Source organism: Trichlorobacter sp. (assembly GCF_034008105.1).
Lineage (GTDB): Bacteria > Desulfobacterota > Desulfuromonadia > Geobacterales > Pseudopelobacteraceae > Trichlorobacter.
In genome coordinates this window covers 56973-114091 of sequence record NZ_JAVEPN010000003.1, presented here as the reverse complement: position 1 = coordinate 114091, position 57119 = coordinate 56973, and the positions used below count along the sequence as shown (strand labels likewise).

Annotated in this window: 53 protein-coding genes (2 of these 53 cut by a window edge); 28 read left to right on the top strand and 25 right to left on the bottom strand. The window is 59.2% G+C overall.

Annotation, left to right across the window (positions count from 1 at the left end; translation table 11 throughout):
* Positions 1-262 carry the 3' portion of a 4Fe-4S binding protein gene (locus RBQ93_RS03020; protein WP_320370535.1) on the top strand. It extends 704 nt beyond the left edge of the window, so 262 of the gene's 966 nt are visible here — the last part of the coding sequence; the start codon falls outside the window, past its left edge; the stop codon is at positions 260-262.
* A 1-nt stretch (position 263) separates the two neighbouring features.
* Here RBQ93_RS03020 and RBQ93_RS03015 read toward each other — a convergent pair whose 3' ends face one another.
* Positions 264-548 carry a hypothetical protein gene (locus tag RBQ93_RS03015; protein ID WP_320370533.1) on the bottom strand — a complete coding sequence of 95 codons (285 nt, stop codon included), beginning with the start codon at positions 546-548 and terminating at the stop codon, positions 264-266.
* A 190-nt stretch (positions 549-738) separates the two neighbouring features.
* Here RBQ93_RS03015 and rdgC point away from each other — a divergent pair, with 190 nt between their 5' ends.
* From rdgC to proB, 3 genes are read left to right on the top strand one after another with little or no spacing between them, the layout of a single operon-like run.
* Positions 739-1896, top strand: a complete 1158-nt coding sequence (gene rdgC, locus RBQ93_RS03010; protein ID WP_320370532.1) for a recombination-associated protein RdgC — start codon at positions 739-741, stop codon at positions 1894-1896.
* Positions 1897-1901: 5 nt separating this feature from the next.
* Entirely contained in the window at positions 1902-2918 is a 1017-nt protein-coding gene (gene obgE, locus RBQ93_RS03005) for a GTPase ObgE (protein WP_320370531.1), read from the top strand.
* The gene (proB, locus tag RBQ93_RS03000; RefSeq protein WP_320370530.1) at positions 2918-4039 is read left to right on the top strand and encodes a glutamate 5-kinase; all 1122 of its coding nucleotides are present in this window, start codon (positions 2918-2920) and stop codon (positions 4037-4039) included. Before obgE ends, proB begins: the two co-directional genes overlap by 1 nt.
* Before the next feature lie 80 nt (positions 4040-4119).
* Here the strand turns inward: proB and RBQ93_RS02995 are convergent, their stop codons facing one another.
* From RBQ93_RS02995 to RBQ93_RS02935, 13 genes are all read right to left on the bottom strand, one after another.
* On the bottom strand, positions 4120-5400 hold the full coding sequence (locus RBQ93_RS02995; RefSeq protein WP_320370529.1) for a hypothetical protein: 1281 nt from the start codon (positions 5398-5400) through the stop codon (positions 4120-4122).
* Positions 5401-5402: 2 nt separating this feature from the next.
* A complete protein-coding gene (rpoD, locus tag RBQ93_RS02990; RefSeq protein WP_320370528.1) occupies positions 5403-7163 on the bottom strand; it encodes an RNA polymerase sigma factor RpoD in 1761 nt (586 codons plus the stop codon).
* A 45-nt stretch (positions 7164-7208) separates the two neighbouring features.
* Positions 7209-8993, bottom strand: a complete 1785-nt coding sequence (dnaG, locus tag RBQ93_RS02985; RefSeq protein WP_320370527.1) for a DNA primase — start codon at positions 8991-8993, stop codon at positions 7209-7211.
* Positions 8990-9475: a CvpA family protein gene (locus RBQ93_RS02980; protein WP_320370526.1), complete on the bottom strand. Its 486-nt coding sequence runs from the start codon at positions 9473-9475 to the stop codon at positions 8990-8992. Before RBQ93_RS02980 ends, dnaG begins: the two co-directional genes overlap by 4 nt.
* Positions 9476-9594: 119 nt before the next feature.
* Positions 9595-9792 carry a 30S ribosomal protein S21 gene (gene rpsU, locus RBQ93_RS02975; RefSeq protein ID WP_305732633.1) on the bottom strand — a complete coding sequence of 66 codons (198 nt, stop codon included), beginning with the start codon at positions 9790-9792 and terminating at the stop codon, positions 9595-9597.
* A 135-nt stretch (positions 9793-9927) separates the two neighbouring features.
* Positions 9928-10254, bottom strand: coding sequence for a phosphoribosyl-ATP diphosphatase (locus tag RBQ93_RS02970; RefSeq protein ID WP_320370525.1), 327 nt, complete (start codon positions 10252-10254; stop codon positions 9928-9930).
* 1 nt (position 10255) lies between these two features.
* Entirely contained in the window at positions 10256-11020 is a 765-nt protein-coding gene (gene hisF / locus RBQ93_RS02965; protein WP_320370524.1) for an imidazole glycerol phosphate synthase subunit HisF, read from the bottom strand.
* Positions 11014-11751 (bottom strand): 1-(5-phosphoribosyl)-5-[(5-phosphoribosylamino)methylideneamino]imidazole-4-carboxamide isomerase, encoded by a 738-nt coding sequence (gene hisA / locus RBQ93_RS02960; protein WP_320370523.1) that lies wholly within the window; start codon positions 11749-11751, stop codon positions 11014-11016. Before hisA ends, hisF begins: the two co-directional genes overlap by 7 nt.
* A 1-nt stretch (position 11752) precedes the next feature.
* Entirely contained in the window at positions 11753-12379 is a 627-nt protein-coding gene (gene hisH, locus RBQ93_RS02955; protein ID WP_320370522.1) for an imidazole glycerol phosphate synthase subunit HisH, read from the bottom strand.
* Positions 12376-13932, bottom strand: a complete 1557-nt coding sequence (locus RBQ93_RS02950) for a bacteriohemerythrin (RefSeq protein ID WP_320370521.1) — start codon at positions 13930-13932, stop codon at positions 12376-12378. The genes hisH and RBQ93_RS02950 overlap by 4 nt, the downstream gene beginning before the upstream one ends.
* A 34-nt stretch (positions 13933-13966) precedes the next feature.
* The gene (glyS, locus tag RBQ93_RS02945) at positions 13967-16030 is read right to left on the bottom strand and encodes a glycine--tRNA ligase subunit beta (RefSeq protein ID WP_320370520.1); all 2064 of its coding nucleotides are present in this window, start codon (positions 16028-16030) and stop codon (positions 13967-13969) included.
* Positions 16031-16033: 3 nt separating this feature from the next.
* Entirely contained in the window at positions 16034-16909 is an 876-nt protein-coding gene (glyQ, locus tag RBQ93_RS02940; protein WP_320370519.1) for a glycine--tRNA ligase subunit alpha, read from the bottom strand.
* Positions 16910-17013: 104 nt separating this feature from the next.
* The gene (locus RBQ93_RS02935) at positions 17014-17931 is read right to left on the bottom strand and encodes a cysteine synthase family protein (protein ID WP_320370518.1); all 918 of its coding nucleotides are present in this window, start codon (positions 17929-17931) and stop codon (positions 17014-17016) included.
* 400 nt (positions 17932-18331) lie between these two features.
* Here RBQ93_RS02935 and rho point away from each other — a divergent pair, with 400 nt between their 5' ends.
* From rho to RBQ93_RS02895, 8 genes are all read left to right on the top strand, one after another.
* Positions 18332-19579: a transcription termination factor Rho gene (rho, locus tag RBQ93_RS02930; protein ID WP_320370517.1), complete on the top strand. Its 1248-nt coding sequence runs from the start codon at positions 18332-18334 to the stop codon at positions 19577-19579.
* Positions 19580-19674: 95 nt separating this feature from the next.
* A complete protein-coding gene (rpmE, locus tag RBQ93_RS02925) occupies positions 19675-19875 on the top strand; it encodes a 50S ribosomal protein L31 (protein ID WP_320370516.1) in 201 nt (66 codons plus the stop codon).
* Positions 19876-19948: 73 nt separating this feature from the next.
* Complete coding sequence (gene thyX, locus RBQ93_RS02920; RefSeq protein ID WP_320370515.1) at positions 19949-20641, top strand: FAD-dependent thymidylate synthase; 693 nt, start codon at positions 19949-19951, stop codon at positions 20639-20641.
* Positions 20642-21565 carry a DUF1385 domain-containing protein gene (locus tag RBQ93_RS02915; RefSeq protein WP_320370514.1) on the top strand — a complete coding sequence of 308 codons (924 nt, stop codon included), beginning with the start codon at positions 20642-20644 and terminating at the stop codon, positions 21563-21565.
* Between the two features lie 12 nt (positions 21566-21577).
* Positions 21578-22645 carry a peptide chain release factor 1 gene (prfA, locus tag RBQ93_RS02910; protein WP_320370513.1) on the top strand — a complete coding sequence of 356 codons (1068 nt, stop codon included), beginning with the start codon at positions 21578-21580 and terminating at the stop codon, positions 22643-22645.
* A 270-nt stretch (positions 22646-22915) separates the two neighbouring features.
* Positions 22916-23773: a peptide chain release factor N(5)-glutamine methyltransferase gene (prmC, locus tag RBQ93_RS02905; RefSeq protein WP_320370512.1), complete on the top strand. Its 858-nt coding sequence runs from the start codon at positions 22916-22918 to the stop codon at positions 23771-23773.
* The gene (locus tag RBQ93_RS02900) at positions 23763-24314 is read left to right on the top strand and encodes a hypoxanthine-guanine phosphoribosyltransferase (RefSeq protein WP_320370511.1); all 552 of its coding nucleotides are present in this window, start codon (positions 23763-23765) and stop codon (positions 24312-24314) included. The genes prmC and RBQ93_RS02900 overlap by 11 nt, the downstream gene beginning before the upstream one ends.
* A 3-nt stretch (positions 24315-24317) precedes the next feature.
* Entirely contained in the window at positions 24318-25619 is a 1302-nt protein-coding gene (locus RBQ93_RS02895; protein ID WP_320370510.1) for an NCS2 family permease, read from the top strand.
* An 89-nt stretch (positions 25620-25708) separates the two neighbouring features.
* Here RBQ93_RS02895 and RBQ93_RS02890 read toward each other — a convergent pair whose 3' ends face one another.
* The 3 genes from RBQ93_RS02890 to RBQ93_RS02880 form a co-directional block, all read right to left on the bottom strand.
* Positions 25709-28045 carry a nitrate- and nitrite sensing domain-containing protein gene (locus tag RBQ93_RS02890; protein WP_320370509.1) on the bottom strand — a complete coding sequence of 779 codons (2337 nt, stop codon included), beginning with the start codon at positions 28043-28045 and terminating at the stop codon, positions 25709-25711.
* A 248-nt stretch (positions 28046-28293) separates the two neighbouring features.
* On the bottom strand, positions 28294-28746 hold the full coding sequence (locus RBQ93_RS02885; RefSeq protein WP_320370508.1) for a ferritin family protein: 453 nt from the start codon (positions 28744-28746) through the stop codon (positions 28294-28296).
* 14 nt (positions 28747-28760) lie between these two features.
* Positions 28761-29231 carry a peroxiredoxin gene (locus RBQ93_RS02880; protein ID WP_320370507.1) on the bottom strand — a complete coding sequence of 157 codons (471 nt, stop codon included), beginning with the start codon at positions 29229-29231 and terminating at the stop codon, positions 28761-28763.
* Between the two features lie 145 nt (positions 29232-29376).
* On the opposite strand from RBQ93_RS02880, the gene RBQ93_RS02875 reads away from it, so the two are divergent.
* The 10 genes from RBQ93_RS02875 (at position 29377) to RBQ93_RS02830 (ending at position 42985) form a co-directional block, all read left to right on the top strand.
* The gene (locus tag RBQ93_RS02875) at positions 29377-30756 is read left to right on the top strand and encodes a sigma-54 interaction domain-containing protein (protein WP_320370506.1); all 1380 of its coding nucleotides are present in this window, start codon (positions 29377-29379) and stop codon (positions 30754-30756) included.
* A gap of 221 nt (positions 30757-30977) precedes the next feature.
* Positions 30978-31214, top strand: a complete 237-nt coding sequence (locus RBQ93_RS02870) for a chaperone NapD (RefSeq protein ID WP_320370505.1) — start codon at positions 30978-30980, stop codon at positions 31212-31214.
* 13 nt (positions 31215-31227) lie between these two features.
* Positions 31228-33540, top strand: coding sequence for a molybdopterin-dependent oxidoreductase (locus RBQ93_RS02865; protein WP_320370504.1), 2313 nt, complete (start codon positions 31228-31230; stop codon positions 33538-33540).
* Between the two features lie 6 nt (positions 33541-33546).
* The gene (locus RBQ93_RS02860; RefSeq protein ID WP_320370503.1) at positions 33547-34209 is read left to right on the top strand and encodes a MauM/NapG family ferredoxin-type protein; all 663 of its coding nucleotides are present in this window, start codon (positions 33547-33549) and stop codon (positions 34207-34209) included.
* Complete coding sequence (locus RBQ93_RS02855) at positions 34199-34978, top strand: NapH/MauN family ferredoxin-type protein (protein WP_320370502.1); 780 nt, start codon at positions 34199-34201, stop codon at positions 34976-34978. The genes RBQ93_RS02860 and RBQ93_RS02855 overlap by 11 nt, the downstream gene beginning before the upstream one ends.
* Positions 34979-35008: 30 nt before the next feature.
* Entirely contained in the window at positions 35009-35311 is a 303-nt protein-coding gene (locus RBQ93_RS02850; protein ID WP_320370501.1) for a hypothetical protein, read from the top strand.
* Complete coding sequence (locus tag RBQ93_RS02845) at positions 35312-35668, top strand: 4Fe-4S dicluster domain-containing protein (RefSeq protein ID WP_320370500.1); 357 nt, start codon at positions 35312-35314, stop codon at positions 35666-35668.
* A 39-nt stretch (positions 35669-35707) separates the two neighbouring features.
* Positions 35708-37339: an ammonia-forming cytochrome c nitrite reductase subunit c552 gene (locus RBQ93_RS02840; RefSeq protein ID WP_320370499.1), complete on the top strand. Its 1632-nt coding sequence runs from the start codon at positions 35708-35710 to the stop codon at positions 37337-37339.
* 147 nt (positions 37340-37486) lie between these two features.
* A complete protein-coding gene (locus tag RBQ93_RS02835) occupies positions 37487-40297 on the top strand; it encodes a hybrid sensor histidine kinase/response regulator (protein WP_320370498.1) in 2811 nt (936 codons plus the stop codon).
* 24 nt (positions 40298-40321) lie between these two features.
* The gene (locus tag RBQ93_RS02830; RefSeq protein ID WP_320370497.1) at positions 40322-42985 is read left to right on the top strand and encodes an EAL domain-containing protein; all 2664 of its coding nucleotides are present in this window, start codon (positions 40322-40324) and stop codon (positions 42983-42985) included.
* A 12-nt stretch (positions 42986-42997) separates the two neighbouring features.
* On the opposite strand, the gene RBQ93_RS02825 is transcribed toward RBQ93_RS02830, so the two are convergent.
* Both RBQ93_RS02825 and RBQ93_RS02820 read right to left on the bottom strand, forming a co-directional pair.
* Positions 42998-43789 (bottom strand): polysaccharide deacetylase family protein, encoded by a 792-nt coding sequence (locus RBQ93_RS02825; protein WP_320370496.1) that lies wholly within the window; start codon positions 43787-43789, stop codon positions 42998-43000.
* Positions 43790-43798: 9 nt separating this feature from the next.
* On the bottom strand, positions 43799-45892 hold the full coding sequence (locus RBQ93_RS02820) for a transglycosylase SLT domain-containing protein (protein ID WP_320370495.1): 2094 nt from the start codon (positions 45890-45892) through the stop codon (positions 43799-43801).
* A 116-nt stretch (positions 45893-46008) separates the two neighbouring features.
* Here RBQ93_RS02820 and RBQ93_RS02815 point away from each other — a divergent pair, with 116 nt between their 5' ends.
* Positions 46009-49155, top strand: coding sequence for an ATP-dependent DNA helicase (locus RBQ93_RS02815; protein ID WP_320370494.1), 3147 nt, complete (start codon positions 46009-46011; stop codon positions 49153-49155).
* 59 nt (positions 49156-49214) lie between these two features.
* Here the strand turns inward: RBQ93_RS02815 and RBQ93_RS02810 are convergent, their stop codons facing one another.
* Positions 49215-49487: a hypothetical protein gene (locus RBQ93_RS02810; protein ID WP_320370493.1), complete on the bottom strand. Its 273-nt coding sequence runs from the start codon at positions 49485-49487 to the stop codon at positions 49215-49217.
* A gap of 55 nt (positions 49488-49542) precedes the next feature.
* Complete coding sequence (locus RBQ93_RS02805; RefSeq protein ID WP_320370492.1) at positions 49543-50052, bottom strand: hypothetical protein; 510 nt, start codon at positions 50050-50052, stop codon at positions 49543-49545.
* 152 nt (positions 50053-50204) lie between these two features.
* Here RBQ93_RS02805 and RBQ93_RS02800 point away from each other — a divergent pair, with 152 nt between their 5' ends.
* A complete protein-coding gene (locus RBQ93_RS02800; protein ID WP_320370491.1) occupies positions 50205-50942 on the top strand; it encodes a DUF4197 domain-containing protein in 738 nt (245 codons plus the stop codon).
* Between the two features lie 34 nt (positions 50943-50976).
* Here RBQ93_RS02800 and RBQ93_RS02795 read toward each other — a convergent pair whose 3' ends face one another.
* The gene (locus RBQ93_RS02795) at positions 50977-51543 is read right to left on the bottom strand and encodes a lipocalin family protein (protein WP_320370490.1); all 567 of its coding nucleotides are present in this window, start codon (positions 51541-51543) and stop codon (positions 50977-50979) included.
* Positions 51544-51648: 105 nt separating this feature from the next.
* A complete protein-coding gene (locus RBQ93_RS02790) occupies positions 51649-52377 on the bottom strand; it encodes a hypothetical protein (protein WP_320370489.1) in 729 nt (242 codons plus the stop codon).
* Positions 52378-52558: 181 nt separating this feature from the next.
* Here RBQ93_RS02790 and RBQ93_RS02785 point away from each other — a divergent pair, with 181 nt between their 5' ends.
* Together RBQ93_RS02785 and RBQ93_RS02780 are read left to right on the top strand one after the other, a co-directional pair.
* Positions 52559-53443: a hypothetical protein gene (locus RBQ93_RS02785; RefSeq protein WP_320370488.1), complete on the top strand. Its 885-nt coding sequence runs from the start codon at positions 52559-52561 to the stop codon at positions 53441-53443.
* A gap of 46 nt (positions 53444-53489) precedes the next feature.
* Positions 53490-53702, top strand: coding sequence for a hypothetical protein (locus RBQ93_RS02780; RefSeq protein WP_320370487.1), 213 nt, complete (start codon positions 53490-53492; stop codon positions 53700-53702).
* Between the two features lie 217 nt (positions 53703-53919).
* Here RBQ93_RS02780 and RBQ93_RS02775 read toward each other — a convergent pair whose 3' ends face one another.
* Together RBQ93_RS02775 and RBQ93_RS02770 are read right to left on the bottom strand one after the other, a co-directional pair.
* Positions 53920-54279 carry a winged helix DNA-binding protein gene (locus RBQ93_RS02775; RefSeq protein WP_320370486.1) on the bottom strand — a complete coding sequence of 120 codons (360 nt, stop codon included), beginning with the start codon at positions 54277-54279 and terminating at the stop codon, positions 53920-53922.
* Complete coding sequence (locus tag RBQ93_RS02770) at positions 54276-54638, bottom strand: DUF6516 family protein (protein WP_320370485.1); 363 nt, start codon at positions 54636-54638, stop codon at positions 54276-54278. The genes RBQ93_RS02775 and RBQ93_RS02770 overlap by 4 nt, the downstream gene beginning before the upstream one ends.
* Positions 54639-55012: 374 nt before the next feature.
* On the opposite strand from RBQ93_RS02770, the gene RBQ93_RS02765 reads away from it, so the two are divergent.
* The gene (locus tag RBQ93_RS02765) at positions 55013-56371 is read left to right on the top strand and encodes a site-specific integrase (RefSeq protein WP_320370484.1); all 1359 of its coding nucleotides are present in this window, start codon (positions 55013-55015) and stop codon (positions 56369-56371) included.
* Positions 56372-56466: 95 nt separating this feature from the next.
* Positions 56467-57119: the 5' portion of an Hsp70 family protein gene (locus RBQ93_RS02760; RefSeq protein WP_320370483.1), read on the top strand. Its footprint extends 1768 nt past the window's final position; 653 of the gene's 2421 nt are visible here — the first part of the coding sequence; its start codon is at positions 56467-56469; the stop codon falls past the right edge of the window.

The window sequence follows — 57119 nt, the reverse complement described above, 5'->3', positions numbered from 1 at the left end:
GGTCTGTCCCTCGCGGCTGGATATCATGCATGCTAGTCGGGTCAACCAGCAGGAATGCCTGGGCTGCTGGCGTTGTATCAGCCACTGCCGGGTACACAGCGCCTTGAGTATGCGGGCCTTTGGTCGCTACACCCTGCAGGGGATTGTCTTTGCCCTGCTGGTGCTGCTGCTGTTCTGGGGCGGCACCCGACTGGGCAAGGCCAGCGGCCACTGGCAGACCATCGTCAGCCCGGCTGATTACCGTGAGCTGCTGGGGCAGTAGCCTAACGAACCGGTGATGTGACCGGCTTCGGATGCTCAAGCCCCTGCCGGTTGAGTGGGTTCGGCCGTTCCTGGGTCTCTTCGCCTGGGTCTTCGCCGTAGCCGGTCACCGAGAGCTTGTCCTTGCTGCTGGTAGCCTTGGGTTTTTTCGCTGGCTTGGCCTTGACCGGCCGGATGCTGGCAGGCTTCTCCACCTGCTTCACCAGTGGAGCCTCATGGTGTGCTGCCGGGGCGTACAGCGGGAGCAGCAGGATACAACAGGCGGTCAGGATCGTGGTGGTGCGCATGGTTCGACTCCTTTCTGGTGTCTGCCGTTAACAGTCTGGCGTGTGCCATGAACTCTATCGCTGGTGCTGGCCGTCGTCAAGCTGACCGCCGGCGATACGGAAAAGGTATTGATAATTGACCGTAACTACGGTTAGTGATAACTGTTTCAGGCACTGCAGTAAGTGCTATCAGAAGGGATGAGTGAGCCGCATGGGAGTCTATTCAAATACTGTCAGCTTTGCCCAGTACCGGATCAGTGGTGACCTGCCGCGTGAGGAGCGCTTCGAGTGGCTGTCTGCCGCACTGAGCGGGAGAATCTTTACGTCTATCGAACAGTCGGCCGAGGAACAGGCCGAAGGTTGGACCTGTACCGACCGTCCCGATGACCCGGATTTCAACAATGCGGCTGCGTTCTGGCGTGACCGGTACCTGTTCTTTACCTACCGCCGCGACCAACGCCGCATCCCGGCCGCGCTGCTCAAGTCGCATATCGGCCGGGCTGAAGGCGATTATCTGGCCAAACGGCCGGAGTTGAAACGCCCGCCCAAGCGGGAGCGGGAGGAGATTAAAGAACGGGTGCGGCTGGGTCTTTTGACTCGCAGCCTGCCGTCCCCGGCCACGGTGGATCTGGCCTGGCAGCAGGACAGCGGCCTGCTGAACCTGTTCAGTGCCTCCGCCAAGACCATGGAGCGTTTTGAGGAACTGTTTGTCAAGAGTTTTGAGAACCTGCGCCCACAGTTGATCTATCCCTATCGCCGGGCGCTGGGGCTTTTGGATGAGGCCGGCCAGCAGCAGCTGGCCGCCTTAAATCAGGCCGGTTCAGATGCCGCCCTGGACGAGATCCAGAGCAACCGCTGGCTGGGGGAGGAGTTCCTGCTCTGGCTGCTGCAGGCTGGTCTGGAAGGCGGCAGTTTCAGGGTGCAGGTGCCCGGTTCCTATGAGCAGGGCACGCCGTTTGCCGCCTGGATCGACGACCGGATCCAGTTGCAGGGCGGCGGCGAGGGTGGTCCGCAGAAGGTGGCGGTCAGCGGTTCCCAGGACAGCTATCTGGAGGCCCGCTCGGCCCTTAAAAGCGGCAAGGCCATCAGCAGCGCCGCCATTTATCTTGAAAAAGATGAACTGCAGTGGCGCTTTGTGTTGAACGCCGAGCTGTTTACCTTTGGCGCCTTCAAGTGCCCGCCGGTCAGGGTGGAGCGGGAGGGGGTCGAGGAGTTGTCAGAGCGCGAATCGGCCTTTTATGAGCGGATGTACCTGCTGGAGGCCGGACTGCAGATGTTTGATTCGCTCCTGCTGGTCTTTCTCAAGGAACGTATCGGAGCTGGCTGGGCCGAACGACAACAACAGATCAGCGCCTGGCTGGAAGGGTAATCACCATGAAGTTCATCGATGAAGTCACCCTGCACTGCGCCTCGGGGCATGGAGGCGCTGGTTGTGTTTCCTTCCGGCGCGAGAAGTTTATCCCGTTTGGCGGGCCGAACGGCGGCGATGGCGGCCGGGGTGGCGACCTGATTTTTGAGGCCACCAAGTCGCTTTCAACCCTGCTTGAGCTACGTCACAAACAGCATCAGAAGGCCGAACGCGGCCATCATGGCATGGGTAAGGATCGTCACGGCGCCGCCGGTGCTGATCTGATCATCAAGGTGCCGGTGGGCACTCTGATCAAGGATGCTGAGACCGGTGAGGAGCTGGCCGACCTGACTGAGGATGGCCAGCGGATCGTACTGCTCAAGGGCGGTCGTGGCGGGCAGGGTAACGCCCGCTTTGCCACTGCCACCAACAAGGCCCCAAAATTTGCCCAGCCGGGTGAAGAGGGGCAGGAGCGCAAGCTGCGGCTGGAACTGAAACTGATGGCCGACGTGGGACTGCTGGGCCTGCCCAATGCAGGCAAGTCGTCGCTGATTGCCAAGGTCTCGGCGGCCCGTCCCAAGGTGGCCGACTACCCCTTTACCACACTGGCCCCTTCCCTCGGCGTGGTTGGTTACAAGGACTACCGCTCCTTTGTGATGGCCGATATCCCCGGTATCATCGAGGGGGCCCATGCCGGGGCCGGGCTGGGGCATCGTTTCCTGAAGCATCTGGAACGTTCCGGTATCCTGGTGCATCTGGTGGATATCTCCGGTCTGCCTGAGTCGGATCCCTTTGCTGCCTTTGAGGCGGTTAACCGCGAACTGGCCCTGTTCAGCGAAGAGTTGGGCGGCAAGGCCCAGATCGTGGCCCTGACCAAGATCGACCTGCCCACGGCCCGCGAGCAGTTGGAGACGGCCAGTGCCTGGTTCAAGGAACGCGGCATTGCTGTCTACCCGATTTCGTCGGCCACCGGTGAGGGGGTTGAGGCCTTGCTGGATGCCATCGCACAGCGTTTGTGGAGCGCACCGCAGGAGGAGTGGTAATGCGCAGGGAGCTGCTGCCGCAGGTGCGCAGGATTGTGGTTAAGGTGGGCAGCCGGGTGCTGACCGACGACCAGGGCGATCTGGATTACGCCGTAGTTCGCCAGATCAGCGCTGATATAGCTCAGCTGGTCAAGGACGGCATCCAGGTGGTGTTGGTTTCCTCCGGCGCGGTGGCTGCCGGCCGCAGTGCCTTGGGCATGACCGAGCGTCCCCGCACGATCCCCCAGAAACAGGCCGCAGCCGCCGTGGGGCAGACCCGGCTGATGCGGGCCTATGAAGAGGCCTTTGCCCCCTTTGGGCTGGCGGTGGGGCAGATCCTGCTGACCGCCGACGACCTGGCCAGCCGCCAGCGGTTCCTGAATGCCCGTGCCACCCTGGATGCCCTGCTGGCTGCCGGTGCGGTGCCGGTGATCAACGAGAACGATACGGTGGCGGTGGAGGAGATCAAGTTCGGCGATAACGACAACCTGTCGGCCCTGGTGACCAATGTGGCCGAGGCCGGCCTGCTGCTGATCCTGACCGACATCGAAGGGTTTTACAGCGCCGATCCACGTACCAACCCCGATGCCTGTTTGTTGCCGGTGGTGCAGGGCATCACCCGCGAGGTGGAGCGTGCTGCCGGCGGCAGTGGATCCAGTGTCGGCACCGGCGGCATGGCCACCAAGGTGGCGGCCGCCAAGAAGGCCGGCAAGCATGGTGTGCCGACGATCATGGTCTGCGGCAAGCGACCGGGCATCATCGCGGCGGCTGTGGCTGGCGAGCAGGTGGGCACCCTGTTTCTGCCGGCTGCCGATGGCATGAATCTCCGCAAGCACTGGATTGCCTACACCTTGCGTCCCAGCGGCAGGCTGGTGGTGGATGCCGGTGCCCGCAAGGCGTTGCTGGAAAAGGGAACCAGTCTGTTGCCCTCCGGGGTGACGGCGGTGGAAGGGCGCTTTGAGCGGGGCGCCTGTCTGCGGATCTGCGGCCCTGACGGCTCGGAGATCGGTCGCGGTCTGGCTGACTACAGCAGTCGCGAGATAGCCCTGTTGGCCGGACACAAGAGCTGCGAGATCGAGGAGTTGCTGGGCTATCGGTATGGCGATGAGGTGATTCACCGTGATAATCTGGTAGTGCTCTAAACGATCACCCTATACAAACGCTAAGGGCCCTGCCGGTGTGTACCGGCAGGGCCCTTTTGTTGTTTTATCTGCATATCGAATCAGGGCTGCTTGATGCTGAAGCCGGCCCCCTGGAAGCTCTCCTTGGTCTGCAGCACAGTCTGCAGTACCTCTACGCTGCCACGCAGGCCTTGCCCCTTGGCGTTGTCACGTACGAACACCGTCAGGCTGCGTTCGCTGAGCTGGCCGCTGGCAATTGAGCTGATCCGGCAGGCAGCCAACTGTTCGTTTTCGATCCAGCAGCTACTATCACTACCGGCGTTGGTCAGCTTAAGGTGCTTCGGCAGGCTGATCCGCAGATCGATCTCCTTGGCAACTGTAGAGCCGACATTGAGCACGGTTACCCGGTAGCTCAAGGTCTCACCGGGTGTTGCCGCCGGGCGCTGCAGCTTTGCCACTGCCCGTAACAGCGGGGCCTGGGTCGTGATCTGCAGTTCCTTGGTCTGGACCAGGTCGTTGAATTTGACTGATGCGGCCTTGATGGCCAGCGACTGACGGGAACCGTCCACCCGGTTGCCGGGCAGGGTGAAGGTCAGCAGACCTTTAAAGCTCTGTTTGGGAGCCAGCGGTATCTTTGAGAGTCCTCTGTGGCCTTCTTCGGCGGCGGTCAGTGTGCCGTTCAGGCCGGGCGGGAAGATCCCCTCCAGGCTGAACTCTTCTGTGCCGTTACCCTGGTTGACCAACTCAAAGGGGATCGTGGTGGCGGCGCCAGCCTCTGCGCGCAGATCGCCGGCCGGCGGCTCGATGCTGAAACTGATCGCGTCGCGGGCCGCCTTGATGGCTGCCAGCCGTTCACGTTCGCGACGTTCTGCCTCGGCCTTTTCACGTGCCAGTCGCTCGCGTTCGGCCCTTTCCCGTGCCAAGCGTTCACGTTCTGCCTTCTCGGCAGCGGCACGCTCGATGGCCAGCTGTTCGTTACGCACCTTGCTGGCTGCCAGCTGCAGCTGACGGTTGGGTGCTAGTTTCTCCCCGGCTTTTTGCCGTTTCCCCAGTGTCAGCAGCTCTTCCTCAACCGATCCGGCCAGTGTGCTGCTGCCAAATTCACCGCTGAACTGGTTGATGACACGGGCGGCAGTCTCGTTATCACCGGCCCGCTGATTGGAGCGGGCCAGCATCAGCAGTGTCACGTCACGCAACGGCGAGTCGGGAAAATGCTGGTTGAGCTGGTTGAGCTTTTCAGCGCTGAGCAGGTAATCCTTACGTTGAAAGGCGTTGAACGCCTCCATGAACAGCGATGAATCATCTACCTCGGCCTGCGCGGTGAACGCCAGGGCAAGGGGCAACAGGATGGTGCACAGCAGCAGGGTAATCGAACGGTGCATGCTTACTCCACAAAGCTTTTCAGTTTTTTGCTGCGGCTGGGGTGGCGCAGTTTGCGCAGGGCCTTGGCCTCGATCTGACGAATCCGCTCCCGGGTGACCTCAAAATCCTGGCCCACCTCTTCCAGGGTGTGGTCGCTCTTTTCACCGATGCCGAAGCGCATCCGCAGCACTTTTTCTTCACGGGGGGTCAGGGTGGACAAGACCCGCGAGGTCTGTTCCGACAGATTGGCCTTGATTACCGCCTCCAGCGGCGAGACCACACCCTTGTCCTCAATGAAATCGCCGAGATGGGAATCTTCTTCCTCGCCGATCGGCGTCTCCAGTGAGATCGGCTCCTTGGCGATCTTGAGCACCTTGCGCACCTTATCCAGCGGCAACTGCATCCGTTCGGCGATCTCCTCCGGTGCTGGTTCGCGGCCATTTTCCTGCACCAGCTGACGGCTGGTACGGATCAGTTTGTTGATGGTCTCGATCATGTGCACCGGAATCCGGATGGTGCGGGCCTGGTCGGCAATGGCGCGGGTGATGGCCTGCCTAATCCACCAGGTGGCATAGGTGGAGAACTTGTAGCCGCGCTGGTACTCGAACTTGTCCACTGCCTTCATCAGGCCGATGTTGCCCTCCTGGATCAGGTCCAGGAACTGCAGGCCGCGGTTGGTGTATTTTTTGGCAATCGAGACCACCAGTCGCAGGTTGGCCTCGATCAGTTCCGACTTGGCAATGCGGGCCTTATGCTCCCCTTCGCGGATGGCGCGGATCGCCTTGGACAGTTCGCTGGATTTGAAGCCCGACTCCTGCTCCACCTTGATCAGCTTGCGGGCGCCATTGCGCAGGCGTTTTTCAACCTTTTGCAGGTCCTCTTCATTCAGCTTGAGCGCCTTGAGAGCGGTCATCCCCTTGGCCTCGTCAAGCCGGAATTTTTCCAGCAGTTCGTTCAGCTTGTCAGCCGCGACGATGTTCTGTACTTCGGCCAGTTCGTGCTTGACCCGGGTCACCTTGCTGGACAGTTCTTTCAGCCGGTCGGCAACGCGGGTGATATGGCGGTCCTTCATCCGCAGCGACCGCAGCAGTTCGGCCTGATGTTCCTTGGCCTCTTTGAGCTGCTTTTCCAGTTCCTTTTTCTTGGCGGCGGCCTTGGCGCCCTCCAGGGCAGTAGCCAGTTCCGTTACCTGCTGGTCACAGGCGGCGATGGCGTCAATGGTCTCCAGCAGACGGTTCTTCTGGTGATCCTCTTCGTCCTCCTCCGTGTCAACCTCGGCGTCCTCTTCGATATCCTTGCTGATCTCTGAAGGGGTGATCTGGAACTTGCGCAGCTTCTCCCCCAGGGTCAACACCTCTTTGATGGTGATCGGGGTGTTGAGGATGATGCCGGCCACTTCACGGTCGCCGTCCTCGATCCGCTTGGCAATCTCCACCTCACCTTCGCGGGTCAAGAGTGATACCGAGCCCATCTCGCGCAGGTACATCCGCACCGGGTCGCTGGTGCGACCGATGGCGCCCGGTTCGAATTCAACCTCTTCCGCCTCACCCTCGGCCTCTTCTTCACCTTCTTCCAGGTCGATCTTGATCTTGGGGATCTTGACCTTCTGAGCTGTCTCGACGACCTCGATATCCATCTCGCCGAACATCCCCATCACATCGTCGATCTGCTCGGTGGCGATGTCGGGCGGCAGTATGTCGTTCACCTCGTCAAAGGTCAGGAACCCCTTCTCTTTGCCGAGGTCGATCAGCTGTTTGACTTCATCGATGTTCTTTTTTGCCATAGATACCAACCTTTGCAGGATCTGTATGAAACGTCTGATGCCTTGTTACTGTATCTCTGATTTCTGTTTTCGCAACTCATTGGCACGTTCCAACAGCTGCTGGTAATCGGGGTGATCGCTGGTCATGGTGGCCAGTTGCCGGACCACCTGTTTCAGTTCCTTGATGCCGCCGGACTGCTGCAAGCGTTGCCGGCAATCGTCGAAGGCGTGCCGCCAGTCATCCATGCCGGCCAGGTGCTGGTCTGCCATCAGCAGCCGCGCGGCCAGCTCTTTGTGGATCGGGTCGTCCAGGCGGCCAAAGAGCCGTTGCCAGAGCGTTTCCGGGTCGGCTGCGTTGTCTGCCTCAGCCAGCAGTGCTTCGGCCAGGGGCCGGTGCTGCTGATCAAGCAATTCCGTCAGTCCGTTTTTGCGGGCCTCGTCTCGCGCCCCGTCATAGTGGGCCAAGAGCAGCAGCAGGCTTTCCTGTATGCGATCCCGTGGCTGGGGGGGCGACGGCGCTGTCAGCGCAGTTTTTTGCTGCGGCGCTGCGGGACGCGGAACCGTGCGTTCACCTGCCAGACGTTTGCGGAAGGCGGACAGGTCAACACCCAGCAGGCGACAGATCTCCTTCTCGTACAGGTCGCGCTCCACCGGATCGGCAATCCGCTTGAATCGGGGCGCTATCTCGTCCATCAGCCGCACCTTGCGGTCGACGCTGTCCGGCGGTGTCTTGGTCAGCAGCCAGTTCAGATACTGCTCAAAGGCCGGTTTTGCATCGGCAACACGCTGTTGGAATGACTCGGCGCCGTGCTGTTGCAGGAAACTGTCCGGGTCTTCCCCCTGGGGCAGGGTAATCACATAGGCCGGCAGCTTTTGTTCCAGGCAGAGTTCCATGGCCCGCACCGTGGCCTTGCGGCCGGCGCTGTCGCTGTCAAACAGCAGGTACACCCGGTCGCCATGCTTCTTGAGCAGCGCGATGTGCCCATCGGTCAGGGCGGTGCCGCAGGTGGCCACCACATTTTTTACCCCCGCCCGGTACAGGGCCAGGTGATCAAAGTAACCCTCCACCACGATGGCGGCCGAGGCCAGACGTATCTCCCGCAGGGCCAGATCGAGGCCGAACAGGACACTGCTCTTGCGGTAGAGCGGCGATTCCGGCGAATTGATATACTTGGGCAGCGCACTGTCCAATACCCGTCCGGCAAAGGCGATCGGATGACCCTGGCTGTCACGGATCGGGAAGATCAGTCGGTTGTGCAGCAGATCGTACCAGTTGCCCCGCTCGCCGTTACGCACCAGGCCCAGTGTCGCGGCGGCATCCAACGAGTGGCCGGCACCACGCAGGGCGTGTACCAGCGTATCTCTGCGTTCAGGGGCATAGCCCAGCCCGTAGGCGGCCGCCGTTTCCGGGTCCACCTCACGCTGTTGCAGGTAGCTGCGGCCCGCTGCTCCCTCTGGACGTCGGGTCAGGGTCTCGCGGTAGTGGCGGGCAGCCAGTTCCAGGATGGCCCGCTGCTCGTCTCGCTCACCCTTGGCTCGCAGTTCGTCCGCTGTCAGCGGACGCTCCTCAATCACTACCCCGGCCCGCTGCGCCAGTTTGCGCACCGCATCGGGAAAGCTGATCCCTTCCAGCCGCATGATAAAGGCGAAGACATCGCCGCCGGCACCGCAGCCGAAGCAGTGGAAGATCTCCCGCGCCGGGTTGACGTTGAAGGAGGGTGTTTTTTCCCCGTGGAACGGGCAGAGCCCGGTAAAGTTTGAGCCACTGCGTTTGAGGCTGACGTACTCGCAGATCACATCGACAATCGAGACCCGCTCAGCCACCTCGCGAACTTTATCACTGGCAATCATGGCGTGGTCTGTCGCAGTGTCTTGGCCCGATCCAGCATGGTGCCGCCAAAGGTTGCAAGCTTCGAGGCAACCGGATGGGTCTTGACGGTCTCCTTCAGCTGAAACTGAAAAGGGATCGCAATGATGGCGTACAGCACCATTCCCAGGATCAGGCTTCCCTCAACCAGTCCCACCGCAATACCACCCAGGCGATTGACCCAGCCCAGCAGGGCCAGTTTTACCAGCCCGGTCAGCAGGTTGCCCAACAGGTGAGCCGCCAACCCCACCAGGATCAGCAGCAGCACAAAGGCCACCACCTCGGCCGCTGCTGGGGGTAGCAACGGTTTGAGCGGTGTTGCCGCAACCGTATGGTAGCGATAGGCCAGCCAGCCACCCAGCACCAGCGCCGTCAACGCCGCCACCTCTTTGATCAGGCCACGCAGCAGACCGCGCAGGCCCATCAGAGCCAGTACTGCCATGATGGTGATGTCAAGCAGGCTCATCGGTAGGTCCATGGGTGGAGTGAAAGACGGCAAAGGGGCTTTCTTGCGAAAGCCCCGTCAAAACAACAATGCCAGGCCGGTAACGGAAATTCCGTCAACCGGCCTGGCGTTGGACAGGCTTAGTCCATCATCTTGCGCTGTTTTTTCAGGGCGCGCTTGCGGGCGGCGATCGCCTTCTTCTTGCGCTTGATACTGGGCTTCTCGTAGTGCTCGCGCTTCCGCACCTCGGAGAGAATCCCAGCCTTTTCGCACTGCTTCTTGAACTTCTTCAGGGCGAGGTCAAATGGTTCGTTTTCCCGAATCTTTACTCCCGGCATCCATGATCCCTCCCTCCATCGTAAGATACGAAACGCTGACAGCTAGCTGCCGCGAATGCCAAGGCGTATTTTTTTGTGAGTTTCACATACTAGCAGCAGTTGACCAGATGTCAACTAAATAAATGGTTAAGCGGCTCAGGTCGTACGGGAGGCCTTTTCTTCTATGCCGGAGGTGCCAAAGCGGCGCTGGAGCTCTTTCCAGACGTCGTTAGCCGGAACATCGCGGGCTGCCAGCAGCACCAGCAGGTGGTAACAGAGGTCCGCCGCCTCATAGGTCAGTTCTTCGCTGCTGCCGCCCTTGCCGGCAATCACCGTTTCGGTTGCTTCCTCGCCCAGTTTCTTCAGAATCTTGTCGATCCCTTTGTGCAGCAATGAGGCGGTGTAGGAACTTTCAGGCGAGGCATCCTTGCGGGACAGGATTACCTGGTAGAGGACATCGAGAACGTGCGGATCATGTGTCATTTCAGACCATCCTGACCGGGACGCCGCGTCCCTGCAGATATTGTTTGGCCTCGCCCACGGTGTGCTGGCGGAAGTGAAAGATTGAGGCCGCCAGACAGGCCGAGGCGCCGGCTGTGGTAAAGCCGTCGTAAAGGTGCTCCAGGGCACCCACACCGCCGGAGGCGATCACCGGGATCGAGACGGCATCCACCACCGCCCGGGTCAGGGCCAGGTCGTAGCCGTCCTTGGTGCCGTCGCGGTCCATGCTGGTCAGCAGGATCTCACCGGCCCCGAAACGCTCCATCCGGGCGGCCCATTCCACCACGTCGATGCCGGTTGGCTTGCGTCCACCGTGGGTGTAGATCTCCCAGCGCTGTTCGCCCGGCACCTGGCGGGCGTCAATCGCCACCACCGTACACTGGGAGCCGAACCGTTCGGCCGCCTCCTGTACGAACTCGGGGCGTTGCACCGCGGCGGTGTTGATCGAGACCTTGTCGGCACCGGCATTCAGCATGCGGCGGATATCCTCAACCACCCGGATGCCGCCACCAACGGTCAGTGGCATGAAGACCCGCTCGGCGGTACGGCGCACCACGTCCACCATGGTGTCACGTCCGTCACTGGAGGCGGTGATATCGAGAAAGGTCAGCTCGTCGGCCCCCTGCAGGTCGTAGGCCTCGGCTATCTCCACCGGATCGCCGGCATCGCGCAGCTCAAGGAATTGGACCCCCTTGACTACCCGGCCACCAGTCACGTCCAGGCAGGGGATGATACGGCGGGTCAGCATTGCAGACCTCGTTTAGTGAGGGCGATAGCTTCAGCCAGATTGATAGCGCCGGTGTAGATCGCCTTGCCGGTGATGGCGCCGGTCACACCGCTGGCCTCAATGGCCATCAGGTTTTTGATATCCTTGAGCGATGAAACGCCGCCGGAGGCGATCACCGGGATTGAGATCGCCTCGGCTAATGATTTGGTGGCCTCCAGGTTGGGGCCGCCCATCATGCCGTCGCGGCTGATATCGGTGTAGATGATGGCGGACACGCCGCAGTCCTCGAATTTTTTGGCCAGATCAACGGCGGTGATGTCGGTCAGCTCGGCCCAGCCCTGCACCGCCACCATGCCGTTCTTGGCATCGATTCCCACCACGATCTGGCCGGGAAACTTTTGGCAGGCCTCAACCACCAGTGCGGGGTTGCGCTGGGCAGCGGTGCCGATGATCACCCGCGACAGGCCTAGGGAGAGGTAGGCCTCGATGGTGGCGATGTCGCGGATGCCTCCCCCCAGCTGGGCCGGGATGCTGATCGCCTTGAGGATGGCGCTGATGGCCTCTGTGTTTTTGGGCTTACCGGCAAAGGCGCCGTCCAGGTCCACCAGGTGCAGCAGTTCGGCCCCGGCCTGCTGCCACTTCAGGGCCTGCTCGCCAGGGTTGTCGGAAAAGACGGTATCGCGGTGCATCTCACCCTGTTCCAGGCGGACGCAGGCGCCTTCTTTCAGGTCAATGGCGGGAATGACGATCATACTAGCCTTTCATCTCGGCAAAATTCTTCAGCATCTGCAGGCCGATTGTTTGCGATTTTTCGGGGTGAAACTGGGTGGCCACCAGGTTGTCCTTGCGGATGGCAGCGCAGAACTCCAGCCCGTAGGTGCAGGTTGCCGCCACCACCGTCGGTTCATCCGGCTTCACATAATAGGAGTGCACGAAGTAGACGTTGCTGCCATCGGCAATGCCGTTAAAGAGCGGCGAATCGCCCTGCAGGTGGATCTGGTTCCAGCCCATGTGCGGTACCGGCAGCTTCTCGCCGGCCTCGCGCATCGCTTCCGGAAAACGGACTACCCGGCCGGGGATCACTCCCAGCCCCTTATGCAGGCCGAACTCCTCACTTTCGGAAAATAAGAGCTGCAGGCCCAGGCAGATCCCCAGAAAGGGGCGGCCCTCGGCGATTACCTTGAGGATCGGCTCCACAAAACCACCCTGTTCCAGGTTGCGGATGCAGTCGCGGAAGGCGCCTACACCGGGCAGCACGATCCGTTCGGCCTGCAAAATCTGTTGCGGGTCATTGGTAACCAGCGCCTTACAGCCAACCCGCTCGAAGCCTTTCTGGACCGAGCGCAGGTTGCCCATGCCGTAGTCGATGATAGCGATCATTTGATACCGTTCTTTTTGAGGTGCGGCGCATAACGCATGTCAGTGCCTTTAATATGTTTGATCAGCCAATCCTGCAGAAATTCGATCACGCTCTGGGTTAACACCGCTTCACCGGCGTTGAATTTACCCTGCAGGGCCAGCACCTGCTCCACCAGCCGGGCATGTTCCTGCTTGTGGCTGGCCTCTTCGGGATAGCCGGTGCTGCGGAAGGCCTGTTCTTCGTGACCGAAGTGGGAACCGGTGTACTCGATCAGACGGCCCAGTATCTGGCCGATGGCCTCCTTGGTTCGCTTCTGCTGCATGGCATCATGCAGGTCGTTGACCATGTCGAACAGCTTGCGGTGCTGGCCGTCGATGCTGGCGATGCCGGTCTCGAAGCTTGCATTCCATTCCAGGGCCTTGGCCAGCCGGAAGTGCCCCACCAGCTTATGCAGCTCATCCACCTGTTGTTCCAGCTTGCGGGTGGCCTCGGTGGTGCTGCGGGAGCTTTGCACGTTGCGGTCCACCACATCAGTGATCATCTGGATGTTGTTGGTGATCTCGTGGGTGGTGGCGGTCTGCTCCTCGGCCGCAGTGGCGATCTGGCTGACCTGCATGGCAAGTTCGTTGATCTTGTTGAGGATGTCCTCCAGGGCCGAGCCGGAGCGGGCGGTCTCCTCAGTGCCTTTTTTGACCTGCTCCACCCCTTCTCCCATGGAGCCGACCGCCGATTGGGTCTCGGACTGGATGGTCTTGATCATGCCGCCGATCTCGCGGGTGGCCTTGGCGGTCCGTTCGGCCAGGGCCCGTACCTCATCGGCCACCACGGCGAAGCCGCGTCCCATCTCGCCGGCCCGGGCTGCTTCGATGGCGGCGTTCAGGGCCAGCAGATTGGTCTGGTCGGCGATATCCTCGATGGTCCCGGCAATGGTGCCGATCTGGTCGGAACGTTGCCCCAGGCTTTCTACGGTGTGAGACGACTCCACCACCCGTTGAGCGATGTTTTCCATGACCAGCGCACTGGAACGGACAATCTGGGCGCCGACCGTGGTCTGCTCGGTGGCTGCCTGGGCATTTTCCGCTGCATAGAGACAGTTGCGGGCGATGTCGGCCGAGGTGGCGGCCATCTCCTCACTGGCGGTGGCAATGGTGCCGGCCTGCAGGGCCACATCCTCGGCGGCCTCAACCATGGCACTGGTGGTGTTGCTGACCATGGTCACCGAGTCTCGCACCAGATCGGCCACCGAGAAAAACTGGCGCATGGCCTTGTTCATGTCGTTCATCATAGTGTTGAAGGCGGCTGACAGACGGCCGATCTCCCCGAAGCCGCTAGTGGTCACCCGTACCGACAGGTCGCCCTGGGCTGCTTGCTCCATCGCCTCCACGATCCCGCTCAGCGGCTTGAAGGCCTGCTGGCACAGGTACCAGAGCACGGCTGAAGATCCGATCAGCAGTACCAGGCCGATCAGCAGGGAGTTCAGCAGACTGCCGGTTCGGTTCAACAGGGTCAATACCAGCACGGCCACGACAATAATGACAGCGTTTCCTGCAATGATGCGGCTCGTAAAGGACATGGTGTGCTCCTTGGTCGTGCTGGTTAGTGCCTCGTTACCCTGAAAGTTTCGCAAAGTCAGCAATCCGGCCGAACAGGCGGCTGATGGCGGTCAACAGGGCCAAGCGGTTGCTACGGACCTTTTCGTCTTCGGCCATCACCATCACCGCATCAAAGAAACCATCCACCGCCCACTTGATAGCAGCGATCTCGGCTAACGCTTCGAGATAGGCCTGACGGGCGGTTTCCGTCTCGGCCTTAACCTTGGCCTCCTGGAAGGCCTTGTACAGGGTGTGTTCGGCCTCATCCTGAAACAGCGACGGGTCCACCGGCGCATCGACACCCTCTTTTACGATGTTGCAGACCCGTTTGAAGGCAGCGGTCAGGGCCTGGTAATCCTCCCGCTGGCGGAAGGCGGACAGGGCCTTGACCCGCGCGGCGAGATCGGCCAGGTCGTCGAAGCCGGCAGAGACAGCAGCCTCCACCACATCGCTCGGGTTATCGTTGGCCAGCAGGTTCACCAGGCGGCCGCGGAAAAATTCCAGCACATCTTTTTGTACTTCGGCCTGGGGGCGGTTCAACTTGGCCGACAGTTGGTTCAGGGCACTATTGACCAACGCCGCCAGCGAGAGCCGGTAGCCCTTGTCGACGATGATGCTGATGATGCCGATGGTGGCCCGCCGCAGGGCATAGGGGTCGGCGGCGCCGGTGGGGATCAGGCCCACCCCGAAGCAGCCGCAGATGGTGTCCAGCTTGTCGGCCAGCGAGACAAAGGCGCCGGCATCGGAGGCCGGTAGCTCACCGCCGGCCTGGGTGGGCAGGTAGTGCTCGGCAATGGCCTGGGCCACGGCCGGCTCCTCGCCGTCGTGCAGCGCGTATTCGCGTCCCATGATCCCCTGTACCTCGGGAAACTCGCCCACCATGCCGGAGACCAGGTCGGCCTTGCAGAGCAGGGCAGCCCGACTGGCCTGGGCCTTGACGGCAGGGTTCAACTGGTCGGCCAGCAGTTCTGCCAGCGCCTTGAAGCGTTCCATTTTCTCAAAGGAGGTACCCAGCTTTTGTTGGTAGACCACGTTTTTCAGGCCATCAATCCGGCTGGCCAGGGTCACCTTGCGGTCTTCGTCAAAGAAGAAGCGGGCGTCGGACAGGCGGGCCCGTAGCACCCGTTCGTTGCCCTTGACCACCACGCTGGGGTCTTCGGCCAGGGTGTTGGGCACGGTGATGAAGTGTGGCAGCAGCTTGCCGGCCTCGTCCACCACTGAGAAGTAGCGCTGGTGGGAGCGCATCGAGGTGATCAGCACCTCCTTGGGTACCACCAGGAACTCGGCCGGGATGCTGCCGACAATCGCGCTGGGGTACTCCACCAGAAAGGTTACTTCATCCAGCAGTGCCTCATCCGGCAACAGGGTACCGCCGGTGGTCTTGGCCACCCGGTGCACCTCCTTGCGGATGATCTCTTGGCGGCGCTGCGGGTCAACGATCACAAAGTGGCGCTCGCACTCCTCCAGATAGTGGCTGAAGTCCCGCACCGGGAAGGTCTGGTTGGCCATGAAACGGTGGCCGCGGGAGACGTTGCCGCTGCTGACCGGACCGAAGGAGAACGGCACCACGCTGCCATCGAACAGGGCCACAATCCAGTGGATCGGCCGGGCAAAGCGGATATCAAGGTCGGCCCAGCGCATTGATTTCTTGAACGGGATGCCGGCCACCAGCTTGGGTAGCAGCTCGGCCAGCAGCTCGTGGGTGGGGCGTCCCCGCTCCTGCTTGGTCACCGAGAGGTACTCGCCCTTGTCGGTCTCGACAATCTTGAGCTCACTGACGTTCACTCCCTGTCCCTTGGCAAAGCCTTCGGCTGCCTTGGTGGGGCTGCCATCCGGCGCAAAGGCGGCCTTTTTCGATGGGCCCATGGCGGTGATCTCGGCGTCTGGTTGCACCGCCGGCAGGCCCTGTACCACCAGGGTCAGGCGGCGGGGAGTGCCGACGGTCTTGATCAGGCTATACTCCAGGCGGGCAGTCGCCAGTTCCTTGGCGATCATCTCTTCCATGGCGGCCAGCGCCTTGGGTACAAAGCCGGCCGGGATCTCTTCGGCCCCGATTTCAAGCAACAGTTCCTTAGCCATCGGTTAGTTCCCCCCTTTCAGCATCGGATAGCCCAGCCGCTCACGCTGGCGGACGTAGGCCTCGGCGCAGGTGCGGGCCACGTTGCGTACCCGGCCGATGTAGGAGGCCCGCTCGGTGACGGAGATGGCGCCGCGGGCATCCAGCAGGTTGAAGGTGTGGGAACATTTCATCACAAAGTCGTAGGCCGGAAAGACCAGGTCTTTTTCGGCCAAGCGGATGCATTCCTGTTCGTATTTACCGAACAGCTCCAGTAGCAGCGCCACGTCGGCCTCTTCAAAGTTGTAGCGCGAGAACTCAACCTCGGTCTGATGGTGGATATCGCCGTACTTGACCCCCTTGACCCACTCCAGGTCGTAGACGTTGTCCACCCCCTGCAGGTACATGGCGATCCGCTCACAGCCGTAGGTGATCTCGGAGGAGACCGGCTTGAGATCAATGCCGCCGGCCTGTTGGAAGTAGGTGAACTGGGTGATCTCCATGCCGTCCAGCCAGACTTCCCAGCCCAGACCCCAGGCGCCCAGGGTCGGCGACTCCCAGTCGTCCTCCACAAAGCGGATATCGTGCTGGTTGGGGTTGATGCCGAAGGCCCGCAGGCTATCCAGGTACAGGTCAAGGATGTTGGTGGGGGAGGGCTTCATGATCACCTGGAACTGGTAATAATGCTGCAACCGGTTGGGGTTCTCGCCATAACGGCCATCGGTGGGGCGGCGGGACGGCTCCACGTAGGCCACGTTCCAAGGCTCGGGGCCCAAAACGCGCAGAAAGGTGGCCGGGTTGAAGGTGCCGGCACCCTTTTCGGTGTCGTACGGTTGCTGGATTACACAGCCCTGTTTGGCCCAGTAGCCTTGCAGGGAGAGAATCAGGTCTTGGAACGTCACGGTGTACCTCCGTGCTGGTAAAATCGAAAAGTTAGTAAGAATAACAGGGGCTGCGGCGGATGGTCAAGCGTACAACGTTTAGCGACTGGCTTCTGCAACCGTTTTTAGGGCGGGCAGTTGGCGCACATCGACTTGAACAGGTTGGTGCTCAAGTAGCGGTCGCCCCGGTCCGGGATGATCACCACGATGGTCCCCCCGCTCAGCTCCTGGGCCAACTGAAAGGCGCCAGCCATAGCGGCACCGCCGGACATGCCGCAGAAGATCCCTTCGTGGGCCGCCAGCTGGCGCGAGGTCTCAAAGGCGGTTTCGTCGTCGATCACGATCTTGCGGTGCAGGTTTTCTTCGTGGTAGATGGCCGGCACGATCGCCTCTTTCATGTTTTTTAATCCCTGGATGGCATGGCCCAGGTTTGGCTCGATACCGACCACCTGGGCAGCGGGGGCCAGTTTTTTCAGGCAGGAGGCGGTACCCATCAGGGTGCCGCCGGTACCCATGCCGGCCACCAGATGGGTCAGCTTTCCTGCGGTCTGGGCGATGATTTCAGGCCCGGTGGTCAGCTCATGGGCCAGTGGGTTGTTGGGGTTGTCGTACTGGTTGGGCATGTAGTAGCGCCCCGGCTCTTCCTTCAGAATCTTGTGGGCCAGCCGGATGGCGCCATCGGTCTTCTCACAGCCGGGGGAGAGAAGTATCTCGGCGCCGTAGGCCTCCAGGATGCTACGTCGTTCTTGGCTGACGCAGGCCGGCATGGCCAGCTTGATCCGGTAGCCCCGTGCCGAGGCGATCATGGCCAGGGCGATGCCGGTGTTGCCGGAGGTCGGTTCCAGAATCACCTTGTCCCGGGTCAGTTCACCGGAGGCCTCGGCTGCTAGGATCATCTGGCGGGCCGGCCGGTCTTTGATCGAACCACCGGGATTGTTGCCTTCCAGTTTTGCCAGGATGGTGACCTTTGGGTTGGGGTTGCTGCTGCCGATGGTGACCAGCGGGGTGTTGCCGATGGCATTCAGGAGAGACTGTCCAAGCACGGATGGTACCTGCCTTGTAAATGGGCTGTTGGCCGCTGTTTGCGGCAGTTTTTCTTTATAACTGTTCGTGTTGGGGGGGTCAAGGAGTTATCGGGGTAACGGCTTATTGTCGCATCACTTTCCTGTTGACAGCCTTCCCCGGTTTGTGTTTTAGGTGAAACTACAGGTAGATGATGGTTTCCATCCACCCCGTTTTTTTCATTCCAGCGGTTACATCCCCAGCGTAACATCCGTGATAAAACGTTAGATGCCTGATCTTTCATTGTGTGCAGCACCTGTGCCATCCATCTAAAGAAAGGCTTCGGCTCGTGTCCGGCAGCTTCGATCCTCTGTGCCCCGATCTTCGGTAACCCTATTTAATGTCTCTCACCCTTAATCCCACCAGCAGGAGAAACGCGTTGTGAACCTCCAGGAACTCAAGAACAAGAAAATCAGTGAATTGAATGCCATTGCCCGTGATCTGAACATTGAGGGGGCCTCGGGCCTGCGCAAGCAGGACCTGATCTTTGCCATCCTGAATGCCCAGACTGAACAGAACGGTTCCATTTACGGCGAAGGGGTTCTGGAGACCCTGCAGGATGGCTTTGGCTTCCTGCGGGCGCCGGACTACAACTACCTGCCGGGTCCCGACGATATCTATGTCTCCCCCAGTCAGATCCGACGCTTCAACCTGCGTACCGGCGATACAGTTTCCGGCCAGATCCGCCCGCCCAAGGAGGGCGAGCGCTATTTTGCGCTGCTCAAGGTGGAGACCATCAACTTCGAGTCACCTGAGGCGGCCCGCGACAAGACCCTCTTCGACAACCTGACCCCGCTTTATCCTGAAGAAAAACTGAAACTGGAGACCGCGCCAGACAACTACGGCATGCGGGTGATGGAGCTGGTTTCACCGATTGGTAAGGGACAACGCGGCCTGATCGTGGCCCCGCCCCGCACCGGCAAGACCATGCTGATCCAGAATATCGCCAACTCCATCGCCGAGAACCACCCTGAGGTCTACCTGATCGTGCTCTTGATCGATGAGCGGCCCGAAGAGGTGACCGACATGCAGCGTTCGGTCAAGGGCGAAGTGGTCTCCTCCACCTTTGACGAGCCGGCTACCCGTCACGTGCAGGTGGCCGAGATGGTGATCGAGAAGGCTAAGCGGCTGGTGGAACATAAGAAGGACGTGGTGATCCTGCTGGATTCCATCACCCGTCTGGCCCGGGCCTACAACACCGTGCTGCCCCCCTCCGGCAAGATCCTGACCGGCGGCGTGGACGCCAACGCCCTGCAGAAGCCCAAGCGCTTCTTTGGCGCGGCCCGTAACATCGAAGAGGGCGGCTCTTTGACCATCATCGCCACCGCCCTGGTGGATACCGGCAGCAAGATGGACGAGGTGATCTTCGAGGAGTTTAAGGGCACCGGCAACATGGAGGTCCATCTGGACCGCCGCCTGGTTGAAAAACGCACCTTCCCGGCCATTGACATCAACAAGTCCGGCACCCGCAAGGAGGAGTTGTTGATCGAAAAGGTGTCGCTCAACCGGATCTGGATCCTGCGCAAGGTGCTGCACCCGATGAACGTGGTGGATGCCATGGAGTTTCTGCTGGACAAGCTGTCAGAAACCAAGACCAATCAGGATTTTCTGGATTCAATGAATAAATAACAAGAAAAAGCTTGAATTTTTTTGCGAAAATCCGATACAGTACACTTTCGCCAAGATACAGCTTTATGACGAGCTGAAAAAGAGGAGGAGTTGCAATGAAAGAAGGAATTCACCCCGCTTACGCCGAGATCACCGTGAAGTGCGCCTGTGGTCACAGCTTCCAGACCCGTTCCACCCGTAAGGAGATCTTTACTGAAATCTGCTCCGCCTGCCACCCCTTCTTCACCGGCAAGCAGAAGCTGGTGGACACCGCCGGCCGCGTCGAGCGGTTCAAGAAGCGTTACGGCCAGGCCTAGCGTCCACGTGTAGGGTATCGAGGGGGGTGTGCCGGAGAGGTGCAGCCCCCTTTTTGCATCTTGTGGGGATCGTATGAACATCGAACTGTTGCAATACACCGCTGAACCGGAACGGACCGTGGCCCTTGCGGCCCGGCTCTGCTATTCGCCGGCCGACCTGGAAGAACTGCGGGCCAGGATCGATAGTGGCGACTGCGCTGCCTTTATCGACAAGATCATGTCACTGGGGCACCACTCGGTACTGGAGCATGCCTCCTTCACCTTCGGTATCGAGGGGATCTCACGGGTCACCTCGCACCAGCTGGTGCGGCACCGGGTGGCCTCCTACTCCCAGCAGTCGCAACGTTATGTCTCCCACGCCGAGCGCTTTGCCGCTGTGCTGCCGCCAGCCGTGGCCGCCAATGACGAGGCCAAGCGGATCTTCGAGTTCACCACCGGCGTGGTGCACCAGGCCTACAAGCAACTGGTGGAGATGGGGATTGCGGCCGAAGATGCCCGTTACCTGCTGCCCAATGCCACCGAGACCAAGATCATCATGACCATGAACGCCCGGGAGCTGCTGCACTTCTTCCGCTTGCGCTGCTGTGAGCGGGCCCAGTGGGAGATCCGTTCCATGGCGGTGGGCATGCTCAAGCTGGTCAAGCAGATCGCCCCCACCATCTTCCGCGACGCCGGCCCCGGTTGTGTGGCCGGCCCTTGCCCGGAAGGTGAGTTCTGTTGCGGCCGCACGGCCGAGATACGTAAGCAGTTCAGGAGTCTGACCTAAATGGAAAAAATCAATATCGGCGGCCAGGCGGTGCTGGAAGGGGTGATGATGCGCGCCCCCCGGGCCATGGCCATTGCCGTGCGTCGCCCCAGTGGTGAGATCGTCATCAAACGCGAGCAGACGCCGCCCCTTTCGGAGCGCTTCCCGATCGTCAAGTTGCCGCTGGTGCGCGGTGCGGTGGCCCTGGTCACCTCGCTGATCATCGGCATCAAGGCCCTCAATTTCTCGGCCAACGAGGCGCTGGTGGAGGAGGAGCAGGAAGGCGGGGAGGCGAAACAGGAAGAGCTTTCTTCCTGGGCCCTGGCCGGCACCATGGTGGTGGCCTTCGGTTTCGGTATCGCCCTGTTCTTCGTGTTGCCGCTCTACCTGACCAAGCTGCTGGTGCCGGTGATCGGTGATAACAACATCATCTTCAACCTGGTGGATGGCGTGATCCGGGTGGTGGTGTTCCTGCTCTATATCTGGTCCATCGCCAAGATGAAGGATATCGAGCGGGTCTTCCAGTACCACGGCGCCGAGCACAAGACGATCTATGCCTTTGAAGAGGGGGTCGAGCTGACCTTGGAGAACGTCAAGCGTTTCAGCCGACTGCACCCCCGCTGCGGCACCAGCTTCCTGCTGATCGTGATGCTGGTCAGCATCGCCGTCTTTTCGCTGATCCCCAAGGCCTGGCCGTTTATCTGGAAGGCCCTCTCGCGGGTGGTGCTGCTGCCGCTGATCGCCGGCATCTCCTACGAGTTCCTGAAATGGAGCGCCAAGCACGATCAACACCCGTTGGTCAAGCTGGTGATCGCTCCTGGTTTGGCCCTGCAACGCCTGACCACCCGCGAGCCGGATGACGACCAGCTGGAGGTGGCGATTTGTTCAGTCAAGGAAGCATTGGATGAAAATGGCGGCTATAGTGATGACCGCATAGTGGTGTAAGGAATAGAGAGCATGTTTGATAAGATACAAGATTTAGAGATCCGTTTTCAGGAGCTGGAATCGCTGTTGTCCGATCCGACCGTGATCGCCAACCAGCCCGAGTTTCGCAAGCTGTCCCGCGAGCATGCCGATCTGGCGCCCTTGATCGAGGCCTTTCGCCGCTACAAAAAGGTGCTGGAAGAGCTGGACGAAAACAAGGAGCTGCTGGCTGACCCTGAGATGAAGGAGATGGCCGAGGAGGAGATCAGTCGCCTGAGCGAGGAGAAGGAGCGCCTCGATGCGGAGATCAAGATCCTGCTCTTGCCCAAGGACCCCAACGATTCCCGCGATGTGATCCTGGAGATCCGGGCCGGCACCGGCGGTGACGAGTCGGCCCTGTTCTGCGGCGACCTGTTCCGGATGTACTCCCGCTTTGCCGAGAAGAACCGTTGGAAGGTTGAGATGCTGTCCTGTTCCGAATCGGAGCGGGGCGGCTACAAGGAAGTCATCGCCTCCATCGAGGGCCAGGACGTCTACGCCAAGCTCAAATACGAGTCCGGCACCCACCGGGTGCAGCGGGTTCCCGAAACCGAGGCCCAGGGCCGGATTCACACCAGCGCCTGCACCGTGGCGATCATGGCCGAGGCCGAGGATGTGGATATCGACATCAACCCGGCCGACCTGAAGATCGACGTCTACCGCTCCTCCGGCGCCGGTGGCCAGCACGTCAACACCACCGACTCGGCGGTGCGGATCACCCACCTGCCCACCGGCACCGTGGTGGCCTGCCAGGAAGAGCGCAGCCAGATCAAGAACCGGGCCAAGGCGATGAAGGTCCTCAAAACCCGCATCCTGGACACCATCCTGCAGGAACAGAACGCCAAGATGGCCGCCGACCGCAAGCAGCAGGTCGGTAGTGGCGACCGTTCCGAGCGTATCCGCACCTATAACTTCCCCCAGGGGAGGATGACCGATCACCGCATCGGCCTGACCCTCTACCGCTTGGATTCGATCATGGCCGGCGATATCGAGGAGATCACCGACGCCCTGCGCACCTATTATCAGATGGAGGCGCTGCAGGCCCAATCCGAAGGGGCGTGACGCTTCCAGCTCACGGCGCTCTCGTCGTTGGCTCGTGTTAGCACTTGTAGGTGCCGAGTTGTTGTGGCCGTCTGCCTGCCCCATGCTCAGACGGCCAGTTTCTGCTGCTACATCGGCTTGTTCGCTGCAATCGCTCGAACTCGCCCTGCAGGCTCAGACAGTCGCGATTGCGGGCGCTCACTGCGCCGTGATCAGCAACGAAACCGGCCGATTCGCTTGGCGGCAGGCAGACGGCCATTCCCCAATCCCTTTGGCAGGTAACTACTCCCTATGCCCACCGACGCCGACATCTGGACCACCCTCAAGGTCCTGACCTGGACCACCGGCTACCTGGCCGAAAAAGGGGTCGCAAACGCCCGTCGCGAGGCGGAGTGGTTGCTGTGTGAGGCCACCGGCCTGGATCGGGTCGGGCTGTACCTCAACTTCGACAAGCCGATGAGCGACGAGGAGCTGGCCGCCTACCGCGCCCTGGTGGTCCGCCGCGGCAAGCGGGAACCGTTGCAGCATATCCTCGGCTCCCAGGAGTTCGACGGCCTGACCTTTGAGGTTTCCCCGGCCGTGCTGATCCCCCGCCACGACACCGAGACCCTGCTTGAACAGGCACTCCAGCACGCTCCGTCCTCCCGTACAATCCTTGATATCGGCACCGGCTCCGGCTGCATCGCCATCGCCCTGGCCAAACGGCTGCCCGAGGCGACAATCACCGCCGTTGACCTCTCGCCCGATGCGCTGGTCGTGGCGCAGCGCAATGCCGAACAGCATAGTGTGGCGATCGAATTTCTGCAGGGTTCCTTTTTTGAGCCACTGGCTGGGCGTCGCTTTGATCTGATCGTCTCCAACCCCCCCTACATCACCACCGCCGATCTGGCCGGTCTGCAGCCCGAGGTGCGCGACTTTGAACCGAACCTGGCCTTGCATGGCGGAGCTGACGGATTAGATGCCTACCGGGCCATCATCGCCCAGGCCGCTGACCATCTGCAGCCCGGCGGCTGGTTGTGGTTTGAGGTGGGGGCAGGGCAGGCAACCGATGTAGCGGCGCTGCTGGCGCAGGCCGGATTTAATGGTATCATCACTGCCAGCGACCCTGGCGGTATCGAGCGGGTAGTAGGGGGGTATCATGGAGCGTGACGAGGCGTTGCGGGTACTGGAAGAGGCCGATTGTCTGCTTGACCAGGCGGCCGTCGATCAGGCCATCAGCAGGATGGCTGCCGACATTACGGAGCGGATCGGCAAGCTCAAGCCGCTGGTGTTCTGCGTGATGAACGGCGGGCTGATCTTCTGCGGCCAGTTGCTGACCAGGCTCGCCTTCCCGCTGGAGGTAGGCTACCTGCACGCCACCCGCTACGGCCGTGAAACCATCGGCGGCGATCTGGAGTGGCAGGCCGTGCCGCAGGTGGAGATGGCGGGCCGCACCGTGCTGCTGGTGGATGATATCCTGGATGAGGGCGTAACCCTCAAAGCGCTGGTGGACGAGTGTCTGGCCCGCGGCGCCCGGCAGGTGCTGACCGCCGTGCTGGTGGACAAGCAGCATGATCGCAAGGTGCTGCCCGGCTACCGGGCTGATTTCACCGGCCTGGAGATCCCGGATCGCTTTGTGTTCGGCTACGGGTTGGATTATGACGGCATGTGGCGTAATGCGGCCGGCATTTACGCGGTAAAAGGCTTGTAGCTGATGAAGAGCTTTTTCCAGTTTGAGCGCTACCACACCTCCTACCGGCAGGAGACCCTGGCCGGAGTCACCACCTTCCTGACCATGGCCTATATCATCGTGGTCAATCCCGCCATCCTGGCGGTGGCCGGCATCCCTAAAGAGGCCCAAGTGACCGCCACCATCCTGGCGGCGGTGATCGGCTGCCTGGTGATGGCCTTCTGGGCCAAGCGCCCCTTTGCCATCGCCCCCTACATGAGTGAGAACGCCTTTGTGGCCTTTGTGGTGGTGAAGGGGATGGGCTACTCCTGGCAGATTGCCCTGGGGGCGGTCTTCTGGGCCGGCCTGGCCTTTCTGTTGTTGACGCTATTCAAGGTGCGCTCCTGGCTGGCCGCCTCGATCCCGCTGTCGCTCAAGGCCAGCTTTGCGGTAGGGATTGGACTGTTCCTGACCTTTATCGGCCTGAATGAGGTGGGGCTGGTGGTGCTGGGGGTGCCGGGCGCGCCGGTTCGGCTGGGCAACATCGCCCAACCCACGGTGCTGCTGGCGATCGGCGGCTTTCTGCTGACGGCGGTGCTGTTTGCCCGCCGGGTCAATGGGGCACTTCTGTACGGCATCGGCATCACCACCCTGGCCTCGGTGCTGCTGGGGATCACCCCGCTGCCTGACCGTCTGGTCAGCCTGCCGCCGTCGCTGGCGCCGATCCTCTTCAAGCTGGATATCGCCGGCACCTTGCAGCCGGGTATCTTCCCGGTGGTGCTGGTGATCTTTATGATGGCCTTTCTGGACACCATCGGCACCCTGCTGGGGCTTTCGATGCGGGCCGATCTGCTGGACAAGGACGGCAACCTGCCGGAGATCGAACGGCCGATGCTGGCCGATGCGGTGGCCACCACCATTGCGCCGCTCTTGGGCACCACCACCACCGGGGCCTATATCGAGTCGGCCACCGGCATCGCCGCTGGCGGCCGCACCGGCTTCACCGCCCTGGTGGTGGGCGGTCTGTTCGGGCTGTCGCTCTTTTTTGCGCCGCTGTTTACCATGGTGCCGGCCCACGCCTACGGCATCGCCCTGATCGTGATCGGCGCCCTGATGATCCAGCCGGTCACCCGCCTGGATTTCGACGACTTCAGCGAACTGATCCCCGCCTTTCTGACCATCGCCTTGATGATCTTTACCTACAACATCGGAGTGGGCATGACCGCCGGTCTGCTGTCCTATCCGCTGATTAAACTCTGCACCGGCCGGGTGCGGGAGGTCTCCGCCGGGATGTGGGTGCTGGCGCTGCTGTCGCTAACCTTCTTTATCTTCATGCCCAAGGGGTGAAGCGGCCGGCAGATGAAATTTTATGCCAAAGAAACGGGGTGATGGCTCCATAGCCACCACCCCGTTTCTGCCTTCAGAACATACCGCCGTTACTTAGAGGTAACGCTGTCCAGAATCTCGATCAGTCGCTGCGATTCTGCATGCATCTGATTGTACAGTTCCCAGGCCTTCTTCCGTTCCCCTGCATCAGCAGCCCGCACAACCTCTTTGCCGAGGGTGTGCACCCGTTCGTGGGGCGCTTCAATTTGGCGCAACTGCGGATAGCGTTGCGCCACTTCCATCCCGTCGTTGTTGTACCAGGTGCCAAAACGGCAGGTCAGGTGGGTTGGCAGGGCATCAGCCTTCAAGGTGGCATCTTTGTCCAGGTGGGCCCTGATCTTGCCCACAAACGAGATATGGGCCGCCTTGGCCTGTGATAGAATCAGTGAAAGCTCTTCGTTGATCTTGAAGGTGGCCAGGGTGACCGCCATCTCATCGGACATCAGCAGCAGCCGGTTAGAGGCGCTGATGGTCTGCCGGGTGCCGGTGGCGGTTTTGTTAACCACTTCGTTGACCTGGTGGATGTTGCTACTGATCTCGCTGGTAGTGGCGGTCTGCTCCTCGGCGGCGGTGGCGATCTGATGCACCTCCATGGTCAGCTGGTTGATCTCCTCCAGGATGCGCTCCAGCGCTTCGCCGGAACGATTGGCCTCCTGGCTGCCCCGTTCCACCTCTTCTACCCCCACCGACATGGATTGAACTGCAGCGCCGGTTTCCTGCTGGATCGCCTTGATCATCTCACCGATTTCCCGGGTGGCGCGGGTGGTGCGCTCCGCAAGGGCCCGCACCTCGTCAGCCACTACAGCAAAGCCACGTCCCTGTTCGCCGGCCCGTGCAGCTTCAATGGCAGCGTTTAAGGCCAACAGGTTGGTCTGGTCGGCGATATCTTCGATCGTCCCCACGATGGCGCCGATCTGGTCAGAACGAGCCCCCAGGCTTTCAACAGTGCCTGCGGTCTGCTTGACCAGTCCGGCGATCTGCTCCATTACCCGCAAGGTGCCTTGCACCACCTGCGAGCCGGCTTCTGCTCGTTTGGTGGCTTCCTGGGCGCTGTCTGAGGCCATCGTGCAGTTACGGGCGATATCCGATGAGGTGGCAGCCATCTCTTCGCTGGCGGTGGCCACCGAAATGGTTTGGGCTGCCATGGCGCGGGCATCCTGGGCCAGGACATCGGCTGTGACCTGAAACTGGCTGGATGAGATGGTTACCTGGGTGCTGGCGGTGGTCACCTTAACCACCACATCGTGGATTTTTTCCACAAAGGCGTTGAAGGCTCTGCTGACGGCCCCCAGTTCGTCCTTGCTGCTGGACTGCAGGCGTAGCGTCAGATCACCCTCGCCTTGGGCCAGATCCTGCAGAGTATCTACCAGGGCGTGTAGCGGTCTGGTGATACTCCTAATAATGATGATGCCTAGACCGATGGCAAGCAGGGTAAAGATTACGACCAGCAGTATGCTGACCGTCAGGTTGCGTTTGGCCTGGGAGGCCTTCTGCCCGGCAAAGGAGGTCAGGCTGGTGGCCAGCTTGTCCTCCAGTCCCTTCATCAAGTTTATTCTTGCGGTGATGGTGCTGAACCAGACCTCGGCATCCATGCCAAAGCCGCTGCCGATCCCTTTGTCGATAACAGCCTGAAGCATCTCGTTTGTTTTCAGGTAGACCGGGTCCTTTTGCACGGATTCTTTGAATTCCTTGACCACTGTCTTGTCTGCATAGCGGTTAAAGTTGCTCAGGCGCAGCTGTCCAGCCGTGGCAATCCTGATGACCCGTTGGTACGCGGCAGCATCAGCGGTATCAGAGGCGAGGATGCCGTTGACCGTGGCGCGCAGCTGTCCAGCTGACTCTTTGGCGCCCTGGAAGGTCACGTAGCCGAAGGAGGCCAGGGCGATCTCTGGATCACCAGCCTTGTCAGTCACGGTAAAGCCGATTTCAAGGTAAGAACTGATCAGGGTTGTGTAGTAGCTGATGACATCCTTGGTTTCCAGGGTCTGGCTGTCAATGGCGGTGCGGGTTGCTTGCAGTTTGTCACGCTGTTCGGCTGCCTTGTCCAGGGTAGCTTTCATGCCTGCCACCCGGTTGCCCTGGCTGTTTATCGTTTCCAGCATGGTCTTCAGGGCTGTGTCGACAGCTTGACGCTGCTTCAGCAGCTCATCTCCGGATTTCTCTCCCTTTGAGGCCAGGAAACTTACCGAAAACCCACGTTCCTTCTGCAGTTCGTGAATCAGGTTGCCGGCAGAGGTGGAAACCGCCACCAGGGCCTGGGTTGACCGCATATTATCGAGGGTACGCAGGTTGCCGCGCAGGTTCATGGTGGCAAAAATCAGCATGCCGATGATAGGGATCGTCAATACTAGCAGCAGCTTTGGGCCAATTTTGAGGTTGTTGAACATAAATCGCTACTCCTTCGGGTGTCTGTGCGTTTTTTTAATACTATGTGTCAGATTTTTTTAATGTCAAGCTGAGCGTAGAAAGTGGTTTTTAGCTGAGGACAAAATATATCCTATTTATCATGAATGCGACATCAAAACAGCACCGGCTAAAGGAAAAAACAGATTTTTTGATTTCAATCAAATGGAAACAAAAAAGCGGCATCACCGGGGTGACGTCGCTTTCTTGAACAGAGCACACCTTGGTTTGGCTAGCCTTCGCTGAGCACCTTCTCGTCGTACATGGCCTCAATTTTGCGGCGGTGACCCAGTTCGACCTCGGCAAAGGCCAGCAGGGTCTTCTGCAGCTTGGGGTCCTCGGTCATGCCGGCCGCTGCCTTGTACAGTTGGTAGGCGCTCTCCTCGGTCTTGAGTGCGTAGGCCAGAATCTCCTGATAGGTCATCTGGGGGTGAAACGGTACATCCTTCAGGTATTGGCCAATGGTTGCTTCAGGCAGTTTGCAGACCTTCAGCTCGTCAATCTTGTCCGGGTCAACCTTGGAAAAGACATCCTTGTGGGCAGCCTCTTCCTGAGCCAGCTCTTCAAACATCTTGCGGGCGGCCGGACTGACCGTCAACTCCGCAGCCCGCTTGTAAAGCTGGTAGGCGGTCTCTTCCCGCTCAATAGCAAAATCGATGACTTCCTGCAGTGATATGAAGCTCACGTAACTCCTCCTGTTTAGGTGCAGTATTCTTCTATGTAGGCCAGCACTTCGGCTGGATGCTGCTCAGCCTTGGCCACCTTGGTCCAATGTTTTTTCAGGGTGCCGTCGGGGGCGATCAAAACCGTGGAACGGTTAACCCCGGAAACGGTCTTGCCGTACATTACTTTTTCGCCGTAGGCCTTATAGACCTTCATCATCACGGCGTCAGGATCGGACAGCAGCACCATGTTCAGATTATGATTTTCGATAAACTTCTGGTGCGAACTGAGCGAGTCTTTGCTGATACCCAGCATGATAACCTGATGTTTGTCAAATAAGGGCTTCAGATCACGGAAGCCACTGGCCTCCTTGATTCAGCCGGAGGTGTTGTCTTTAGGGTAAAAAAACAGCAGCAGCCGTTTGCCGGCATAGTCTTCAAGGCGGTGACGTTTGCCGTCACTTCCCTCAAGATCGAAGCCTGGAGCAGGTTTATCGATCAACGACATGTTTAGCTCCTGTACGTTAAATATTGTGTAACGTGTATACGTGTAGTCAGCAAAAGTCAAGATGAGCCGCCTGTTCCTGGCGGTAAACAAATGTGCGTGCAATTGCCAGCAAAAAATGTTACCGGAAGGTAACGGGGGTGATGCAATGCAACAAAGCAGTGACCTGTACCGCAACATTCTTGAGAGTGTGGTTGATGGCATCATTTTTTCTGATGCAGACGACCGGCTCACCTTTATCAACCGCCGTGCTGAGGAGATTAGGGGCATCAAGGCTCAGAACTTCATCGGACGCACCATTATCTCTGTTCACTCACCAAACTCGGCAGGTCGTATCCGCGAGTTGCTGCAGCACCTGCGGGACGGCACTATTACCCAGGCCAAGCGAGTCATCGAAGTGAAGGGGCGCTACTTTGAAAACATCTATTACCCCGTGAAGGACGAAATCGGCAACTATCAGGGTACGCTGCTGATCAGTCGCGATATCACCGAGCGCCAGCAACTGCAGAACGAGAACCGCTCACTCAGGCAACGGGTTAGCTGCTGCAGCTTCAGTGGTTTTGTCAGTATTAGCGCCTCAATGTTGCCGGTTTTCCAGACTATCGGCGCCGTTGCCGGACTCGAATCGACAGTGCTGATCACCGGCGAAAGCGGCACCGGCAAAGAATTGGTGGCGGCAGCCATTCACTGTAACAGTGCTCGCAAGGATCGGTCGATGATTACCGTCAACTGTGCTGCTCTGCCCGAACATCTGGTGGAATCGGAACTGTTCGGCTACCAGCGCGGCGCTTTTACCGGCGCTGTCAGCAATCATCGCGGTAAGTTTGAACAGGCCGACCACAGTACAATCTTCCTAGATGAGATTGGTGACCTGCCGTTGACCGCACAGGCCAAGCTGCTGCGTGTTCTGCAGGAGCGGACCATCAGCCGGTTGGGCAGCGAAAAGGATATTCGGGTCGATGTGCGGATCATTGCCGCCACCAACCGCAACCTGAAGCAACTGGTGGCCGATGGCTTGTTTCGGGAGGATCTGTATTATCGTCTGCATGTGATCACGCTGCCGGTCCCCCCTCTGCGGGAACGTCGCGAGGATATCCTGGCAATGGCTGAATACTTCATCAAACGGTTCTGTGACCGGATGGGTAGACCGCAGCTGGGTCTGTGCGAATCAACGCGTCTGGCGCTGCTCTCTCATGATTTTCCCGGCAACGTGCGTGAACTTGAGCACGCCATGGAGCGCGCCGTGGCGCTCTGCGCCGGCGATTGCATCGCGCCGTCCGACCTGCCCGACAGTTTTTTGGCGGCCCGCAGTGATGGTGGGCCTAACTGGCAGCAGCCACTTTATGATGATTATCAACCACACGATGAACTCAGGCACAGTTTGGCTGATGCCAGGGGAGCCTCGGAGCGACGGCTGATATTGGATGCGCTGGCTCGTACCAACGGACGCAAGGCTGAGGCTGCCAAGCTGCTGAATATTTCGCGTAAGACCCTCTGGGAAAAACTGAAACAGATTAACCAAACGTAACATCCCGGATTATGTGTTACCTCTGGGTAACGTTTTTTTCTTCGCATATACCCCTCGTGCTGTCCTCTGTCGAATTAAAATAACCACAAATCATAGTGTTACAAGTTTGTTTGGTGATTGGCATGCCTTCTGTATAGGTGTGTTGTATTGCCCGGTGCTGTTTGCCACGAGTGGTCTGCTAGCAGCACGTTTGTTCAAGCTATGCTGCCAAGGAGGTAGGAATGCCAATATCTGGAGTGGTTGTCACATGCAGGCCCGGCCAGGAACAGAAGGTGGCGGTGCAGGCGCGGTTGGTGCCGGGTGTTGAGGTTCACGGCGTGCTACCCGAGGGACGGGTGGTGATTGTGGTTGATGCGGCATCGGTAGAGGCCGAGGTTGATATAGCCTCGCAGCTGGAGCGTCTGGATGCAGTGATTTCCGTACAGATTGCGTACCATAATTTTGAGGATACACCCTGAGAAGGAGGCGCAGATGGAACTGACGAGACGTGATTTTCTGAAGGCCAGTGCGGCAGCCGCCGCCTTTGCAGCAGCCGGAGCTTCGGGTCTGGCGCCCCGTACGGCCCAGGCCGCAGACGAAAAAGGGATCACGTGGGGCAAGGCGCCCTGTCGGTACTGTGGCGTGGGCTGCTGCGTGCTGGTGGGGGTCAAGGACGGCAAGATCGTGGCCACCAAAGGCGACCCGGCCGGACCGGTCAACAAAGGCCTGAACTGTATCAAGGGCTACTTTCTTGGCAAGGCCCTCTACGGCAAGGACCGTCTAACCCACCCGCTGATCCGTAAGGGCAACAAGATGGTCAAGGCCTCCTGGGATGAGGCGCTGAACCTGATCGCCAGTAAGTACCAGGAGGCAATTACGACGCATGGCCCTGATTCGGTCGGCATCTACGGCTCCGGCCAGTGGACCGTCTTCGAGGGCTATACCGCTGTCAAGCTTTTCAAAGGCGGCATCGGCACCAACAACGTCGAGCCCAATGCGCGACTCTGCATGGCATCGGCAGTGGTGGCCTACATGAACACCTTCGGCTCCGATGAACCAATGGGCTGTTACGACGATCTGGATCTGGGCGACACCTATATCCTGTGGGGCGCCAACATGGCCGAGGCCCACCCGGTATTATTCTCCCGCCTGATCGATAACAAGTTGAAAAACCCCAAGGTGCGCCTGATCGACATTGCAACCCGCAAGACCCGCACCACCCAAATGGCCGACGAGTACATACCGATGGTTCCCCAAGGTGATTTGGCGGCCCTCAATGCAATTGTGCATGTCATACTGCGGGACAAGCTGTACGACGAAGCCTTCGTCAAGCAGCATGTGTCCTTTAAGCGGGGTACTGAAAATCAGCCCTATGGTCTCAAAGACAAGGAGGCGCCCAAGGAGGAGCCGAAGAATCTCAGTTTTGAGGAGTTTAAGGAGCTGATGAAGCCGATGACGCCGGAATGGGCGGAGAAGCTGTCCGGCATCCCGGCTGCGACTATCGTCAAGCTGGCCCATATCTATGGCGACAAAAACCGTAAGGTTAACTCGCTCTGGACCATGGGGGTCAACCAGCATGTGCGCGGTGTCTGGGTCAACAACCTGATCTACAACGTACACCTGTTGACTGGGAAGATTGGCAAAAAGGGCGAAAACCCGCTTTCGCTGACCGGACAACCGTCGGCCTGCGGTACCGCCCGTGAAGTGGGCACCTTTGCCCATCGTCTGCCGGCTGACATGGTGGTGATGAACGAGGCACACCGCAAGAAAACCGCCGAGATCTGGGGCATCGATCCCAAGAAGATATCTCCCAAAATGGGGCTGCACACCATCGAGATGTATCGCGCACTTGATCGTGGCGAGCTGAAATGCCTCTGGATCCAGTGTACCAACCCGTTCCAGTCGATCCCCAACCTGAACCGTTATCGCAAGGCAGCCAACGGCCGCAAGGCGTTCATTGTGGTTTCGGATATCTATCCCACTCGCTCCACCGAGGTGGCCGATGTGATCCTGCCTTCGGCCACCTGGGTCGAAAAGGAAGGGGTCTTCGGCAACACCGAACGTCGCACCCAGCATTGGTTCAAGATGATCAATCCGCCGGGCGAGGCCAGGGAAGACACTTGGCAACTGATCGAGTTTGCCAAGCGGCTGGGGCTGGGCCATCTGTTCCCGTATAGCGAGAAGCATTTTTACAAGGAGATGTGGGAAGAATACCGTCGATTCACCATCGGCAGCGGCAAGGATCTGGCCCCCTACGAGACCTACCACAAGGTGCGCGGTCTGCGCTGGCCGGTTAAGGCCGACGGCAAAGAGACCCGCTGGCGTTATGTCGATTTTGATGACCCGTACGTGAAAAAAGGGGAAGGACTTAAATTTTACAAGGCGCCAGGCCACAAGGCCAACGTCTGGTTCCGTCCCTATGAACCGGCAGCAGAAGCGCCGGACCGCGAGTACCCGTTCTGGTTCTGCACCGGCCGGTTGCTGGAACACTGGCACACCGCCACTATGACCGGTCGCGTGCCGGAACTCATGCGGGCCATGCCGGGCGCAACACTGGAGATGCATCCCGACGATGCCAAGCGTATGGGGATCAAGAATCGCGACAAAGTCAGGGTCAGTTCGCGGCGCGGCTCGATCGTGCTGCCGGCAGAGCTGAATGGCCGTGGCAAGCCGGAGAAGGGCAATGTCTTCACCACCTTCTTTGACGAAACCAAGCTGATTAACGAACTGTGCATCGACGCCTTTGATCCGCTCTCAAAGGAGCCGGATTTCAAGAAGTGCGCCGTGAAGATAGAAAAGGCGTAACGACCAATGGATGATTCGTCAGCCGATAGCGCCATTTCGCGGCGACTCTTTCTGAAGGGTAGCGCCTTGAGCGCCCTGGTGCTGGCGCTTGGCGGGGCGGCCGTTTCGGCGGTCTATCTGCGATCCGCCCAGGCCCGTGATTTCTATCTGCGCCCTCCGGGGGCGCTGGAAGAAAAACGGTTTTTGGCGGCTTGCGTCAAATGCGGCAAGTGCGCCCAGGCCTGTCCCTATCGGTCGATCGTCATGGCTGGTGGCGAGGCCGGTGTCGGGATCGGTACACCGCACATCATTGCTCGCGAAACCCCCTGCTACCTCTGTAGCGATCTGCCTTGCGTCAAGGCCTGTCCCAGCGGTGCACTGGACAAGGGGTTGCAGGAGATTGAAAAGATAACCATGGGAACGGCAGTGATCGTGGATCGAGAGGGCTGCCTCTCGATCCGCGGGCTGCGCTGTGAGGTTTGCTATCGGCAGTGTCCGTTGATCGACAAGGCGATTACCATCGAACCGCGACACAACGTCCGCACCGGCGAACATACCATCATGGAGCCGGTGATCCACAAGGACAAGTGCGTTGGTTGTGGCATCTGCGAAAAGGTCTGTGTGCGGGAAAAATCGGTGATCGTGGTTCAAAAACGGGTTGAGAAACAGGAAGATTTTTATGAATTTTAAGACCTGGACCATAGCCCGTCGATGCGTTCAGTTGGCAATGATCGCTCTGCTGGCCTCACCTTTGACCGGGCTTTCGATCTTTAGCGGCAATCTGGCTGCTGCTGATCTGCTGGGGCTGCCGCTGGCTGATCCATTGGCCTTTTTGCAGGTTTTGCTCGGCAGTCGGGTGCTGGTCTGGAGCTATCTGGTCAGCGCGCTGGCGGTGGTGGGCTTTTATTTTCTGCTGGGTGGCCGCAGCTTCTGTGGTTGGGTCTGCCCCGTCGGGCTGTTCACCGAGCTTGCCGACCGGCTGCGCAAGCGGCTGGGAACTGGTCAGACAACATTGCCTTTAAGGTTTAATCGCTGGGCGCTGGCGTTAGTACTGGTGGTGGCGGCACTTACGTCGGTACCGCTGTTTGAGGTGCTGTCGCCGATCGGCATGGTGGGGCGCGCGATCGCCTTCGGGTCGTTGCTGCCGTTACTGTTGGTGAGTGTTATCGTCTTGTGTGAAGTGGTGGTTGCTCAGCGTGTCTGGTGCCGTTCGCTCTGCCCGCTGGGAGGTCTGTATGCCTTGGTGGGCCGTTTTAGTCCGTTACGCGTAGGTTTCAGGCCTGAACGCTGCACCCACTGTAATGATTGCCTGCAGGTCTGTCCGGTGCAGGAAGTGCTGCTTCCGTCCCTCGAAAAGGGAGCGCTGCAGGTAACCGCTGGAGATTGCACCCGCTGCATGGCCTGCCAGGAGGTTTGCCCGGCCAAGGCGCTGACGATCAATGCAGGCTATCATTCATAATTGACGTACTGTCAGGCAAGGAGGCCTCTGATGAAACAACGCGTTCTACTGGTACTGCTGTCGGTCTGTGCTCTGTTTCTGTTGTTAGCTCCAGCCTTCGCTGATGATCTGCCGGAACCGGATCTGGCAGCCGACGCCCGGCTATCCGGGGACAATCCGCCGACAATTCCTCACAGTGTCAAGGATGATGCCGACGGACAGTCCTGTAATCAGTGTCATACCGCTGGCTTCAAAGCACCGCATCCCGATCGCCTCAACTGTACCCAGTGCCATGTGACCGGTGCTTTGCCAAAGAAGCCTGCAGCCAAAGGCACACAAAAAGGTTCGCGCTAAATGACGCTCACGCGCAAGGATTTTTTTCGCCAGGGTTTTTTCTCACTGGGTGATGTTCTGTTGAAAAAAACAGGGCTTACACACCAGAGCGCAGAGCAAGAACTGGAGGAGCTTGATGCGTTGCCTGATGATTGCCGGCGGGTTGCAACGCTGTTGAACGAGCGCTGTCTGGCCCGTGGTTGTGGATGTTTCAGTTGTGTTGAGCGCTGCGAGCAGGGGGCCATCAGTGTGTCGCCCGGGCAAGGTGTCCGGATCGACGGGTCGCGCTGCAACGGCTGCGGCAGCTGTTGGCAGGTCTGTCCGGTGCAGCCCAAAGCGATCAGGTTGCAGAGTGTCAAAAACGAGCTATACCATTAACAACGATTATCACCACCAGAAAGGAAAGGGGAAACCTGTATGCTGAAACAGAGACTAGCCCTGGCAGCAACCGTGATCGGCCTGGGGGCCTTTGTGGCCATCCCGGTGCTGGCGGCACCCAAGACCAAGCCGGCAACAGCCACGACCAAGGATGGCCGTGAGCAGTGCTACATGTGTCACAGTGAGGTAAAGGCGCTCAAGGAGAACTCCAAGCACGCCAAGCTGGCCTGTAGTACCTGTCACGACAACACCAAGGAGCATCTGGAGAAGGGACCCGACGTCAAGCCGATCACCCGGATCGATCAGGCGGTCTGCGGTAAGTGTCACAAGGCCCAGTTTGACAGCTTCTATGCGGTGCATTACCCGGAAGGCGGTTCCCGTAAAGAGAAGGGGATTCCCACCGGCCGCTCGCCAATGCAGGATAAGCTGCTGGCCGGGCACGGTTTCACCTTTGAGCATGCCGAGCCCCGCGGTCACGCCTACATGGTGGTGGATCAGTTCGCGGTGGATCGCTTCCAGGGTGGACGCTACCAGTTCAAGGGTGGCTGGAAGAACTACGATAAAGTCGGCAAGACCTGGGACATTCTGGAGGACAAAGGTGCCAGCGGCAAGCTGACCGAGACCGCCATGGCCGGTAACCCGACCTGTATCCAGTGCAAATCCTCTGACCTGATCCTGAAGTGGAAGCACCTGGGTGAGAAGGGTGGCAAATTCGACCGCAGCTCCAACGTTAACGACGTGGTCAAGGATGTCCATAACCCGGTAGGCTGCATCGAGTGCCACGATCCCCACGGCACCCAGCCGCGTATCATCCGTGATGCCCTGGTGGAGGCTATTGATCAGAACCCTGCCAAGAACATCTTTGCCAAAAACGGTAAGACCGACCTGAAGATCATCTCCTTCCGTGACGGTTTCCGCAAGATCGGCATCATGGAGAAGACCGACTCCCGCATGATGTGCGCCCAGTGCCACGTGGAGTACAACTGCAACCCCGGCACCCAGTGGAGTGATGGTAAGCCGGTCAAGTATGACACAAACCGTACCAACCATTTCCCGCTCAAAAACGCCAAGGATCTGCTGGCCCACTACAAAGAGCTGGATTTTTTCGACTTCAAGCATGCCATCACCGGCGCCCGTCTGATCAAGTTACAGCACCCCGAGACCGAGACCTATGCCGGGTCGGTGCATGACAAGGCCGGTGTGCAGTGCCACCAGTGCCATATGCCCAAGCTGAAGGGCAAGGACGGCAAGCCCTATTCCACCCACGGTGTGGTCAAGCCGATCAACATGGTCAAGGAATCCTGTATTACCTGCCACCCCGGCGATAGTGCCGAGAAGAAGAAGTGGCAGATCGACACCATCCGTAACTACACCAAGGGCAAGATGCGCAAGGCTGAGTACTGGCTGGGTCAGTTGATTGACACCTACCAAACTGCCGCCCGGGCCGGCGTGGCTCCCACCATCCTGGATCAGGCCCGCGCCAAGCATGAAGAGGCCCACGTGCTGTGGGAATACTGGACCGCCGAGAACTCGGACGGTTTCCATAATCCCGACCTGGCTCGTGAGACCCTGACCGCCTCCATCGCCGCTTCCAAGGCGGGTGTGAAGGTGTTGAACGATGCGCTGATGGTTGCCAAGCAGCCAGAGAAGAAGGACGAAGCGAAGAAGTAAGAGGGAGTTGTCAGTATGTCCACAAAAGCCCCGGTCAATTGGCCGGGGCTTTTGTGTAAAATGTCTAAAATCAACGCTGGAGCGGCTTGACAAGCAGGAAAGCTGTGAAACAATTATGACAGCAGGTATTTCATCAGGGGTCATCCCATGAATCACCGCACGTTGATCGCCGGCCTGCTGTTCGGTGGCGCCGGTTTTCTGCTCAATCTCCTGACGCTTGAACTGTTCCTGGAGGTCCGTTTCCTCTTCGGGTCGGTGCTGGTGTTGTTTGCCCTGTTGCGCTACGGGCTGGGCACCGGTCTGTTGGCTGCGTTGATAGCAGCTGGCGCCACGGTGCTGCATTGGCATAATCCCTGGAATATCATGATCTGGGGCGCTGAGGCGCTGGTGGCAGGTCTGCTCTGGCAGCGCCGGCGGATTGAGCTGCTGCCTGGCGTGATGATCTACTGGTGTACCCTGGGCATCGCCTTGATCTGGTTCTTTTATCACCTGGTGATGGGGTTGCCGCCCCAGGCTACGCTGATGATCGGCGTCAAGCAGGGGGTTAATGGCGTGTTCAACGCCATGCTGGCCGAAGGGGTGTACTATCTGGTCTGCATGCGAAGAACAGCAGGCCGTAAACTGCCTTCGCTGCGTAGTTTGATGCTGATCATGATGCAGGCCTTGGTGCTGGTACCGGCCTTGGTGGTGCTCTATTTTGACAGTCAGACCCAGTACCGGCAACAGACTGAAAACCTGCAGATTCTGACCCAGCGGATGGGGGGACTGAGCCGGGTTGCGTTGGCCAACTGGCTTGAACAGGAGCAGCAACGGGTCGTCGCCTTGCAACGTTTGGCAGGGGATCCCGCCAGTGCGGCGCCGGTAGCCATGCAGCAGGCAGTGGATACCCTTCGCCTGGGTGTTGAGAGTGTCAAACGGATGGGGGTGCTGGATCAGGCCAATATCACCCGGGCCTTTTCGCCGTTGGTGGACGAGCAGGGTACGTCGACCATCGGTCTTGATCTTTCGGATCGCCCCTATATAACGTTACTGCACCAGACCGATACGCCGTTCGTCTTCTACGTATTTGAGGGCAAGATCGGCCTGCCTGGTCCGCGGGTGACAATCCTGGCGCCAGTGTATCGAGCGGGCCAGTATCGGGGAACGGTCTTCTCTGTGCTTTCGTTAGACTATCCGGCGGCGTTGCTGAAAAGTGTTGTGGCGCAACGCCCGATTCAGGTCACCCTGGTGGATCGGCAGCGTCGGGTGTTGGTCAGCACTCGTCAGGATTTGCAGGCCTTGCAGCCGTTTGTTATGCCGGGGGGAGGTTCCTTCAAGCGGGTTAACGACGGGCTCAGCCAGTGGATACCCGATCCGGTGCCGGGCGTCGGCGCCATCAAGCGCTGGCTGCGTTCCTACTACCTGACCGAGGCCGAGATATCGGCCGAAACCGGCTGGCGTGTCGTGGTTGAAGGCTCACTTAAGCCCACCATGGAGTATCTGAACAAGCGGACCTTCCAGCTGCTGGCCATGCTCGCCGGCCTGATACTGTTGACGGTCTGCCTGTCACGCTGGTTCACCACGCGACTGATTACGTCGCTTGATGAACTGCGCGGAGTCACCAGCGAACTTCCCGGCAAGTTGCGCAGTGGTACGCCGATTATCTGGCCCGAGCCCAGCACCAGCGAAGTGGCCGATCTGCTGGAGAATTACCGTACTGCCGCGGATGCCCTGGAAGGCTCATTTGACGAGTTGCAGACCCTTAACAACGAACTTGAGCAGCGGATAGCCGAGCGAACCGAAGAACTGCAGCAGGCCCGGCAGGCGGCTGAAGCAGCCAATCAGGCCAAGAGCGAGTTTCTGGCCAACATGAGCCATGAGATCCGTACCCCGATGAACGGTGTGATCGGCATGGCCCAGCTGCTGCACTTTACCGAACTGACCGCAGAACAACAGGAATACCTCGAGAGTATCGAGCTCTCGGCCAACAATCTGTTGGCCCTGATCAACGACATCCTTGACCTGTCCAAGATTGAGGCCGGCAAGGCGGAGCTGCATGCCAGCGACTTTTCGCTGCGTCGCAGCATTCAAGACCTGGTTGCCATCCAGAAGCCGAGCATCACTGAAAAGGGGCTACAGGTAGAGCTGGTGATAGACGAGCAGGTGCCTGATCTGCTCTATGGTGACCAGTTGCGCTGTAAGCAGATTCTGCTGAACCTGTTGAATAACGCCGTCAAGTTCAGTGAACGGGGCAGTATCACCATCAGTGTTTCGCTGGTTTCTCGTCAGGATGACCGCGTGGTGATTCGCCTGAGGGTCGCGGATACCGGCATCGGCATGGAGCCGGAGGCCCTGGAGCGTATCTTCAACCCCTTTGAGCAGGCCGACAGCTCCACCACACGGCAGTACGGCGGTACTGGTCTGGGGTTGTCAATCTGCCGTAAGCTGACTGAACTGATGGGGGGACGAATCTGGGCTGAGAGCACGCTTGGCGCGGGCAGCAGTTTTTATCTGGAGTTGCCGTTTGAGCTGCGGCACACAGGTCAGATTGCCGATGCAGCGGGACCGTTTGATATGCAGAGCTTCGGTTCTGACACGCCGCTCAACGTGCTGGTTGCCGAGGACAATTCGATTAACGCCCGCTACATCGAGGCGCTGCTGGTGCGGTTCGGCCACCAGGTGATGATTGTCGGCAACGGCCAGGAGGCGCTTGAAGCCCTGAAACAGCGCGCCTTCGACTGCGTGTTGATGGATCTGCAGATGCCGCTGCTGGACGGTTTTCAGGCGGTCGAGGCCATCCGCAACCAGGAGCGGGAAACCGGTGGGCCCCATCTGCCGATCATCGCGTTGACTGCCCATGCCTTGCGTGGAGATCGGGAGGCGATAGTGGCAAGGGGGTTTGACGGTTATGTGGCCAAACCGGTTGAGTTGCGACTGCTGGTTGCTGAACTGGCCCGTGTGATGGGTAACAAAGGCTAGAACGAGTGAAATGACGGAGTGATGATGTTCAGAACGTTTGAAAAAGGTTTCCTTGCGCAATGGGTGCTGCTGGCCGTCGGTCTGGTGCTGTTGGGTGGCGCGGTGGCTCATAACCTGTACAAGATTCATCGCGATATCATGATGGGAGAGCGTCATCGTCTGCAGACCCAGGCCCGGGTGGTCAGCGACAACCTGACGGTGCAGATCGCCGCCGCCGACCGGGTCATCAAGGCGTTGTGCAGCGAACTGAGCGGGCGTGACCCGGATACGTGGCAAGCGGTTATCGAGCAGAAACAGATGCGACTGTTTCAAGACGTGTTGCCCGGCATCAGGGTGCTCAACGCCATTGATGCCGATGGTGCTATCCGGCTTTCCAATCGTGATGATCTGCTGGGCCGCAGCATGGCCCAGCGCGAGTATTTCATCCACGCCCGTAAGCACCACGACCAGCAGACGCTGTTTGTTTCGTCCCCCTTTCAAACCCTGCTGGGAGCCTGGGGGGTTAACCTGGTCCGGGTGATGCCAAACGCTGACGGTGGCTTTGGCGGTATTATCAGTGCCACCCTCAACCCGGACTACTTCCAGACCTTGCTGCGCTCGGTCAACTACAGCCAGGACATGGTGACCGCCATTATCCACGGCGATGGGCTGATCTTCACCATGGAGCCGAACCGGGTGGAGCTGTCCGGCAAGAATCTCAACCTGCCGGGCACTTTTTTTTCTCAACACCGAGCGAGCGGTAACCAGGAAAACCTGTTCAGCGGCACCCTGTACGCCACCAATGATCAGCGCTTGATGGTCTTTAAGACCTTTCAGCCTGAGCTGTTACAGTTGGATAAGCCGCTGCTGGTACTTGCGGCACGCCGGCTGGATGCGATCAAGGCTGACTGGCGCACCCATGCCCGGTACCAGACGGCAACCTTTCTGACTATCGCCCTGATTTCAATCCTGGCGTTGTTGCTGTACCAACGGCGCCAGCGCCAGCTGCTGCAACAGGCCGAAGCGGTCAGCGACCATCTGCGCAAATTGCAGCTGGGGGTCGAAAACAGCGCCAGCGGCGTCTTGATCACCGATGTCAACGGCACCATCGAGTATGTCAACCGTAAGTTTACCCAGGTGACCGGCTACAGTCCTGACGAGGCCATCGGACACAACCCGCGGATTCTCAAGTCTGAATCAACTCCCCGTGAGGTGTTTCAGGAGTTGTGGAGTACTATTTTGAGGGGTGAGGAATGGCATGGCGAGTTGCTGAATCGCCGCAAGAACGGCGAGGTCTACTGGTCGGTGGCCTCAATCAGCCCCCTGCACAACGAAGCGGGACAGATCACGCACTTCATTGCCAACGTGGAGGATATCAACGAACGAAAAAATGCCGAGGCCACCATCGAGCGTCTGGCCTACTTTGATCCACTGACCGACCTGCCTAACCGACGTATGTTGCAGGACCGGCTGGAGCAGGGGCTTAAACGAAGCCGCCGCCAGAACAACGGCATGGCGCTGCTGTATATCGATCTGGATCGGTTCAAGCAAGTCAACGACAGCCTGGGGCATCCGGCCGGCGACCGTCTGCTGAAGGAGTTGGCCCGCCGTCTGGTGGCTGCCCTGCGGGACGATGACGTGGTCTGCCGGCTGGGGGGCGATGAGTTCGCCGTTATCTTGCACGACATTCATCACGAAGAGGATGTGCTGCCGGTGGTCAACAAGCTGCTGCGCACCGTAGAACAACCGGTCGTGCTGGAAGAGGGGGAACTGTTCATCAGCGCCAGTATCGGGGTGTCGCTCTATCCCAAGGATGGCGAGGATACTAAAACCCTTGAGAAACATGCCGACATGGCCCTGTACCATGCCAAGGAAGAGGGTAAGAATACCTTCAGGTTCTTTCGTGAGGAGCTCAATTACGGGGTGCAGGAGCGGATCGCCTTTGACCAGGGGCTGCGGCACGCCTTGGGGCGTCATGAGCTCAGGCTGCACTACCAGCCGAAGATTGCGCTTGCTACTGGCCGGGTGGTGGGGGTCGAGGCGCTATTGCGTTGGGTGAGCAACGATTTCGGCATGGTTGCTCCTGATCGGTTCATACCGCTGGCTGAGGAGAACCGGTTGATAGTGCCGATTGGCGAATGGGTGCTGCGTACCGCCTGTCAGCAGCAGGTGGCCTGGCAACAGCAGGGGCTGGAGCTGAGCGTGGCCGTCAACCTCTCGGCGGTGCAGCTTAAGACGCCGGACCTGATCGAGCGGATTGCTGCCGTCATGACTGAAACCAACATCAGGCCGGACCAGCTTGAACTGGAACTGACCGAAAGCGCCCTGGTCGAACAGCCGGATCAGGTGGTGCGTGTGTTGGAGCGCTTGCGGGGGCTGGGGTGCGGGATTTCGATCGACGACTTCGGCACCGGCTATTCCTCACTCAGCTACCTTAAGGCGTTTCCGGTGTCGGTCCTGAAGATTGATCGATCTTTTGTGCAGGATCTGACGTATGACAGCGGTGATCGGGCCATCGCCCAATCAGTGGTCAACATGGCCGACAACCTCGGGATGCAGACCGTGGCCGAGGGGGTTGAAACCCCCGAGCAGCAGGAGATATTGAAGCAGATCGGTTGCACCTTTGTGCAGGGGTTCATGTACGCCAAGCCGGTGCCGGCGGAGCAGATTCCTGACGTTGTAGCAACTATTGAGGCATCAGCCTCCTAAAAGGCCTTCGGGTCACTGTAGTTGGTAGTCCGACAGCCGGACAAACCGGAAGCCCCGTTTTTTGAGCAGCGGTATGGCGGCCATGATGCCGGCGCCGGTGCCCGCCTCGGGGTGGTTCATATGGGCGATGATGATGTCGCCCGGCCTTGATGCAAGCAGCATTGCCGTCACCTTTGCAGCCGGCAGGGTGGCGCCGGCGTCGCCCAGCACAGAAAACCCGATCACCTCATGCCCCAACCGATTGGCCACCTGTACCGCCAGTTCGTCATAGTAGGCGGTGCCCGACCGGTAATAGCGCGGTCGAGTACCGCTCATCTCCTCAATCTTGCGGGCGTTCAGCTCGATCTCCTGTACCAGCTCCTGCATATCCCGCGTGCCGTCGATGCCATAGGCTGACCGTCCGTTGATCGAGGCAGGTTTGTGCCACATGCCGTGGTTGCCGATCTCGAACAGCGGGTTGGCAGCCAGCTGCCTGAACAGCTCAGGGTTGGCGTCAATCCAGCGGGCATTGACAAACAGGGTGGCAGGGATCTGTTCCCGTGTCAGGAAGTCCAGCAAGTGGCGGTCAACGCCTTTTCCCCGTGGCGACCCGCATGCGTCCAGGGTCAGCGCCAGCACCCGTTCGTCAGTAGCCAGTCGGCTGCGAACGCCGGTCACGTTCTCGCCCCACTCCTGTGGTGATCTGCCGTCATACTCCTGTCGGATGGCCGTTTTCAAGGCAGTTATGTCTTCCGCCGGCGCTGCACTCAGCAGGGTGGTGACGATCAAGAGCAGCATGATGGCAAGCAGGGCGATTCTGGTCATTATGGTTCCTTAGGGGATACGGTACAGCGATTGATAGACGCTGATATGGGCAACGATCTTCTTCACGTAGTCACGGGTCTCGCGGTAGGGGATGTTTTCGATGAATTCGTCCCGCTCCAGGCTCCCGAAATTTTTGCGCCAGCGGTTGACCGCTCCGGCACCGGCGTTGTAGGACGCCAGGGTAAAGACCGTGTCCTGATGAAACTGGTCGAGCAACTCGCGCAGGTGTTTGGTGCCCAGGCGGATGTTGTACTCAGGGTCCACCAGCCAGAGCGGATTGTAGGGCTTGCTTCCCTTGTAGCCGGCGGTCATACGGGCGGTGGCAGGCATCAACTGCATCAGGCCGATGGCACCGACAGGGGATTTAACCGCAGGTCTGAAGCTGCTCTCGGCCTTGGCCAGGGCCAGCACCAGACTTTCCGGCAGACGGTTGGCAGCGGCATGTTTGCTGAACAGCTCGGCGTAGGGACGCGGATAGCCCAGTGCCCAAAAGGGGAGCGACTGCCGTTCCCAGTGTTCGGGCCGGTTCTGGTGGAAGATGACGATGGCGCCGTGGGGGTCGTTAGCCAGCAGGTGCAGCCGAGCGAAGCCGGCTGCCTGTTGTCTAAGGGGGGCGCTGCTCTTCAGGGCGGCTAGTTCGGTGCGAGCGTCCTCCATCAGGCCGCAGCCAACCAGCGCCAGAATGCGATCGCTGCCGGCCGGTAGGTTGGGCTCGGGCAGGCCGGCGGTAAGCGGTTCCCAGCCGGTTGCCTGCTGCTGCTGATTGCGGCGCCAGGCTGCGTAAAAGCCGAAGGGAAACTCGTTCAATAATTGTTTGTAGCTGATCTCAGCTTCTTGCGACTTATTTTGTCGTGCAGATGTGCGAGCATGCCAGTACAGCGAACGCTCCCGGTATTCGTTGTTGTTCAGTAAGCGCTGAAAGGCATCGGCGGCTGCCGGCAGTTCGCCGGCGAGATAGTGGCTCCAGGCGGCTTCCCAACTGGCCCTGCCAGCTAGTTCCGAGGTTTGAAAGTCGTGCGCGAGACGCTCAAACAGCAGGTTGGATTCACTGAAGCGGCCAGCGTGTTTATGGACAAAGCCGGCCTCAAGCAGGGCGTCGTCGGCCAGGGGGCCCCGCTCGCTGGCCAGGCTCAGCAGGCGGGCCAGGGCCTGCTCGCTCTCGTTGATGCGTTCCGCAACACGGGCCAGGGCAAGACGGGCCTCATCACGGATGGACGGGGTACGTGACAGTGCCGCCCGGGCCAGAAACTGCTTGGCCAGGGTGTAGTTGCGTTGTTTGCTGGCTGCCTGCCCTGACTTCAGTTTTACCTTGGTCAGCAGGTCGTCGGAAAGCTCGTTGCGGGGGATGGCTGCCAGGGCCCAGGCAGCGTCATTGGCACGACCAGCGGCCAACAGCAGGGTTGCCCGCTGGTACAGCTCCTCCGGTCTGAAAGTGTTTTCCTGGTTGAGGCGCTTGAGGGCCTGCTGGGCCCTTTCAGCCTGGGGGGCGGACGGGTGCTGCAGCCAGACGGCGCGGTACTCGTCGAGGGCTGCAGCCTGTTCACCCAGCTGCTCACGACACAACGCAGCCCGATAGCGGGCATCCACGCTGTCGTTGCCCAGGCTGTGGCGTGCGCTGAACTGCTGGTAGGCAGCCAGTGCCGCCGTCAGTTCGCCAGCCTCAAACAGTGCATCGGCGGCCAGCTTTTCCATCTGGCGGCTTAAGGCCGCTGCCCGGCTGCTGCGGGCGGCCTTGGTGGCAACTTCGGCGGCAGCGCGGTACTGCTTCAGTGCGAACAACCCTTGAGCGCGCAGGGCAGCGGCATGATCAGCCAGCAGGGGGTAGGTGCGCTCGGCCTCCTGCAGGTAGGGCAAGGCCTCCGCTGGTCTGTTGAGACGCACCAGACTGATGCCGGTCATCAGGGAGCGTCGGCCCGAAGCAGGCGCCTGCAGGCTGCTCTGTAGCGCCTCTTCGTACTGGCGGTTGCGCAGTTGCTGGGCGGCGCGTTCCAGGCGCTCATCGTTTGCGGCGGTGGCGCCACCACAGGAAAGCAGGAGTAGTGAGATGAACAGGGTGGGCAGTATCTGGCACAGACGGCTTCGAAAGGACTTGGCGAGGTTCATGCAGCCATTCCTATCACTTCAGTGGCTCAAGGTCAACGCCGTCAGGCATTTTAGGATACCGTCCCATCGGGGCTTTGGGTATACTCACACGACACATCAGGGAACAGGTGCTTCAGATGAAACAGCTTGATCGCATGTTTGACCGGATACGGGAACGACTCAACGCCGAGCAGCGCACAGCCGTTGAGACCATTGAGGGGCCGGTGCTGGTGATTGCCGGTCCCGGCACCGGCAAGACCGAAATCCTTGCGGCGCGGATCGCCACCATTCTGCGGGTCAGTGATGCCCTGCCGGAAAACATCCTCTGTCTGACCTATACAGACGCCGGTACGGTGGCCATGCGCTCACGTCTACTGGAGTTCATCGGCCCTGATGCCTATCGGGTCGATATCTTTACCTTCCATGCCTTCTGCAACCTGGTGATCCAGGAAAACGCCGATCAGTTTGGTATCCGTTCCCTGGCTCCGGTCTCCGAGCTGGAGCAGTTCCAGCTGGTGCGTGAGATCATCGATGCCTTTCCCCAGGATCATCCGTTGACCCGTTCCACCGGCGATATTCACTTCGAGTCTGACCGGTTGCTGGCCCTGTACGAGATCATGAAGAAGGAGGATTGGTCGGCTGACTTCCTGGCCCAGCAGGCCGACCGCCATGCGGCCTCGCTGGCCGATGATCCGGAGTATCGCTACAAGCGCGCCACCAAGGATCGCGATGACACGGTGCATCAAAAAGGGGAGCTGAACGAAAAGAAGCTGCGCGATAGCCTGCGTCGACTGGAACAGCTCAAGGCCGCCGCCGCTACCTTCTCAGACTACCAGCGGCTGCTGCTGGAGCGCGGTCGCTACGATTTTAGCGACATGATCCTGTGGTGCATCAGGGCCTTTCAACAGTCGCCGGACCTGTTGTCCCGTTATCAGGAACGCTACCTGTACCTGCTGGTGGATGAATTTCAGGATACCAGCGGCTCCCAGTACGAGCTGTTGCTGCAGCTGGCCGACTACTGGGAGAGCCCCAACCTGTTTGCAGTGGGGGATGACGACCAGTCGATCTATCGCTTCCAGGGGGCCAGCATTGAGAATATCCGTCGTTTTGAGCAACGCTATGCCAACCATCTGACGGTGGTCACCCTCACCGAGAACCATCGTTCATCTCAGCAGATACTGGATGCCGCCGCCAGTCTGATCGCTAACAACAACGAGCGGCTGACCGCCGACAAAAGACTTAAGGCCATGAACCCCGAGGTGGCTACCCTGCCGCAGCCGCCGCAATTGCGCTGTTACATCACCCAGGCCCATGAAACGGTCGGCATCAGCCAGTCGATCGAGGCCTTGCGCGATCAGGGAGTGCCGTTGGACCGGATCGCGGTGATCTACCGCAATCATGCGCAATCGGACGATATCATCCGCTATCTCACCAATCGCGGCGTAGCGGTGGCCACCCGGCGACGGGCCGACCTGCTGCGGGAGCCGCTGATTGAAAAGCTGCTGACCGTGTTGCGCTACCTGGCGGCTGAACTGCACCGGCCCCATTCAGGTGAGCGGCTGCTGTTTGAACTGTTGCATGAAGCGTGGTTCGGCATTCCGCCCTTGGCCCTGGCCCGCCTGTCGCTGGAGATCGGCCGCCGCAACGCAGGGCAGCGGGTCACCTCCTGGCGGGATGAATTGGCGCGCTGTGGCCGGCAGCCGGGCCAGGGCGAGTTGTTTCCAGATCCGACCGAGCAGGCCCTGCAACAGGCCGGTCTGATGATCGAAGAGCTGGTGCGGGATGCTGCCACCATGACCCTGCAGGAGCTGCTGCATCAGGTCATCACCAGGCTGGGCATTCTGGCCACGGCTCTTTCCTCAACCGAGCGGGTCTGGCATCTGCAGCTGCTGAACACCTTGTTTGACTTTGTGCGCGAGGAGAGCGCCAAGGCCAGCCTGAGTCTGGCTGGTCTGCTGGAGCTGCTGCGCGATATGCAGCAGCAGGGGATCAGCCTGCCGGTGGAGAAGCTGAGCTATGCCGGCGAAGGGATCAATTTCCTGACCGCCCATGGCGCCAAGGGATTGCAGTTCGACCATGTCTTCATGCTGGGCTGTACCAGCGGGGCCTGGGACAGTGCCGGTCGCAGCCGTACCTACACGCTGCCGCCCACGGTCTTGACTCGCTGCAGCGGCAGCGAGGAAGAGGAATCGCGGCGTCTGTTCTATGTGGCCATGACCCGGGCCCGCCGACAGCTGGTGATCTCCTGGCCTCAGCGGGACAACAACGACAAGGAGCTGGAACAGAGTCGTTTTGTTGCCGAGTTGATCCAGGGGGGCAACCTGCAGCCGGAGAGCATCGTGTTGCCGGACGAGGCGTTGCTGTCCTTTGGCGCGGTGGTGCTGCCGGCGCTGTGCTGTGAGCTGCCGCAGGAGCTGATCGACACCGCCTTTGTGGATACGTTGCTGCAGAAGTATTCGCTGAGTGTAACTCACCTGAATACCTATCTGCGCTGCCCGCTGTCGTTCTATTTCAACACCCTGCTGCGGGTACCGGCACCGATGAATGCCGCCATGACCTTCGGTTCGGCGGTGCACTACGCCCTGGAGCAGTTGTTTCGTACGATGCTGGACGATCCCCGTCGGCAGTTTCCGACGGACGAGGCCTTTGTCGCTGATTTTCGTTGGTTCATGAAACGTCATGAGGATGGTTTCACGCCATCGGAATTCAGGCGTCGCCTCTCCTATGGCGAAGCGATCCTGCCGGCCTTTCATCGCCGGTATGCCGGCAGCTGGAACAAAAACGTGCTGGTGGAACACGCCTACCGCTCGATTGTGGTGGCCGGGGTGCCGTTAAACGGCAAGCTGGATAAGCTGGAACTGGACGGTAGCCGGGCGCGGGTGGTGGACTATAAGACCGGTAATCACAAAAATGCCCTCAAGAAGCTGCGACCGCCCGATCCCGATAAGGTGGCCAAGGCCCAGGCAGCGGGGAAAAAGCCAGCCCCTGAAGACCTGTTGGGGGGTGATTACTGGCGGCAGGCGGTCTTTTACCGCATCCTGCTGGAGCACGACCCCCGCCGCAGACTGACCATGACCGCCGCCGAGTTTGATTTTGTGGAGCCGGACAAGGAAACCGGTGCGTTCCACACGGCCCAGGTGGAGGTGAACGACGAGGACGTGGCCATCGTCATTGATCAGATTACAGAGGTCTACGCCGGGATACAGGCCAAGGAGTTCAGCAGGGGCTGCGGCGAGGCTGATTGCGAGTGGTGTGACTTTGTGCGGCGCTTTGAACGACGCTGACGCAAAACGGCCGGAAGTCCAAAGCTTCCGGCCGTGGGGTGTGTCCGTAATCAGGCTGGCTACTTGATGTTGGGGTACTGGTAGCGCTGTTTGGCCTGTGCTGTCAGGGAATCAGGATTTTTGTTGGTCTGCTCCTGACCGTTCTGGTCTTGATTGGCTTTTTGCAGGGCCTGCTGCGAAATGGTTACCGTGTCAGTCTTGGCAGCCTGCGGTGATTTCATCGCATCCTGATTCACCTGCGGCACCGCTGTCTGCTGCTCGGTCCTGGCGTACGGGTTAGTGTAGGCCGGATTTGTGGCCACGCTGTTCATCGAGATCTGACTGATTGCCATCTGAGCCACCTCCTATCAGTATGGGCTGCTGTGTGCAAGCTCGCGTTTCGTGTCGCTACATACGTGCATCGATGGTCGGTCGTTGTAACAGTTGCGCATCGGTATATGAGATATTAGCCGGCGGCGGTACGATCATCCGCAGCAGCTGCCGGTACAACGCCGGGGCCTGCGACCTGAGAAGTTTCAGCTCCTCGCTGTTGCCCATGAAGGGCGGGTAATGCTTGGTCAGCGAGAGGTCCGGCTTGTCGGTCGGCTTCTGCATGACCGGTTCAGCCAGTTTCCGTTGCACCTGTTTGTTGTCAAGGGCCGGCTGCTGGTCCTCTTTCTGCTGCTCCTCCCCCGGTTTCCGGTTGATCAGTGCCTTACTCAGATCAAGCGCCGTGGGTGAAAGCTCAACCGTGTCCTTGGTCGGCTGCTGCGGCGCAGCCGCTGTGGCTGTGGCGGCTGGCGTTGTCGGTGCGGTTGGTTGCGTCGGGCCGTTCATCACCATCTCTGCCCCCGGCGTGGTTACCGAGGCAGGCGGGCCAATCGTGGCGGCACCCAGAGTTGTGATGGGAGAGGCCATGACGCACTCCACTGGTGGTCTGTTTATCTGGTTAATATAGTAGGCCTTTGCACCTTAGAATGCAAACGGGAAATCTGCCGCTTGCATATCATCGGAAATACCCCATACTTTAGAACCTAGCTTGCTGTTCGACGGTGACTGAGGAGGCTACCATGAAATCTGTACTACCGATTACCGCCACACTGTTGCTCCTGCTGCTGTCCCCCTGTCAGGCCGGTTTTTTTGACGATCTTTCCCGCACCTTGCTTCCGCCAACACAACAAAGCGGCAGCAGCCTGGACAACACTACCATGGTAAAAGGGCTGAAAGAGGCGTTGGCCACCGGCACCGAACGGGCCGTGACCACGGTATCCAGGCCCGATGGCTACCTTGGCAACCAACTGATCAAGATCCTGCTGCCGGAGCGGCTGCAACAGGCCGCCAATCTGCTTGGCAAGCTCGGTTATCAGCAGCAGGTGGACGAGTTGGTGCTGAGCATGAACCGGGCGGCAGAGAAGGCGGCGCCTCAGGCGGCTGGTTTTTTCGGCGATGCCATCCGGCAGATGACTCTGGAAGACGCCAAGGGGCTGCTACAGGGGGGCGATACGGCAGCCACCAGATATTTCGAGGAAAAGACCCGCAGCCGTCTGTTTGAGGCCTTCAAGCCGTCGGTGTCGGCAAGTATGGATAAGGTCGGCACTGCCCGGGCCTACAAGGAGATGATCGGTAAGTACGAGGCATTACCGTTGGCGTCTCTGGCCGGCAAGCCAAGCCTCGATCTGGACAGCTACGTGACCGATCAGGCTCTGGATGGCCTGTTCAAGATGGTGGCCGAGGAGGAGAAGAAGATCAGGACCAATCCGGCAGCCCGCACCACCGATCTGTTGCGTACCGTATTCGGCAGCAAATAAGACCTGCCGGGCAGGAAGGGGATAGCAGTCGTGCTTAAAGCTGGGCAGGCGACAGGGCGTCAGATGCACTGGCAGCGGTCTTGATGACCCTGGCTGGCAGAAACCCCTGCTGCTCGGCCCGCTGCAGTATCTGGTTGTAGAGCTGGTCCGGCATCTGCGGCGATCGGCTGAGAATCCAGAAGTAGTTGCGGTCCGGCGTGCCCACCACTGCGTACTCGTAGTCACTGCCCAGTTCGATAATCCAGTAGTCGCCGCGGAACGGCCAGAAGAAGGATACCTTGAGTTTGGCGTTGCTGGCGTTATCGACCACCCAGGCCCGTCCCTTAGCCTGGCGGACGGCGCCGCTCTCCGTATCGCGACAGCTGTTCAGCACCTCTATCTCGCCATTCTCGCGTTGGCTGTAATCGGCGCGGCTGTCCTGGCAGCCTTGCTGGAAGCGGTTGGGGTAGCGGGCGATCTCGTACCATCGGCCGAGGTAGCGTTGCAGATCGACCCGGGCAACGGTCTCCAGAGGGGGCGGCGTGGGAGCCATGGCCGCAGCGCTGCCGTTGCATAGCAGGGCCAGCAGTGCCGTTAGCAGGCTGTTATTGAGACGTTTCATGGATGCCTTTCGTTTGGGGCTGCCGGCTGAACAAATCTTTAATGGCAATGCGCAGGCGCCGCCTCGGGATGTCATCTGAGGCGGCGCTGGTCGTATGAAAACAAGTTATTTGCGTTGACCGGTCCAGCTTTGAGTGGGCGGATCGTTGCAGTAGCCCCAGCGTCCGCCAAAACGGTCACCGTCAAAGATGAGTTCGATCCTGCCCCAGTAATAACGGCCGTTCTTGGAGGTGCTGCAACGATGGTTTGAATTGTCTTCAATCCAGTAGCCTTGCAGGGTGGTGTTATTCAAGCTGCCGACGATCTCACCGTTGTCGCTGCCGTAACGGCCACTGATCCGGTTGCCCTGCTGGCGGAAGCGAATATCACCTTCGGTGGAACTCCAGGTCCCTTCGATAGTTGCCTCCTCGCGGATGACAAACGGGTCATCTTCGTAGGATTTTGGTGGTGGCGCTGCCGTGCGCGGTGGTGACGAGGTGCGGGTGCCATTCCAGGCGCTGGTCAGGGCGTCGTTGCAGTAGCCCCACTGGCCGGAAAAACCGCTGTCGGTGAACTCGATTGAGATTCTGCCCCAGTAGTAGCGGCCATTCTTGGCAGTGCTGCAGCGCCGGGCTGAACTGTCCTCAATCCAGAAACCGTCCATGGTGCGGTCATATAACACCCCGGTCAGTTCGCCGTTGTCATTGCCGTAGCTGCCGGTTATCCGGTCGCCCTGCTGCCGCAGCGTCATTGCCCCCTCGGTGCTGTTGTAGGTCCCGGTCACCGTAACGGCTTGTGCCAGCGTGGGTAGTGCGACGAGCAGTGAAAAAACAAGTGCCAGCATGATGTTACGCATGATGCTACCTCCTTGTCGATTGAGTACGATGTTTAAGTATAGCTCACTACCGCTGTGCCGCAAGTGGTGCCTGCGGGTTCATGTTTAACCGCTATCACTGCTGCAGAAATGTTGTGGCCAGACTATAAAAAACCGGGGACTGCGGTACACTTGTCATGTAGTCAAAAGGGAGGATGTTGTGGTGTCGCTTGTTACGCTGCATACCCTGTTTGTCCTGCTGGCAGGCAGCGGCATGGTGTTGGTGGGTGTTAGCTATATCACCCTTACAGCTTGGAGCACCATCATGGTTGGCGCTGTGCTGTTGCTGGTTGTCGCCATACTGCTGTGGTTGTATGCCTTGCGGCAGGTCTGTGGCGTCGCAACGCAGATGCAGGGCCGGCCGCTGTCTGGGGCTTTGCTGGTGCGACTGTACTTTGTGCTGCCCGAACTCTTGAACCAGGCCTTGGCTGGCCGCAGCGTCAAGCGGGTCGACCGGGCGCTGCCGTTCAGTCTGATCGTCTTTTTCGTCATGCTGCTGGCTGCCATCGTTATTGCGCCTTATCTTGTGCCGCTCGTGCTGTTGTCCATACTGTTGGTAATGTTGCGGCAGCTGCATCAGTGGCGTCGGGCCGTATCGCACCTGAATCAGGAACCTTGCGCGGCACTGGCATCTGGGGTTGAGCGCAAGCCGCTGCCGGTCAGTCTTGAACTGCTTGGCGGTGTCCTGCTCAACCTGCTGCTGGCGGGGATCGTGGTGGTGCTGTTCAACGCCATTTTTGTAGTGCCGTTTGAGGGGCGTATCTCCCGGGCCCAGCAGAAGCTGGTGGAGATCGAATTGAAGCAGGCCATGGAACTGGGCAGCGCCTATCTGGCCGACCATGCCGACCAGAGGATCACCACACCGCAGCAGCTGGCAGCGCTCGGTTGGCAGGAGACCGACCGCATACGTCTGGTGCAGGTCGATCTGACGGCAAAGGGCGGCTCCATCACCATGCAGTATACCCAGCGTACCGGCTCCCGTCGTGAGCCGGTAACGGTCAAAACGGTCTATGATGGGGAAACGGTCAGAATGGAGCGTATGCCGTGACCGTTCCAATCAAAAGGCATATGCAGCACAGGGAAAGGGGGAAGAGATGAACGACAAGCTGAAGGCGAACAAGGCGTTGTATCTGGCACTGCTAGCGCCCCTGGCGCTGGTGGCATCGCTCTGGTTGGTTCCTGCGGCAACTGTCTCGGCCAGTGCAGACAGTCCGGTGTTTGCACAGCCGCCTGAACCGCAATGTGTCTGCGCCTATTGTGGCTGGCCGTGCGGCAGCGGCCATGCCTCGTGGTGCAAGTACAAGTAGCGCTCTGTCTGGTAGTTGGAAGCGGTTTCGAAAAAGCGGGCCCGGATGGTAGCTGCGGGCCCAGAATAAATAAAGGGATTAGCTTTTTGCGCTAATCCCTTGTTTATTGGCGTCCCCTGGTCGAGGCACTTCGAACATTATCGGGCGATGAGATAGGTTTGATAATGCCTGGCTAGATAAAATAGCCTCGTGTGTCAGGTGAACCTATCTCCATGCACTATATTCCCACTTCAAGCTTGAAGTGAGTTGCCTTGACTCGGGGCATTAACTCCCGGGCACGTTCACGGACCAGATCCACAATGCCATATCCTGCCAAGGTATGCAGCGTTCGGGAAAGGTTGCTTTTGTTGCGTCCGGTCAATACCCCCAGTTCGCTGATGGATTTGGGTTTTTGTTCTTCTATGACGTGCAACAGCAAGCGATTATCATCACTCAGCACTTGAGCAAAGGACTGTAATGATTCAAACCAGATTTTCGGTTCATCCTTGCGGGGCTTGTATTCTCCCTTTGCAATGGCAATAGTCCGTTTTTTAAACTCTTCCCGCGACATAATCCCAACATGCATGCTTTTATTCATTTGGCACCCCCGTCAATAAACAGCTCAATCTCTTTCCAAAAATCTGTTAGCAATTGTGAGGCCGACTCATACTCATATGGCATAACCTTTTCCTGATGGTGCTGGTGATCCCAGGCCAGACGGCGACCGCCAAACTTTTTTCGTTTTGGAGGTGGGCAGCCGTGGGCGTTGTCAAAGCCAACCACCCGAGTATTGTTTCGGTCATGCAGCGTCAAGGAATATGAAATCCCGTGAGGTATTTGCTCGCTGGCTGTCACCGTATAGGCTTCGAACTTGACCCAGTAGCCTTTTTCAAGGCGATAGGTGATCCCATGCAGATCCAGCAGGGTGTCGAGCCCTGTTTCCCGTGCTTGCTTCATGCGCCTGCCTTCAAAGTGAAAAAGGTTGTTAGCTGATGACAACTATACGTGACCACCGTTGGTAAATCAAGCAGGATATTGGACCATTAGCTACACCATCAAAACAAGAGGGCCTACAGTCAAAGCTGTAGGCCCTCTTGTATGCTGGCGTCCCCGAGACGATTTGAACGTCCGACCCCTTCCTTAGGAGTAAAAAAAATACCCATTTTCGCGGTGTTTCATGGTCTTTCATTGCATTAATATTAAATAAATAATTCCATTGACTTAAGTTGTTTTTACCCCCCATAATACCTTCACTGTATTTCATCATTTTTATCCGCTAGCCAGTCTCAAAAGTACAACTAAAGTACAACTCGTTTAGGGGGGGTAGTGTCATGAAAAAGGTATTCGACGACCCTACGATTAGAAATATGGAGATCAAGGCCAAGCCCTACGACTGCATGGCGGACAAGGAGCCTGGCTTTGGTATCAGGGTTCATCCCACAGGTACCCTGACCTTTTTCTATCAATACAAGATTGACGGCCAACGCCGGTTCATGACTTTGGGCAACTATCCCAAGATGAAACTCAAGGAGGCTCGCGAGCTTTATCATGCGGAACAGTCCAAGGTTAAGGCTTTGCGCCGTGGCAGTGCAGATGGTGTCGATCCGGTCCTTGACAAGAAGCGTAAGCAGGAGCAGCGCATTGCCGAAGAAGCTGCCAGGTCTCAGCTGCTGAGTGTTTCTGAGCTAGTTAGTGAATACGTTGATCGCCATGCAAAGAAGTTCAAGCGGTCGTGGCGGGAGGATGAGCGGTTGCTCAATAAGGAGGTTGTCGCTAAGTGGGGTAAACGCAAGGCGGCGGACGTTACAAAGCGAGATGTGACGCTGTTGCTTGAAGGCATCGTTGACCGTGGTGCACCGGCCATGAGTAACCAGGTCCTGAAGATCGTTCGCAAGATGTTCAACTTTGCAGTTGAGCGTGACATCTTGAAGCACACACCTTGTACCGGCGTTAAAGCCCTTGCCCCAAATACGCGCCGGGAGCGGACCTTATCCGAAGGCGAGATCAGAACCCTCTGGGGCAGCATGCAAAGCGCCGGTATCTCGGATGGCATCGAGCGCGCATTGAAGTTGGTACTTGTGACAGCGCAGAGGCCGGGAGAGGTTGCGGGGATGCACACCAGCGAGATAGACGGCCATTGGTGGACTATTCCGGCAGAGAGGGCAAAGAACGGCAAAGAGCAGCGAGTTTATTTGACCGGTACAGCACTTGAGCTTATCGAAGCGCAGATTGAGAGTATCAAGCTGAGCCGTGAATTACCGCCAGAAGAGAAGTACACGGGGTACATTTTTCCCTGCCCCCACAAGAAAAAGAAGCAGGCCATGGATTCACACGCATTGCCTGTTGCCGTCCGGCGGAATATTGCCTGGCCGTTGACGGACGCAGACGGGAACCCGCTCTATAAAAAAGACGGTAAGCCTGCCACGGAAAATAAGCTGAAGGTCGAGAAGTTCACTCCCCACGATCTGAGGAGGACAGCCGCTACCTTTATGGGTGGCATGGGGTTCATGGATGAAATCATTGATGCAGTGTTAAACCACGTCAAGCAGGGCATAATCCGCACCTACAACCGCCACGGATACGATAAAGAAAAGCAGCAGGCCCTTGAAGCCTGGGAACGCAAACTCTTGAGCATCATTACCGGAGCAGAAGGCAAGGTCATTCCTATTCAACGGAAGTCGGCAGCATAAAAAGTAGATCTAAGGACCGCTACGACATTTTCTGTCATGGTGCTGTGTTAGGTTGAACTACCAGCAGATAACTCCTTACCAGCAGGAGGTCCACCATGTACGCACACGAACTGCTTCAAGTAGACCTTGATGAATTAAACAAGCTTGATCAACCAGTCCGGGCCATCGGCATCGATCTCGGTACCACCAACTCAACAGTGGCTGAGATTACCTTTGATCCAAACGTCCCAGTACTACCGGAAGTCCGTTGTCTCCCAATTGAACAACAGACCGATGGCCGTAGCTGGTGGAGCCCTCTTGTCCCTTCCGTGGTGACCTTGCATGATGGACGTAAAATGGTGGGCGAAGGTGCCCGGCGTCTTCGTCCGCTCTTCAGAAAAGGTGAGTTGGTTGACAAGGGTAATTACTTTTCTGCCTGCAAAGATGACATGGGCCTCAAACTCACCTACCACATGGCTCCGGAAGGCTACCGTTCGGCAGCCGAGATAAGCGGGCATATCCTCGACTATCTGTACGAAGCTGCCATGTTCGATAAGCCGCTTGATGAGCCGGACACAGTAAACGTCACCGTGCCGGCTTCATTCCAGACCGCCCAGCGTGATGATACACTCAAGGCTGCCCGCTTGGCCGGAATACAACTCCGTGGCGGCGACTTGCTGGATGAGCCGACTGCTGCCTTTATCAACTATCTCTACGAGAAGGTTGACGGTCGTCTGCTTGAACCGGGCGAGACCAAGCATCTTCTGGT

Bases quoted from the DNA above. Each gene is read 5' to 3' on its own strand.
- RBQ93_RS02820 (WP_320370495.1), bottom strand. From the start codon at position 45,892: ATGAACCTCGCCAAGTCCTTTCGAAGCCGTCTGTGCCAGATACTGCCC.
- RBQ93_RS02980 (WP_320370526.1), bottom strand. From the start codon at position 9,475: ATGAGCCTGCTTGACATCACCATCATGGCAGTACTGGCTCTGATGGGC.
- hisF (WP_320370524.1), bottom strand. From the start codon at position 11,020: ATGCTGACCCGCCGTATCATCCCCTGCCTGGACGTGACTGGTGGCCGG.
- RBQ93_RS02865 (WP_320370504.1), top strand. From the start codon at position 31,228: ATGGAACTGACGAGACGTGATTTTCTGAAGGCCAGTGCGGCAGCCGCC.
- RBQ93_RS02900 (WP_320370511.1), top strand. From the start codon at position 23,763: ATGGAGCGTGACGAGGCGTTGCGGGTACTGGAAGAGGCCGATTGTCTG.
- rpoD (WP_320370528.1), bottom strand. From the start codon at position 7,163: ATGGCAAAAAAGAACATCGATGAAGTCAAACAGCTGATCGACCTCGGC.
- RBQ93_RS02795 (WP_320370490.1), bottom strand. From the start codon at position 51,543: ATGAAACGTCTCAATAACAGCCTGCTAACGGCACTGCTGGCCCTGCTA.
- RBQ93_RS02815 (WP_320370494.1), top strand. From the start codon at position 46,009: ATGAAACAGCTTGATCGCATGTTTGACCGGATACGGGAACGACTCAAC.
- RBQ93_RS02855 (WP_320370502.1), top strand. From the start codon at position 34,199: ATGAATTTTAAGACCTGGACCATAGCCCGTCGATGCGTTCAGTTGGCA.
- RBQ93_RS02850 (WP_320370501.1), top strand. From the start codon at position 35,009: ATGAAACAACGCGTTCTACTGGTACTGCTGTCGGTCTGTGCTCTGTTT.
- RBQ93_RS02950 (WP_320370521.1), bottom strand. From the start codon at position 13,932: ATGTCCTTTACGAGCCGCATCATTGCAGGAAACGCTGTCATTATTGTC.
- rdgC (WP_320370532.1), top strand. From the start codon at position 739: ATGGGAGTCTATTCAAATACTGTCAGCTTTGCCCAGTACCGGATCAGT.
- hisA (WP_320370523.1), bottom strand. From the start codon at position 11,751: ATGATCGTCATTCCCGCCATTGACCTGAAAGAAGGCGCCTGCGTCCGC.
- RBQ93_RS02845 (WP_320370500.1), top strand. From the start codon at position 35,312: ATGACGCTCACGCGCAAGGATTTTTTTCGCCAGGGTTTTTTCTCACTG.
- obgE (WP_320370531.1), top strand. From the start codon at position 1,902: ATGAAGTTCATCGATGAAGTCACCCTGCACTGCGCCTCGGGGCATGGA.
- thyX (WP_320370515.1), top strand. From the start codon at position 19,949: ATGAACATCGAACTGTTGCAATACACCGCTGAACCGGAACGGACCGTG.
- RBQ93_RS02895 (WP_320370510.1), top strand. From the start codon at position 24,318: ATGAAGAGCTTTTTCCAGTTTGAGCGCTACCACACCTCCTACCGGCAG.
- proB (WP_320370530.1), top strand. From the start codon at position 2,918: ATGCGCAGGGAGCTGCTGCCGCAGGTGCGCAGGATTGTGGTTAAGGTG.
- hisH (WP_320370522.1), bottom strand. From the start codon at position 12,379: ATGATCGCTATCATCGACTACGGCATGGGCAACCTGCGCTCGGTCCAG.
- rpsU (WP_305732633.1), bottom strand. From the start codon at position 9,792: ATGCCGGGAGTAAAGATTCGGGAAAACGAACCATTTGACCTCGCCCTG.
- prfA (WP_320370513.1), top strand. From the start codon at position 21,578: ATGTTTGATAAGATACAAGATTTAGAGATCCGTTTTCAGGAGCTGGAA.
- glyS (WP_320370520.1), bottom strand. From the start codon at position 16,030: ATGGCTAAGGAACTGTTGCTTGAAATCGGGGCCGAAGAGATCCCGGCC.
- RBQ93_RS02860 (WP_320370503.1), top strand. From the start codon at position 33,547: ATGGATGATTCGTCAGCCGATAGCGCCATTTCGCGGCGACTCTTTCTG.
- RBQ93_RS02810 (WP_320370493.1), bottom strand. From the start codon at position 49,487: ATGGCAATCAGTCAGATCTCGATGAACAGCGTGGCCACAAATCCGGCC.
- prmC (WP_320370512.1), top strand. From the start codon at position 22,916: ATGCCCACCGACGCCGACATCTGGACCACCCTCAAGGTCCTGACCTGG.
- RBQ93_RS02790 (WP_320370489.1), bottom strand. From the start codon at position 52,377: ATGCGTAACATCATGCTGGCACTTGTTTTTTCACTGCTCGTCGCACTA.
- RBQ93_RS02825 (WP_320370496.1), bottom strand. From the start codon at position 43,789: ATGACCAGAATCGCCCTGCTTGCCATCATGCTGCTCTTGATCGTCACC.
- RBQ93_RS02995 (WP_320370529.1), bottom strand. From the start codon at position 5,400: ATGCACCGTTCGATTACCCTGCTGCTGTGCACCATCCTGTTGCCCCTT.
- RBQ93_RS02870 (WP_320370505.1), top strand. From the start codon at position 30,978: ATGCCAATATCTGGAGTGGTTGTCACATGCAGGCCCGGCCAGGAACAG.
- RBQ93_RS02875 (WP_320370506.1), top strand. From the start codon at position 29,377: ATGCAACAAAGCAGTGACCTGTACCGCAACATTCTTGAGAGTGTGGTT.
- RBQ93_RS02840 (WP_320370499.1), top strand. From the start codon at position 35,708: ATGCTGAAACAGAGACTAGCCCTGGCAGCAACCGTGATCGGCCTGGGG.
- RBQ93_RS02830 (WP_320370497.1), top strand. From the start codon at position 40,322: ATGTTCAGAACGTTTGAAAAAGGTTTCCTTGCGCAATGGGTGCTGCTG.
- RBQ93_RS02770 (WP_320370485.1), bottom strand. From the start codon at position 54,638: ATGAAGCAAGCACGGGAAACAGGGCTCGACACCCTGCTGGATCTGCAT.
- RBQ93_RS03015 (WP_320370533.1), bottom strand. From the start codon at position 548: ATGCGCACCACCACGATCCTGACCGCCTGTTGTATCCTGCTGCTCCCG.
- RBQ93_RS02800 (WP_320370491.1), top strand. From the start codon at position 50,205: ATGAAATCTGTACTACCGATTACCGCCACACTGTTGCTCCTGCTGCTG.
- RBQ93_RS02765 (WP_320370484.1), top strand. From the start codon at position 55,013: ATGAAAAAGGTATTCGACGACCCTACGATTAGAAATATGGAGATCAAG.
- dnaG (WP_320370527.1), bottom strand. From the start codon at position 8,993: ATGATTGCCAGTGATAAAGTTCGCGAGGTGGCTGAGCGGGTCTCGATT.
- RBQ93_RS02780 (WP_320370487.1), top strand. From the start codon at position 53,490: ATGAACGACAAGCTGAAGGCGAACAAGGCGTTGTATCTGGCACTGCTA.
- RBQ93_RS02805 (WP_320370492.1), bottom strand. From the start codon at position 50,052: ATGGCCTCTCCCATCACAACTCTGGGTGCCGCCACGATTGGCCCGCCT.
- RBQ93_RS02775 (WP_320370486.1), bottom strand. From the start codon at position 54,279: ATGAATAAAAGCATGCATGTTGGGATTATGTCGCGGGAAGAGTTTAAA.
- RBQ93_RS02915 (WP_320370514.1), top strand. From the start codon at position 20,642: ATGGAAAAAATCAATATCGGCGGCCAGGCGGTGCTGGAAGGGGTGATG.
- RBQ93_RS02970 (WP_320370525.1), bottom strand. From the start codon at position 10,254: ATGACACATGATCCGCACGTTCTCGATGTCCTCTACCAGGTAATCCTG.
- rpmE (WP_320370516.1), top strand. From the start codon at position 19,675: ATGAAAGAAGGAATTCACCCCGCTTACGCCGAGATCACCGTGAAGTGC.
- RBQ93_RS02835 (WP_320370498.1), top strand. From the start codon at position 37,487: ATGAATCACCGCACGTTGATCGCCGGCCTGCTGTTCGGTGGCGCCGGT.
- RBQ93_RS02890 (WP_320370509.1), bottom strand. From the start codon at position 28,045: ATGTTCAACAACCTCAAAATTGGCCCAAAGCTGCTGCTAGTATTGACG.